General features: G+C 60.9%; 39 protein-coding genes, 1 tRNA gene, 1 pseudogene and 1 riboswitch (1 of these 42 running past the window's edge). Of the genes and pseudogenes, 24 read left to right on the forward strand and 17 right to left on the reverse strand.

What is annotated here, in order from left to right:
- Positions 1-134: 134 nt before the first annotated feature.
- From BV034_RS36835 to thiC, 4 genes and pseudogenes are all read right to left on the reverse strand, one after another.
- Positions 135-796: pseudogene (locus tag BV034_RS36835) on the reverse strand (phosphomethylpyrimidine synthase ThiC); the annotation flags it as partial.
- A gap of 12 nt (positions 797-808) precedes the next feature.
- Positions 809-1420: a DpnII family type II restriction endonuclease gene (locus BV034_RS15845; protein ID WP_265593056.1), complete on the reverse strand. Its 612-nt coding sequence runs from the start codon at positions 1418-1420 to the stop codon at positions 809-811.
- A 226-nt stretch (positions 1421-1646) separates the two neighbouring features.
- Positions 1647-2723, reverse strand: coding sequence for a DNA adenine methylase (locus BV034_RS15850; RefSeq protein ID WP_265593057.1), 1077 nt, complete (start codon positions 2721-2723; stop codon positions 1647-1649).
- A 265-nt stretch (positions 2724-2988) separates the two neighbouring features.
- Positions 2989-4998, reverse strand: a complete 2010-nt coding sequence (thiC, locus tag BV034_RS15855; protein WP_050027982.1) for a phosphomethylpyrimidine synthase ThiC — start codon at positions 4996-4998, stop codon at positions 2989-2991.
- 216 nt (positions 4999-5214) lie between these two features.
- Positions 5215-5323, reverse strand: a riboswitch (TPP riboswitch).
- Between the two features lie 300 nt (positions 5324-5623).
- Here thiC and BV034_RS15860 point away from each other — a divergent pair.
- Both BV034_RS15860 and BV034_RS15865 read left to right on the forward strand, forming a co-directional pair.
- Positions 5624-6625: a ThuA domain-containing protein gene (locus BV034_RS15860; protein WP_265593058.1), complete on the forward strand. Its 1002-nt coding sequence runs from the start codon at positions 5624-5626 to the stop codon at positions 6623-6625.
- A 558-nt stretch (positions 6626-7183) separates the two neighbouring features.
- Positions 7184-7266 (forward strand) — tRNA-Leu (locus tag BV034_RS15865).
- A 152-nt stretch (positions 7267-7418) separates the two neighbouring features.
- Here the strand turns inward: BV034_RS15865 and BV034_RS15870 are convergent.
- From BV034_RS15870 to floA, 4 genes are all read right to left on the reverse strand, one after another.
- Positions 7419-7910, reverse strand: a complete 492-nt coding sequence (locus tag BV034_RS15870) for a hypothetical protein (RefSeq protein ID WP_050027984.1) — start codon at positions 7908-7910, stop codon at positions 7419-7421.
- Between the two features lie 379 nt (positions 7911-8289).
- A complete protein-coding gene (locus BV034_RS15875) occupies positions 8290-11118 on the reverse strand; it encodes a PVC-type heme-binding CxxCH protein (protein ID WP_050027985.1) in 2829 nt (942 codons plus the stop codon).
- A gap of 133 nt (positions 11119-11251) precedes the next feature.
- Complete coding sequence (locus tag BV034_RS15880; RefSeq protein WP_050027986.1) at positions 11252-11938, reverse strand: hypothetical protein; 687 nt, start codon at positions 11936-11938, stop codon at positions 11252-11254.
- 100 nt (positions 11939-12038) lie between these two features.
- Entirely contained in the window at positions 12039-13058 is a 1020-nt protein-coding gene (floA, locus tag BV034_RS15885) for a flotillin-like protein FloA (protein ID WP_050027987.1), read from the reverse strand.
- Between the two features lie 225 nt (positions 13059-13283).
- On the opposite strand from floA, the gene BV034_RS15890 reads away from it, so the two are divergent.
- From BV034_RS15890 to BV034_RS15960, 15 genes are all read left to right on the forward strand, one after another.
- Positions 13284-14171, forward strand: coding sequence for a hypothetical protein (locus tag BV034_RS15890; protein ID WP_265593059.1), 888 nt, complete (start codon positions 13284-13286; stop codon positions 14169-14171).
- A 180-nt stretch (positions 14172-14351) separates the two neighbouring features.
- On the forward strand, positions 14352-15110 hold the full coding sequence (locus tag BV034_RS15895; protein ID WP_050027989.1) for an ABC transporter ATP-binding protein: 759 nt from the start codon (positions 14352-14354) through the stop codon (positions 15108-15110).
- A 9-nt stretch (positions 15111-15119) separates the two neighbouring features.
- On the forward strand, positions 15120-15668 hold the full coding sequence (locus BV034_RS15900) for a gluconokinase (protein WP_265593060.1): 549 nt from the start codon (positions 15120-15122) through the stop codon (positions 15666-15668).
- A 21-nt stretch (positions 15669-15689) separates the two neighbouring features.
- Positions 15690-18557: a PD-(D/E)XK nuclease family protein gene (locus BV034_RS15905; RefSeq protein ID WP_050027991.1), complete on the forward strand. Its 2868-nt coding sequence runs from the start codon at positions 15690-15692 to the stop codon at positions 18555-18557.
- On the forward strand, positions 18554-21718 hold the full coding sequence (locus tag BV034_RS15910) for a UvrD-helicase domain-containing protein (protein WP_050027992.1): 3165 nt from the start codon (positions 18554-18556) through the stop codon (positions 21716-21718). Before BV034_RS15905 ends, BV034_RS15910 begins: the two co-directional genes overlap by 4 nt.
- Positions 21719-21854: 136 nt before the next feature.
- Positions 21855-23633, forward strand: coding sequence for a hypothetical protein (locus BV034_RS15915; protein ID WP_265593061.1), 1779 nt, complete (start codon positions 21855-21857; stop codon positions 23631-23633).
- Between the two features lie 29 nt (positions 23634-23662).
- The gene (locus BV034_RS15920) at positions 23663-24802 is read left to right on the forward strand and encodes a DegT/DnrJ/EryC1/StrS family aminotransferase (protein WP_050027994.1); all 1140 of its coding nucleotides are present in this window, start codon (positions 23663-23665) and stop codon (positions 24800-24802) included.
- A 20-nt stretch (positions 24803-24822) separates the two neighbouring features.
- Positions 24823-25581 (forward strand): class I SAM-dependent methyltransferase, encoded by a 759-nt coding sequence (locus BV034_RS15925; RefSeq protein WP_050027995.1) that lies wholly within the window; start codon positions 24823-24825, stop codon positions 25579-25581.
- Positions 25582-25586: 5 nt separating this feature from the next.
- Positions 25587-26612 (forward strand): glycosyltransferase family 2 protein, encoded by a 1026-nt coding sequence (locus tag BV034_RS15930; protein WP_050027996.1) that lies wholly within the window; start codon positions 25587-25589, stop codon positions 26610-26612.
- Positions 26609-27556, forward strand: coding sequence for a WxcM-like domain-containing protein (locus BV034_RS15935; RefSeq protein WP_050027997.1), 948 nt, complete (start codon positions 26609-26611; stop codon positions 27554-27556). The genes BV034_RS15930 and BV034_RS15935 overlap by 4 nt, the downstream gene beginning before the upstream one ends.
- Positions 27557-27660: 104 nt before the next feature.
- Positions 27661-28428 (forward strand): hypothetical protein, encoded by a 768-nt coding sequence (locus BV034_RS15940; RefSeq protein WP_265593062.1) that lies wholly within the window; start codon positions 27661-27663, stop codon positions 28426-28428.
- A 29-nt stretch (positions 28429-28457) separates the two neighbouring features.
- The gene (locus BV034_RS15945; protein ID WP_050027999.1) at positions 28458-29657 is read left to right on the forward strand and encodes a glycosyltransferase family 4 protein; all 1200 of its coding nucleotides are present in this window, start codon (positions 28458-28460) and stop codon (positions 29655-29657) included.
- Between the two features lie 128 nt (positions 29658-29785).
- Entirely contained in the window at positions 29786-31939 is a 2154-nt protein-coding gene (locus tag BV034_RS15950; RefSeq protein ID WP_050028000.1) for a DUF1549 domain-containing protein, read from the forward strand.
- 40 nt (positions 31940-31979) lie between these two features.
- Positions 31980-33278 (forward strand): DUF1501 domain-containing protein, encoded by a 1299-nt coding sequence (locus BV034_RS15955; RefSeq protein WP_050028001.1) that lies wholly within the window; start codon positions 31980-31982, stop codon positions 33276-33278.
- A gap of 555 nt (positions 33279-33833) precedes the next feature.
- Complete coding sequence (locus BV034_RS15960; RefSeq protein ID WP_050028002.1) at positions 33834-34298, forward strand: hypothetical protein; 465 nt, start codon at positions 33834-33836, stop codon at positions 34296-34298.
- A 28-nt stretch (positions 34299-34326) separates the two neighbouring features.
- Here BV034_RS15960 and BV034_RS15965 read toward each other — a convergent pair whose 3' ends face one another.
- Positions 34327-35409, reverse strand: a complete 1083-nt coding sequence (locus tag BV034_RS15965) for an ADP-ribosylglycohydrolase family protein (protein ID WP_050028003.1) — start codon at positions 35407-35409, stop codon at positions 34327-34329.
- Positions 35410-35524: 115 nt separating this feature from the next.
- Between BV034_RS15965 and BV034_RS15970 the strand changes: the two genes are divergently transcribed.
- Both BV034_RS15970 and BV034_RS15975 read left to right on the forward strand, forming a co-directional pair.
- Complete coding sequence (locus BV034_RS15970) at positions 35525-36205, forward strand: hypothetical protein (protein ID WP_265593063.1); 681 nt, start codon at positions 35525-35527, stop codon at positions 36203-36205.
- Between the two features lie 188 nt (positions 36206-36393).
- Positions 36394-36870 carry a GCN5 family acetyltransferase gene (locus BV034_RS15975; RefSeq protein WP_265593064.1) on the forward strand — a complete coding sequence of 159 codons (477 nt, stop codon included), beginning with the start codon at positions 36394-36396 and terminating at the stop codon, positions 36868-36870.
- Between the two features lie 31 nt (positions 36871-36901).
- Here BV034_RS15975 and aac(6') read toward each other — a convergent pair whose 3' ends face one another.
- From aac(6') to BV034_RS15990, 3 genes are all read right to left on the reverse strand, one after another.
- Positions 36902-37357, reverse strand: coding sequence for an aminoglycoside 6'-N-acetyltransferase (gene aac(6') / locus BV034_RS15980; RefSeq protein WP_050028005.1), 456 nt, complete (start codon positions 37355-37357; stop codon positions 36902-36904).
- A 105-nt stretch (positions 37358-37462) separates the two neighbouring features.
- A complete protein-coding gene (locus tag BV034_RS15985) occupies positions 37463-38287 on the reverse strand; it encodes a sugar phosphate isomerase/epimerase family protein (RefSeq protein WP_050028006.1) in 825 nt (274 codons plus the stop codon).
- Between the two features lie 146 nt (positions 38288-38433).
- Positions 38434-39537: an SAM-dependent methyltransferase gene (locus tag BV034_RS15990; RefSeq protein ID WP_050028007.1), complete on the reverse strand. Its 1104-nt coding sequence runs from the start codon at positions 39535-39537 to the stop codon at positions 38434-38436.
- Between the two features lie 241 nt (positions 39538-39778).
- Here BV034_RS15990 and BV034_RS15995 point away from each other — a divergent pair, with 241 nt between their 5' ends.
- On the forward strand, positions 39779-40552 hold the full coding sequence (locus BV034_RS15995; RefSeq protein WP_050028008.1) for a trypsin-like peptidase domain-containing protein: 774 nt from the start codon (positions 39779-39781) through the stop codon (positions 40550-40552).
- Positions 40553-40657: 105 nt separating this feature from the next.
- On the opposite strand, the gene BV034_RS16000 is transcribed toward BV034_RS15995, so the two are convergent.
- Positions 40658-41572, reverse strand: coding sequence for a dihydrodipicolinate synthase family protein (locus BV034_RS16000; protein WP_050028009.1), 915 nt, complete (start codon positions 41570-41572; stop codon positions 40658-40660).
- A 67-nt stretch (positions 41573-41639) separates the two neighbouring features.
- The gene (araD, locus tag BV034_RS16005) at positions 41640-43370 is read right to left on the reverse strand and encodes an L-arabinonate dehydratase (RefSeq protein WP_050028010.1); all 1731 of its coding nucleotides are present in this window, start codon (positions 43368-43370) and stop codon (positions 41640-41642) included.
- Between the two features lie 123 nt (positions 43371-43493).
- Here araD and BV034_RS16010 point away from each other — a divergent pair, with 123 nt between their 5' ends.
- Positions 43494-44219, forward strand: coding sequence for an SDR family oxidoreductase (locus tag BV034_RS16010; RefSeq protein WP_050028011.1), 726 nt, complete (start codon positions 43494-43496; stop codon positions 44217-44219).
- Positions 44220-44579: 360 nt separating this feature from the next.
- The gene (locus BV034_RS16015; protein ID WP_050028012.1) at positions 44580-45386 is read left to right on the forward strand and encodes an alpha/beta hydrolase-fold protein; all 807 of its coding nucleotides are present in this window, start codon (positions 44580-44582) and stop codon (positions 45384-45386) included.
- 17 nt (positions 45387-45403) lie between these two features.
- Here BV034_RS16015 and BV034_RS16020 read toward each other — a convergent pair whose 3' ends face one another.
- The 3 genes from BV034_RS16020 to uvrA all read right to left on the reverse strand — a co-directional run bounded on the left by BV034_RS16020 (position 45404) and on the right by uvrA (position 56126).
- A complete protein-coding gene (locus BV034_RS16020; protein WP_050028013.1) occupies positions 45404-47893 on the reverse strand; it encodes a protein kinase in 2490 nt (829 codons plus the stop codon).
- 115 nt (positions 47894-48008) lie between these two features.
- A complete protein-coding gene (locus tag BV034_RS16025; RefSeq protein ID WP_050028014.1) occupies positions 48009-52865 on the reverse strand; it encodes an SIR2 family protein in 4857 nt (1618 codons plus the stop codon).
- Between the two features lie 318 nt (positions 52866-53183).
- The gene (uvrA, locus tag BV034_RS16030; RefSeq protein WP_050028015.1) at positions 53184-56126 is read right to left on the reverse strand and encodes an excinuclease ABC subunit UvrA; all 2943 of its coding nucleotides are present in this window, start codon (positions 56124-56126) and stop codon (positions 53184-53186) included.
- A 172-nt stretch (positions 56127-56298) separates the two neighbouring features.
- Here uvrA and BV034_RS16035 point away from each other — a divergent pair, with 172 nt between their 5' ends.
- Both BV034_RS16035 and BV034_RS16040 read left to right on the forward strand, forming a co-directional pair.
- Positions 56299-56922 carry a sigma-70 family RNA polymerase sigma factor gene (locus tag BV034_RS16035; protein WP_050028027.1) on the forward strand — a complete coding sequence of 208 codons (624 nt, stop codon included), beginning with the start codon at positions 56299-56301 and terminating at the stop codon, positions 56920-56922.
- A gap of 113 nt (positions 56923-57035) precedes the next feature.
- Positions 57036-57671, forward strand: the 5' portion of a protein-coding gene (locus BV034_RS16040) for an exopolysaccharide biosynthesis protein (protein ID WP_050028016.1). Its footprint extends 93 nt past the window's final position; the window shows 636 of its 729 coding nt (coding positions 1-636); the start codon lies at positions 57036-57038; its stop codon lies beyond the right edge, outside the window.

The raw sequence follows: 57671 nt of genomic DNA on the forward strand, positions 1-57671 counted from the left end.
GAAGCTCCCGGTAGTTTCCTGTTTTTGGGAGGAAGCTGCCGGGATCTGGAGGCATTAGGAGAGGGGGGGTGGCGTTTGGGGATAGGAGGAATAGGTCCTATAGGACTTATAAGACCTATTCATTCAGGGGTCGACTAGGCGTTTTGATACACCTCCGACCCCGCCTCCACAAACTCCTTGCTCTTCTCCGCCATCCCGGCCTTGAGCGCTTCTTCCTCGGCCAGGCCTTGTTCGGCGGCGTACTTCCGGACGTCCTCCGTGATCTTCATGCTGCAGAAGTGCGGGCCGCACATGGAGCAGAAGTGGGCGGTTTTGGCACCTTCCTGGGGAAGGGTTTCGTCGTGGAACTCGCGGGCGGTCGTGGGGTCCAAAGAGAGGTTGAACTGGTCTTCCCAGCGGAATTCGAAACGGGCCTTGGAGAGGGCGTTGTCGCGGTACTGGGCACCGGGGTGGCCTTTGGCGAGGTCGGCGGCGTGGGCGGCGATCTTGTAGGTGATGACGCCGTCCTTGACGTCCTTCTTGTTGGGGTGGGGGGGCCGAGGTGCTCCTTGGGGGTGACGTAGCAGAGCATGGCGCAGCCGTACCAGCCGATCATGGCGGCACCGATGCCGCTGGTGATGTGATCATACCCCGGGGCGATGTCCGTGGTGAGGGGCCCGAGGGTGTAGAAGGGGGCCTCGTGGCACCCCTCAAGCTGCTTGGCCATGTTCTCCTCGATCATGTGCATGGGGACGTGGCCGGGGCCTTCGTTCATGACTTGCACGCCCTTGGCCCAAGCGCGCTTGGTCAGCTCGCCCGCGCCTAGATCTCACAGATCATTTTCAAGCCTTAGTGACTCAAGATCGTTCTTAAGCTCCTCCTCCATCGATTTGGTATAGATGCGTTGGATTCGGCCCTCATTTTGAAGCTCCACCAACTTCCGAAGGTCGTTGGGGCGCTGCTTCCAGGTGATCCCATCTGTGACCAGAAGAAGGACTGTGTCAGGCCGCTTTTCCCCGACGATCCGGGCAATGTCTCCAATTACATCGGTCTGTTTGCTGCCCGTAGCACCATAAGCCTTCACTTCAATGAGGATGAGTGGATCGACCAATGAGGGTATTGCGAAGTCCGCTTTTTCGGTGCTTTGGCCCTTGGCCCCCGTGAAGCGTCCGCGTACGGCCACCTTCTTATCCGAAAAGATGGATCGTACGATGCCTTCAACATAATCCTCCATGCCACGGCCGCGAGTCTGCCCTTTGATGGCGCTGCCACGTCCTCCTTTCAGCCGTTCGACCAAAACATCCGACCAATGAAGTGGCTGATGAACGGCCATGCTCATCATATCACTTAGCCCCATCTGATTGAGCGCTTTGAGGTAGGCCGGCGGGTCAGCAAGGTACCTCTTGATGCCAATTCCTCCAATCCCCAGGATCTCACGCAATTGATGGGTGTAATCGTCCTTCGAGAGATCCAGAAACAGTCGGATAGCTGTCGTGGCGGTGTCAAAATTGACAGCGAGCAGAGCGGCGATGTCCGCATCTTGTAGGCACTTTTGACGGGAAGGTTTTTGAGGAGAGTGATGACCTCCTCGGCATGGGCGTCGAGCCAGGAGGCTTCGATCGGAATCAAGGATGCTGAAATCTCTTCGAACGTCTGGTGATAGCGTTTCATGAACCAATGATCAGGTATTCACTGACGACATTTCGCTTGGCTGCGGCGTGAGTGCCGAAGTGATAACGGTGCGTTTTTTCAAGGACGTCGACAGACTTTTTGTAGCGTTTCATGAGGGACCGCAGCGTCTCGAGATCTGGAAATGCGTTCGAAGAGTAGGAGAGCACTTGTACCGACTCCGCAAAATGGCGAAAGAGTCGGTCGAATGCTTCAAGCGCTGTGTGTCTATAGGAGAAGGGGGTGAACGGCTTGGCGATTTTTCGTACTTTGGTGTTCATCATCACCTCTTTACCTTCCCAGTAGCAAGCCAATCCCTCGAGAAAATGATACCTCTTGATGTAGCAGTTGTCGTCAGCAAGAGGGACATAGGGAGGGTCCATGTACACCAAGTCGCTTCCGGGCTGTACCTCAAATACATCCTTGCAGGTGGCCGAGTTTCGAAGGCCGTTGCTGAAAACTGCACCGTTGTAAATTGCAACCTGCTCGACGAAATGCTCAAGAATATTCAGTTGGAGATCCCTTCTGCCGTCTTGGTACCGAGTCGGATCGCTAACAGTGAAAAGGCCGCGAGGTTGCCGTTTGATGGCGGAACGTAACAGAGCGGCCATCGCCACTGCGCGCTTGAATGGGGATTCTAGCTGGCGGATGCCGGACCAAAGATCATCAAGTGAGGAAAGTTCCCCCGGGGTATAGAAGATGCCCTCGTAGGTGCTACGAATGAAGCGCTCCGACTGTGAACGCGCCTTTGAAGCCAGGACAAACTGGAGGTCGTCTGCGTTGAGGCGGGTGGCATTGTTGGCTACCGTCGCGGAAGTTAATACTGAGGGAAAGGCGAGAGTATCATTTGCCAGGACCTGCTTGCCCATTGCCTTGAGCAAGTATGAGACCACACCAGACCCTGAAAAAGCGTCGGTTGCCGTCTCAAAACCTATACCTGCCAGCGTCTCATGAATCCACGGGAGCAAGCGGAATTTGCTCCCCATGTAGCGGAATCGCGGGAACCTTGCAAGCTCATGAGGCAGCCCAGTTATCCCAGGGATGAAGGACAACTGTTGCTCTGTCTGGGGTTTCATGAGTTTAGATTACCGAGAAGTGTTCAAATGAACAATTGAAATTTTACTGCCTCCAAATGCCAAGCACAAAATGTCCCACCGGAGTAGGCCAGAGTGAGACGTTGTGGAATGGGTCGATGGCTCGATGTTAGCAAGAACACCTACAGCACAATCAATTCTACCCAAAATCTCCCAAGGCGGTGCTTGGAGAATGGATGAATCGCGCAATATCTGTCCAGCAAAATGGGTGAGGAGAGGATGACATGAATATTGCCAGACCTGAGAACTACGCCTGCTGATACACCTCGGCACCCGCATCGACAAACTCCTTGCTCTTCTCCGCCATCCCGGCCTGGAGGGCTTCTTCTTCGGAGATGGCTTGTTCGGCGGCGTATTTGCGCACGTCCTCGGTGATCTTCATGCTGCAGAAGTGGGGTCCGCACATGGAGCAGAAGTGGGCGGTTTTGGCGCCTTCCTGAGGGAGGGTTTCGTCGTGGAACTCGCGGGCGGTGGTGGGGTCGAGGGACAGGTTGAACTGGTCTTCCCAGCGGAACTCGAAGCGGGCCTTGCTGAGGGCGTTGTCGCGGTACTGGGCACCGGGGTGGCCTTTGGCGAGGTCGGCGGCGTGGGCGGCGATTTTGTAGGTGATGACGCCATCCTTGACGTCCTTCTTATTGGGGAGGCCGAGGTGCTCCTTGGGGGTGACGTAGCAGAGCATGGCGCAGCCGTACCAGCCGATCATGGCGGCACCGATGCCGCTGGTGATGTGGTCGTAGCCAGGGGCGATATCAGTGGTGAGGGGCCCGAGGGTGTAGAAGGGGGCCTCGTGGCACCATTCGAGCTGCTTGGCCATGTTCTCCTCGATCATGTGCATGGGGACGTGGCCGGGGCCTTCGTTCATGACCTGGACGCCCTTGGCCCAGGCGCGCTTGGTGAGCTCGCCCTGGACTTCGAGTTCGCCGAACTGGGCTTTGTCGTTGGCGTCGGCAATAGAGCCGGGGCGGAGGCCGTCGCCGATGCTGAAGCTGACGTCATAGGCGGCCATGATGTCGCAGATGTCATCCCAGTGGGTGTAGAGGAAATTTTCCTTGTGATGGGCGAGGCACCACTTGGCCATGATGGAGCCGCCGCGGCTGACGATGCCGGTCATGCGGCTGGCGGTCATGGGCACGAACCGCAGGAGGACGCCGGCATGGATGGTGAAGTAGTCCACGCCCTGCTCGGCCTGCTCGATGAGGGTATCCCGGAAGAGCTCCCAGGTGAGGTCCTCGGCCTTGCCGTTGACCTTCTCCAGCGCCTGGTAGATGGGCACGGTGCCGATCGGCACGGGGCTGTTGCGCAGGATCCACTCGCGCGTGGCGTGGATGTTCTTGCCGGTGGAGAGGTCCATGACCGTGTCGGCACCCCACTTGGTGGCCCAGCGCATCTTTTCCACCTCCTCCTCAATGCTGGAGGCCACGGCGGAGTTGCCGATGTTGGCGTTGATCTTCACCAGGAAGTTGCGCCCGATGATCATGGGCTCGAGTTCCGGGTGATTGATGTTGGCCGGGATGATGGCGCGGCCGGAGGCGACTTCCTCGCGAACGAACTCGGGGGTGATTTCCGCGGGGATGCGCTGGGGGAAGCGTCCGAAGATCGACGGCGTATACGGGTTGACGGTGCCGAGCTGGGTGGAGCCCGCATGCTGCTTGTGGAGGTCGTTGCGCAGGATGTCGTCCTTTTGGTCTGCGATGCGCAGGCTGGAAGCCTGCTGACCACACTGGCTGGAAGCCAGTGCCACTTTCATGTTCTCACGGATGGCGATGTACTCCATCTCGGGTGTGATGATGCCCTGCCTGGCATACCAGAGCTGGGTGACGGGGTGCCCGGCGCTGGCGCGGAGGGGCTTGCGGCGCTCGCCATGGAGGCCGGGGAACTCGATCAAGCGGTTGCGCTCCGCCTTGCTGGCGTACTCGGCGTGCTTGCCGGAGAGGTAGCCGTTGTCCTGGGGCTTCACCTCGCGGCCGTCGTACTCCTCGACGTCCTGGCGGTCCGCAATCCACTTCGCCCGCAGGGCGGGCAGACCTTCCTCCGGGGTGCCAGTGAAGGCGGGGTCGCCCCAAGGGCCGGAGCAGTCATACACTCGCACGGAGGCGTTCTCCTCAATCTTCCCGCTGAAGGTCTTCGTGGGCGACACCGCGATCTCGCGCATGGGCACGCGAACATCCGGGTGCAACTGGCCTTCGACGTAAACGCGGGTGCTGTTGGGCAGTTGTTCGCTGCTGTGGGGCTCGAAGGAATCTTTGGTGGCGATCATTTTGGGAAGTGGTGGATGGGCAGGGGCTGGTAGAAGACGGGAGGCTGCGGCGAAGCGGGTGGGAGAGGGAAAAGTGGGCGCTGCGCGAAGTGAAAAGTGATTAGTAAAAAGTGGAAAGTCGAGTTTGGCGCTTCGCGCTGGTGTGGGGAAATGAAAACGCCATGCGGCTGGGCAGCGGCATGGCGGAGGGTGGGCGGAGAAAATTGGCGAGGTAGAACCGGATCGAGCTTTGCTCCCTGCGGCGACATTACTCGCATCAGGTTCAAAGGGTTCCTTTGTTGCCAAAAGTCTCAGCCGACCGTGGTCAGCGCCCCTGCGTTTGGATGCTAAGGGAGCTTTGGTGGAGAGGCAAGGGGAAAGGCGGGGAGGGGCGTTCCAGTAGGCAGTTGGCAGTGGTCAGTGGGCAGAAAATGACAGTTCGTGGTTGGGGGGAGTTAGGTCTGGTGTCTGGAGTCTGGCAGTCTGACGTCTCCCGTCGGAGCCGGGCTACTTTTTACTGTTTTCGAGGAAGCCTGAAAGGCTCCTGCCTTCCCATCGCGTTGTTTACGAATGAAATGAATGCGGCTGGGCCACGCTGGCTTTGCATTCCGGGTCAACTGCTTGCATCTTCCCTTCCTCAAAAATCATGCGTTCTCGTTCCCATACCCTTTTCTCTGCTGGATCTCGTCCGACTCTTTCCCGACGTCTGTTTTTGCCTTTTGCCGGTGCGGCTGCGATGGCGGCGCTGGGCCTGGGGGTGGCGGTGCCGACGGTGTCGGCCAAGGACAAGACGAAGATCGTGATCCTGGCGGGGGAGAAGAGCCATCCGAGCGGTCAGCACGAGTTCGCGGCCGGGGCGAAGCTCCTGGCGAAGGCGCTCAATGAGCAGAGCGGGCTGGATGTCGAGGCGGTGGTGGTGACGAACGGCTGGCCGAAGGACGAGTCGGTTTTCAACGGGGCCAAAGCGGTGGTCTGCTACGCGGACGGCGGTGGCAAGCACCCCTTTGTGACGCATCTTCCGGCGGTGGAGGCCTTGTCCCAGAAGGGTGTGGGCATCATGTGCATGCACTATGCGGTGGAAGTGGTGCCGGGTCAGGCGGGCGAGCCGTTCAAAAAGTGGATCGGCGGATTTTATGAAGGCCAGTACTCGGTGAACCCACACTGGGACGCTGATACGGAGGCGAACAAGGAGCACCCGGTGAGCCGTGGGGTGAAGCCGGTGAAGGTGCACGACGAGTGGTACTTCCGCATGCGGTTCGCTGAGCCTTCGACGGCAACGTCGTTGCTGACCGCGACGCCGACGCGCGAGCGGATCAAGCGGTACATTCACTGGAATCCCGGTGCTGACGGCGAGCTGGGCAAACCGCAGACGCTCATGTGGGGCGTGCAGCGTCCCGATGGCGGTCGCGGCGTGGGCTTCACGGGCGGTCACTGGCACCGCAACTGGGCGCTGGAAGACTTCCGCAAGCTGGTGCTGAACGGGATCGTCTGGACGGCTGGCCTGGAAGTGCCCGAGGGCGGGGTGAAATCGAATGCCGTGACCGAGGCCCAGTTGAACGAGAATCTGGATGCCAAGGAGCCGATGGTGCATGTGAAGCTGCCAGCGGCGGAGGATTTTAATCTGCCGATGGCGGAGCCCAAGAAATAGGGAAAAGGGAAGAGGGGTAAGGGATAAGGGGTAAGGGATAAGGGGAGTTTGCCGCCGTTGGCGGGTTGAGGATTGGAGGGATGGAGTAGGGGAGTGTTGGGATTGTTTTTTGGCGGGCTGCGGTCGATTTGATCGTGGCCCGCTTTTTTTGTGGGATGGTGGAGTAGGAGTCGATGGGGAGCGCAGTCGGCTCGACTGCTACGAGGGCGGCCCGCCCGAAGGTGGGATCAGGGAGTGGGCCAGTGATCTGGAGAGGTGGCGGCAGGTTGACCACTTCGGTTGCCGGGCTTCGGGGGTGGGATGATGTGGTGGGCTGGCGGGGAGTCTGGGGTGGCGATGACCCAGGCGGGACGCCTGGGGAACGCACAGCCAGGATGGCTGTGTCACTTTATCAGGGAGGATGATGGCATGCCTGGAGAACGCACGGCCAAGATGGCTGTGGTACTCACTTTTCCGTGCTGTTCTTGTTGCACAAAACGTCAGGGAGGCTTTAATGACTTCCCTGTTCCGAACTGCATTGCAGCACGGGCAGTGTTCTTCCAGGAAAAGAGATCAAAGGCCGGCGTGGCGAAATTGGTAGACGCGCTAGACTCAAAATCTTGTTCCCAAAAGGAGTGTCGGTTCGAGTCCGACCGCCGGTACTTTCCCGAATCCTTTTCCTGTCTGATTTGAGATGAAGCGACGATGGAGTCGCGTTTGGGGGGTAGGCGATGTCCTGGGGCGAGAGGTGCTTGATGCCGATTGCCAATTGGCGGCACAGCAGACTGCCAGTCTGCGCTACGGTGGGGAGCGGCTACTTCGTGGCGGGTTTGGAGGTGCCGATTTTGGCGACGTTGATGAACTCCTGGTCTTCTTTGGTGAGACGGGTGAGGGGGAGTTCGTAGGGCTGGTTGTTGACGAGGAGACGCACCTTTCCATCGCGGATGACGGTGGGAGGTGAGGGCAGGGCGACGGGGGCGGGAGTGGGGGACTCGGGGATGCCTTTGACGGTCTCGACGACATGTTCCTCGAACGCGATCAACTTACCGACCAGAGCTTTGCCATCGGCGCTGGTCCACTGGCGGGAGTGAGAAAGGGAATAATACGTGACCGTGCGGATCACGGTGGGTGGGGGCGGAACCGGGGTGACGTTGACGTCCGCGGTATTGGCACCTCCGCCCGAACCCCGAATTTTAAAATTGTTGGGCGTGGTGGGAACGACCTGGGCGTGGGCGGTGGTGACCGTGAAGGCCGTCGTGAGGACGGCGAATAGGAGAAGGGTGGCGCGGCACGTCTTCGTCTTCATGGGGAAAGCGTAGCGGAAATTGCCGCGGGTGGGAATTTGGAATTTGGCATTTTGATTGGGTGGCGAGTGGGAGTGTGGATTGGCTGTATCCACACCTGACCTAATGTGAGTCGATGTTGCCAGAGGAGTGGCGGCACGCCCACCCTGGAGGTGCACATCGCTGGCATCCCTTCAGGATGCGACAAATGTCGACGAACCGGAGGTATCAGTCGCTACGCTCCTTCAACCGTCCGGCGTCTAATGGCTGTGATGCCTCCGGCATCTGACCGAGTGGCCAATGCCCGACGCGTCAAAGGCTTGCAAAAAGGCCTCTCCGGGGTGGAGAGGCCTTTGTGGAATGAGCTCAGGTCTGATCCTTGGCGCCTGGCAGTCTGGTGTCTTATTTGATCTCGTCAGACTTCAGGTAGGCGACGATGTCGGCGAGGGCCTGGGCGTTGAGACCCATCATATCGGCAGTGAACATGAGGGAGTGTTTCATGCCGGTATTGGACTTGATGAGGCGCTTGGGCACGGCCTGGATGACGCCGCCCATGGACTTGATTTGCACGGGGTCGTCGTTGCTGAGAACCATGCCGTCGATGGTGACGCCGTCCTTGGTGACAATGCGCTTGCCTTCATAACCGTGGGCGATGTCGCCGGAGGGATTGATGATGGCGTTGAGTAGCACTTCGCGGGTCTGGGTCTTGCCGAAGACGGTGAGGTCAGGGCCGAAGTCCACGCCGGGTTCGCCGATCTTGTGGCAGGTGTAGCAGGTGGCCACGGCGGTCTTGCCGCGGGTGGCATCGCCTGACAGCTTGAGGATCTCTTCCACCGGCGGCAGGGCCGAGGGGGTGGTGGGTAGCTCGGGCGAGACGAAGGGTGTGAGGGCCACGTTGGCATCGGCATCATAAATGCCGCGCTCCTTCAGGGCATCAGTGAGGCCGTAGTCCTTCCAGAGACTGGCTCGGCGGTTGAAGAGCCACCAGAGGGTGTCGCCTTTGAGCGTGGTGTCCGGGGCCTCGGCCACCTCGACCATCGCCAGGGCGGCGAAGGGAGACTTGATGAAGGCGAGGGAATCGAGGGCGAGCTTGCGCTGCTCGCGGCTGAGTTTGGTGGAGAGAATGCGGGTCTTGAGCACAGGGACGGCCTCCGGGGCATTGAGACGCCAGGTCAGCCAGGCAAAGGCATCGCCCCAGGCTTCGGGCTGCGCCTTGCCATCGGGCAGGGCGTCTTTGATCGCGGCATAGAGGGCGCGGGTGTTGCCTTCGGCCGCGAGACCGAGGGCCTCAAGGTAGCTGCGGTCCTTGCCATCGAAACGCTTGGCCACTTCCACGAGGATCGGTCCGCTCTGGGCGAACGGCACATCCCGCAGACTGAGGGCCACCTCGCGACGCACGGCGGCGGAGCTGTCGGACGCCATCTTCTGGGCCATGGCGACCACGTTGTGATTGGCGCGGCGCAGGGCGCGGTAAGCGATGACGCGGGTTTGTTCCTCCCCAGCACCCAGCAGAGGCTCCACCTTGGCGATGCCGGCAGGGCCCATCTGAGCGAGCAGCCAGATGGCGCGGGCGGCGATGAAATGATTCTGGTCCTGCAGCAGTGCCGCCACGGCGGGTACGGCTTTTTCACCCTGGGTCTTCAGACGGGTGAAGCCTGCGTAGCGCACGTTGGGAGCGGGGCTCTTAAGCGCAGCAACCTGGCCTTCGGTCGTGCTCAGATCAAACTGCGGCACGACGGACTTGAAACCCTTGGGCGCGATCCGGTAGATCGTACCAGAGGTGGTGTTGTCGAGATCGGAATGACCGCCAACGCGGGCGTCGAACCAGTCAGCCACATAGAGGGCGCCATCGGGACCCACCGTCACGTCGCTGGGGCGGAAGAGAGTCTTGAGCTCTGACGTCACGCTATTGGTGCCGCCGAGGAAGTCGGATCCGGCGAACTTGCCCTCCTTGTTGGAGGTGAGAAAGTCGAAGCGCTCCAGCTTGAAGCCGGCACCGTCGGGTTTAGGGAGATAACCGAAGATCACGTTGCGGCCGGCCTCGCAGGCCAGCAGCAGGCCCTGCCACTTGTCGCCCAAGGCTCCGTTCTCATAGAACGCCACGCCGGTGGGCGAGCCGCCGCCATACACATCGCCCACGGGCATGGTGCCGGGGTCATCCTGACGCCACTCGGCGGTGGGAATCTTCTGCCCTGGACGGCGGTCTGCGGCCCATGCGCGCTGGCCATCGGCGGAGGCAAAGCCTGCATTGCCGAACTCCAGCACCGGGGTGACGCGGCAGGCCGGCGGATCGTCGTTGTCGCTCTGGTAGATATCGCCAAAGGAGTTCACCGCCTGCTCATAGCTGTTGCGGAAGTTGTGGGCGATGACGTTGACGTTTGAGCCGTCCGGATTCATGCGGGCGAGGAAACCACCGATCCACACGCGGCCGTCATCGCTCTTCTGCCCCGCGATGGTGCTGGGGTCCACGACCTGCTTGCCATTCTGGTGCACATACGGGCTGCCCAGGCGGAAGGTCTTGCCGGACTTGTCTGTAAAGAGGGCGCCGGTGTTGCCCTGGTTGAAATACCACTGGCCATCTGGACCGGCAGTGACGGAGTGCAGGCTGTGATCGTGGCTGCGACCGTTGAATCCGGTGAGCAGCACATCGCGCTTGTCCACGGCAGGGTCGAACTTGCCATCGCGATTCACGTCCGTGTACACCAGCAGATCCGGCGGCTGGGAGACGATGACCTGGTTGTCCAGCACGGCCACGCCGAGCGGTGCGAGGAAACCGGCTTCCTGAATGAAGGTCTCCGATTTGTCCGCTTTGCCGTCACCATCGGTGTCCTGTAGGATCGCGATGCGGTCGCCTTCCTTTTTGCGGCCGCTATGGCTGCGGTAGTTGACGCCTTCTGCGACCCAGAGACGGCCGTCTTTGTCGAAGTCGATGTTCGTGGGGTTGTTCAGCAGCGGGGTCGTGGCCCAGACTGTGACTTCCAGCCCCTCAGGCACGGTGAAGAGGTCCGTCGGAACGATGGTCGGCGCTGGAGGTGCCGGGGGTGGCGTGGGAGCGGGTGCAATCGCGGGAGCCGGGCTGGCCGCGGCTGCTGCCGGGGCTGCTGCCGGGGCTGCTGCCGGGGCTGGCGCGGGGGCCGGAGTCTGCCCGGGGAGGGCGACGCTCAGCGAGGACGAAAGCAGGGAGGTGGCGAGGGTGGCTCCAACGGCCGGGCGGAAGAATCTTGGAAGCATGGCGGAAAGACGATGCTTCTAACGCCAATCCATTCTATGCACAATCGGACATTTGTTCATGAAGTATCTGAGCCCACCCTGCAAGAATGGGGCTCAGAAGTGCGGGGGGGTGTCCTGAATCGGCCTGTCGAGGCTAATCCTGCCCTTCCAGGGCTTTGCACGGGCCCAGCACTTCCCGCAGGATGAAAGCCTGCTTGTAGCCATGGGTGGTCTTGAGCATGTCGGTGAGCGGATGGGGGCGTCTCGGCGCAACCACCGTGGCGAGAATGGGGCGGTCTGGCGAGTCGGAGGATTGCTGGGCGGCAGCAGCCCGGGTCATGCGAGCTGGATGGCTGGCCGGGACAGGATGCGAGGCGGCTCGGGCCGCGCCGGGCAGTACAGGTGGGCGGACGGGTGCGGCCGGAACAGAGGGGGCTGCCGCAGGGCGGGGCGAGCTCACGTCATCGATGCTGCGGCGCAGCGTGTCCATGAGATCGGCCAGGGAGCCGGGCGTGGTGGAGGCAGGTGCCGGACGTGCGGAGGGAGTGGGAGGTGGAGTCGAGCGCGGCAACTGCGGAGGTGCCGGGATACGGGTGGGGGGAGCTTGCGGGGCGCGGCTGTCATCCACCGGACGCGTCTGCTCCGCCCAAGCCCGGCGACGGGCCTCCTGCTCCTCGGTGGACACTGGGAGCTGCCTATCCCGTTCGGCAGCCTCTTTGTTTTTCTTGAGCAGGCTAAACAGCCACTGCAGGAACCCCACCACCAGGAAGACGATGACGAACACAATCTCCTGCAGATCCGCCGCAGCCAGGAGAGGGGAATTGGGGAGCAGAAGGTTCATGAAACGGACAGCGACAGGGGTGGGGGCTAATTAAAAGCAGAGAGCGGGGACCTCCCCGCAGAGCCAGTGAGGGCTCTGCGAGCGGCGGGGCGATTGACGGTTACTTCTTCTCGCTCGTGGCCGGGGTCTCACCGGCGATGCTCTGGCGCATTTCCGTATCGGCGAGGACGTTGCGATACTTCGCGTAGTCCATGATGCCGAGGTTGCCCTTGCGGAAGGCTTCCGCGATGGCCATGGGGACCTGGGATTCGGCCTCGACCACCTTGGCTCGCATTTCCTGGGTGCGGGCTGCCATTTCCTGCTCGACAGCAACGGCAGCGGCGCGGCGGACTTCCGCGTTGGCCTGGGCGATCTTCTTGTCCGTCTCGGCCTGGGCGGCCTGGAGCTGGGCACCGATGTTCTCACCCACATCCACGTCGGCGATATCGATGGAAATGATCTCAAACGCCGTGCCGACGTCCACGCCCTTCTGAAGCACCACCTTGGAGATGCTGTCCGGGTTCTCGAGCACGTCCTTATAGCTGGCGGAGGAGCCGATACAGGTGACGATGCCCTCACCCACACGGGCGATGACGGTCTCTTCCGTGGCGCCACCGATGAAACGGTCGAGGTTCGTGCGCACGGTCACGCGGGCACGAACGCGGAGGGAAATACCATCGCGGGCCACCGCGTCGATCTTGCCGCCCTTGCCCATGTCGGCGCCGGGGCAGTCGATGACCTTCGGGTTAATGCTGGTACGGACCGCTTCGATGACAGTCTTGCTGGTGCCTTTGACGGCGAGGTCGATAGCGCAGGCGCGGTTGAAATCGAGCTCGATGCCGGCCTTGGCGGCGGCGATGAGGGACAGCACGACCTGGGTGACATTGCCACCGGCCAGGTAGTGAGCTTCAAGTTCATCCGTGCCGACACGGAGACCCGCTTTGACGGCGGTGATGCGGCTGTCCACGATCAGGGCATTGGGCACACCACGAAACCACATGGCCAGCAGGGTGGGGATGCCGACGGGGGCATTGGAAACGAGGGCGCGCAGCCACAGATTGAAAAACTTCAGCAGAATGAGCAGGAAGACGAAACCGACGATGACCGCGATGCCGATGCCAATGTAGGGGAGCATATCCATGATGCGTGAGGTGTAGGGTGCTGTGGGGGTTCGTTCAACAAAAGTGTCCGTGAAACCACGCCAGGGACGCAAGCCTTTTAAGCCGGGTGGTGTGCGGAATCAACCCCTGCATCACCCGACAACTTTGCGCGGCATTTGTTTGATCTCTTTTTCACGACGGGATGGCTTTCTGATATGATTGCTATTGAGTCCGGCGAGGAATGTGCCTTACCATTTTGGGAAAACATGATGCGAATCATTACCCTCTCTGTTCTGGTCTTCTGGGTGGCCATGACGGGGCTGCTGGTGCGGACGGTTTATTTCCCAGACCACTCCCGCTTTGTCGAGGTGCCGCCCAGGCTGGTGCTCAAAGGCTTTCTGGAAGGCGGGGCCACGATCAACACGCTCCACGTGTACAAGAAGGATCAGAAGCTGGGCCACGCCTCTGTAAGCACGAGGCGGGTATGGGCAGGTGGGGTGAATCAATACCGGGTGTATTTCTCCGGCGTGCTGGACAAGGGCGCGATCGAGATGGTGGACGCGCCCATGAACTGGAGGCTGGAACTCCTGCTGGAGGATCTGGACACCTGGGCCGGGGCCAAGGGGCAGATCCGTCTGGGGGAGACAAACACCGTGTTGGATTTCGAATGGGTCAAAAGCGAGCGGATGCCGCGCTTTACCCTGAAGCAAAAGGGGCAGGTGGTGGCGGATGACAACAGCATTCAGCCCATGCTGGGGGCCTTCATGGGACCGCAGGCAGCGGGGGCGGACCCAGTACTGCCTGAAGGGCTGGGACTGGCCCCGGGTGCGGATGTGGCCACGCTGTTCCAAGTAAAGACGCTGCAGGGGGTGATGATGCTGGCAGGGCAGGAGCGGCAGGCCTTCCTGATGGAGCTCTCTGCCATGGAGCACTGGAAGGCGAAGGCCTTCTTCACGGAGGCTGGGGAGCTGGCGCTGGTGGACCTGCCGGAAGGCTGGAGGCTGGTGGAGCCGGTGATTTACGGTCTGGTGCCAGAATATCCGGAGGATGAGGACATCCCCGTGCCGCCCATGGAGCAGCCCGCGACCGTGCCGGGCGCTCCGCCACAGGATGGGTTGGCCGTGCCAGACACAGCGGGAGGCGGCAAGACCTGAAGACCAGGTTTTGCAGAAGGTCGAATGCAGTTGGGGGAGGATGGAGGGAGACGCTTGCAGCGTGGGTGGGACCGCGATAGAAAAGAGCGAGTCCAGCGGGCGACGTGGATCCAACGGCATCAAACATTCATCACACCAGGGACAACACACGGGCGGGCATAGCAGGGGAGACAACGGCACATGATTGAAATCAAAGACCTCACGATGGACTACGGGAACTTCCGTGCTCTGGACGGACTCACGCTGACCATCCCGCAGGGGGAGTTTTTCGCCTTCCTGGGGCCAAACGGAGCGGGGAAGACCACCGCCATCAAACTGCTGACGGGGCTGATGAAGCCGGTCAAAGGGACGGTGCATCTGGGCGGGTTTGACATGCAGGAGCAGCCGCTCCTGGCGAAGGCGCTGCTCGGCTATGTGCCGGATGTGGCCGTCTTCTATGAGAAACTCACCCCGCTGGAGTTCATGCGGTTCATTGCCGACATCTTTGAGATGGACGAGGTGAAAGCGGAGAAGACCGGGGCGGAGTTGTTTCAAAAGTTTTCGCTCGGTGCCTACGCGCACCAGCGCATCGAGAACTTGAGCCACGGTACACGGCAACGGCTGGCCATCGCGGCAGCATTGCTTCATGAACCCAAGGTCTTCATCATTGACGAGCCGATGGTGGGGCTGGATCCCATCCATGCCCGGACGGTGAAGCGGGAGCTCAAGGAGCGCAGTCGTGCTGGCATGACGGTGCTGATGAGCACACACCTGCTGAATATCGCGGAGGAACTCGCAGACCGCATTGGCATCCTGCACAAGGGGCGTCTCATCGCCCTGGGCACCATGGATGAGATCCACCAGGTGCGCTCCACCACGGGCAAGCGACTGGAAGAAGTCTTCCTGGAGATGGTGTCCGATGAGACGGAACAAAACGGGAACGCAGCAGCAGAAATCTAAGCAGACAGAATGAGCAGACCAGGAACTTTCATCATCATGGGCGTGTCGGGCTCCGGCAAGAGCCTCATCGGCGGCAAGCTGGCAGAGGCGCTGGGGGCAGACTTTGAAGACGGGGATGACTTCCACCCCGCGGCGAACAAGGCGAAGATGTCTGCCAAGATCCCGCTGACAGATGAGGACCGGTGGCCCTGGCTGCAGGCGATGCGTGATCGGATCGAGGAAAAACAAGCGGCGGGGCGCAGCTATGTGCTGGCCTGCTCTGCCTTGAAGGCGGTGTACCGGGACCTGCTGTCAGGGGGCGATCCGCGATCGGTGGTGGAGTTCGTCTTTTTGAAGGGATCGCCTGAACTCATCGCTGACCGCATGGCAGCGCGGAAGGGGCACTTTTTCCAGGGTGTTTCGACGACCGTCCAGGCGGCAGGTGGCACTGCGGCACCGACGCTGCTGGACAGCCAGTTCGCCACGCTGGAGGAACCGACGGCAGACGAGGCCATGATTGTGAACGTGGACCAGACACCCGATGAAATCGTGGGCGACATCCTGCGCAATCTGGGCTAGTGACGGTGCAACGTTCGACACATGGCAGGTGTAAAACTGACATTCTGGGGCTGGGACTCGCCGGTGCTGCACAAGGCTGCGGCAGAGCTTTCCCACGGGTGGAGCAGCGGGGCGCTGGACCTGAGTGACACGCTCATCATCGTGCCCACGGCGGAAACGGTGCGGCGACTGCGCGAGGCTCTGGCGGTGGAGGCCGGAGCCCGGGACAGCGTGGTGACGGCTCCGCATCTGTGGCACGCCGGCCTGGTGTTCCAACCCAAGGCCACCGCCATCCCACTGGCATCGCCTCTGCAGGAGCGGGCGGCCTGGACGGAGGTGCTGGCGAAGGTGCCGCTCGGGGAGATGACGGCTCTGTTTCCCGCGGCCCCGGAATCGCAAGATCTGACCTGGGCCTCTGCGGTGGCGGAGACGGTCGGCACCTTGAGGAAGACGTTGGGGGCCGGAGGTTATACATTGGCAGCGGCGGCTGAGGCGCTGGCTGGGCTGGATGATCCCGCCAGGTGGAGTCAGCTCGCAAGGCTGGAGGAGCTGTACCTGGAGACACTGGAGGCCTGGGGCCTGGCCGATGGAGAATCTGCCAAACAGAATGCGGCCAAGCAGGCGGTACTGCCAGAGGGGGTGACGCAGGTGAAGGTCTTCGCTGTGGCGGATGCGCCACCGCTCTTTGGCGTGTGGTTGCGTCATGTGTCTGAACAAGTGCCTGGGACGGTCTTTGTCCAGGCACCGGCCGAGGGGAGGGCTGGGTTCGATGAAATCGGGATGCCCCGTATCCTGAGCTGGGGTGGTGACGCGAGGCTGGAGTGCCCGCTGCCGCATGATCGCATGCATCGTGTACCCGGTGCGGAGGATCAGGCACGCCTGTCCGTACGACTTCTGGGAGAGCTCGCTGCCATCGGGCAGGAGGTGGCAGTGGGGTCCTGTGATCCGGCGTTGAACAGTGTGCTGGAGGGGACCCTGACCTCCCAGGGAGTGCGGGTGTACAATCCGGCGGGACGTTCGGCCAGGCAGCATGGTCTGGTACAGGTGTTGCGGGCAGGCTGGCGCGCCGCCCGCAGTGCGTCATGGCGGGATTGGCTGCCCTTTCTGCGGCTGGACGATGTGTCACGCGCCCTGTGTGCGGAGACGGGCATGCTGGTCACCAAGTACTATGAGCAGCTGGACGAATTTGACGCGACGCATCTGCCGCCGACGGTCCGGGATGCGCAGTCTCTTGCCGCATTGCATGAAGCCTGGGCAGAGCTCGGGCAGGTGCTGAGTGCCGTGGTACGCCATGCCGAGGGCTGGGACGCGGAGACTTGCGAGGGGGCGGTGAGGAACTTCCTGCTCTGGCTTTACGGCGAGACCGAGTTCGACAGCGGCCGGGAGCATCAGAAGCATCATGGGGAACTCTTTGGCCAGGTGGTGCGGCTGGCCATGCAGATGGATGCAGGCCGGGCGGCCGCGGGGGCCTCGTCCTCACCAGCGGATGCGGCGGCATGGCTGGGGCTGGTGTTTGATGCGCTGGAAGAAGGGCAGCTCACCGACCTCCGTGGCGAGGCGGACCTCGTGCTGCACGGATGGCTGGAACTGCTGTGGGAGTCGGCTCCGGGGTTGGTCATCACGGGGTTCAATGACGAACATGTGCCTGGCACACTGACGGCGGACCCCTTTCTACCTGACAAGGCGAAGGCAGCGCTCGGGCTGCCCTGCCAGGCGACACGACGGGCGCGTGATGCTTATTTCCTGAAAGCGATGGCGGAGCAGCGGGCAGGAGGTCGCACCCTGCACACGGTGCTGGGGCGGCACACGGCGGAGGGTGATGCGTTGCGTCCCTCCCGATTGCTCCTGGATGCCTCGGATGACGATCTGCCACTGCGGGTGAAGCACTTGTTTCCTGCGGAGGACGAGGTGCAGGCTCCGCCGCGCCCCTTGCGGACGCAGGCCTTCCAACTGACGCCTCCCTTGCGGAAGTGGACACGAAGCGCCATTTCTCCGACAGCACTGCGGCGTTATTTGCAATGTCCGTTCCGCTTCTATCTCACCGACGTGCTGGGCATGGAGTCGGTAAGCACAGGGTTGAGGGAGCTTTCACCCGCCACGGTGGGGGATCTGATTCACCAGGTGTTCAAGGCCTTCGCTGATGAGACGGCGGTGGCGGAGAGCCGGGATGCAGGGATCATTGCGGCGTGGCTGGAGGCTGAGCTCGACAAGCGAGCGGCGTTGTACTTTGGCTCGGAGCCGCTGTTCTCCGTGACCTTGCAGGTGGAGTCACTGCGACAGCGTCTGGCGGCCTTTGCCGAGAAGCAGGCGGAGCTGCGCGAGCAGGGGTGGCGCATCCTGCGGGCCGAGGAGAAGATCCAGGCTGACTGGGGTGTGGACTTGGGCGGGGTGATTCTCTCGGGCAAGATCGACCGCATCGACAGGAATGACAAGACGGGCATGCTGCGGGTGATTGACTACAAGACCTCGCGGAAGAAACCCGAGGAAGCGCACCATCGGTCAGCTCGCAAGGAGCTGCTCGCCGATGTGAACCAATCGTGGAAATGCTTCGATGACGCCAGGGGCAAGGCCCGCTGCTGGACAGACCTGCAACTGCCACTGTATGCGAGGGCTGTCTCCGCAAAACTTGCAGAGGGAGCGCCCGTGGAGGCGGCTTATTTCCTGCTTCCCGCTACGGTGAGTGAGGTGAAGACGCATGTCTGGGAGGGGCTGGAAGCGGACCTGATGGACGCTGCCGGGGACTGTGCTTGCGAAGCGGTGCAGCGCATTCGTGATGGGGTGTTCTGGCCTCCGGTGGAGGATCTGAAATTCGACGACTTCGCAGAGTTGTTTCAGGGGGATGTGATGAAGGCCGTGGCCCCGCCGGAACGCTGGCTGGTGGAAAAAGTGGCGGAGGAACTGGCGCTATGACGGAACTCAAGAACGAGCTCATCCGCGCTTCCGCAGGGACGGGAAAGACGCACTCCCTGGTGCAGCGCTATCTGTGGCTCCTGGAGCATGGGGCGGAGCCGGAGCGCATCGCGGCCATGACGTTCACGCGCAAGGCGGCGGGTGAGTTCTTCGAGCGCATCCTGCAAGAGCTCGCCACCCGCAGCATGAGCACAACCGGTGGTGGTGCAGCCCTGGCGCTGCTGCGGAAGGTGGTGCGACGCATGGATCAGTTGCGCCTGGGCACGATCGACAGCTTCTTTGCCACGATGACGCAGTGCCTGCCCTTTGAGCTGGGGCTGACGGGCAAGGCGGCACTGATGAGTGAAGCCGAAGCCACGCGGGCGGAAGAGGAGGTGATGGACTCGCTGCTGCTGGCCATCGGAAGAATGAATGACGCGGCCGCTCTGGATGAACTGCGGGAAGCGTGGAAGGCGGCCAGCCATGGAACGGAGCAGGGACGCCCCGCGGAGGCTCTGGCCACGTGGTGCGGACGTCTTCATCAACTGCTCATCGAATGCCCGGATCCGTTGAAATGGGGCGGGGCCGAGGCGATCTGGGATGCAGCCTCCCCGGCCTTCCCGATCTCGGCAGCCGGTCAAGATCTCGCCGCTGCGGTGGATCGTTTGGAAGGGGTGCTGGACTACGCCAAGTTCGACAAACGCGCGCCTCAGAAGTGGGACGACTTCTTTCAGGCGGCCCGTGAGTACGATGGGTTTCAGAAGTTCGACAAGCCCATCGTTTACATGCTGGATTCGGACCGTGGGGATCACTCCCGTCTGCGTCTGGGCGGGGTGGAGTGGAAGATCTGGAAGGCGGTGCCGCTGGATCGCCAGGCGGGCAATGCACTGGCGGATGTGCTGGAGATCCTGGTGGCGCGTGCGCTGCTGGTGCACCTGCGGCGGACACGCTCCCAGCGGGAGATCGTGCGGATCTATGAAACCACCTACCACCGGCAGGTGAGGTCGCGCGGCAGGCTGGTCTTCAGTGATCTGGCGTGGCTGCTGTGTGGCAGGGTGCAGACCACCGCGATGGCGGAGCACGACTGGGAAGCCATGCGGACGGCGCTGGAGTTCCGCATGGATGCGAAATACGATCACTGGCTGCTGGACGAGTTTCAGGATACCAGCGAGCGACAGTGGGAGGTGATGTCACCCCTGCTGGAAGAAGCGCGGCAAGATCCGGAGGAGCGCCGGAGTGTCTTCCTCGTGGGGGACGTGAAGCAGAGCATCTACCTCTGGCGCCAGGCGGAGCCGGAACTCTTCCACCATGTGGAGACGGCCTGGAGCGGTCATCGGCTACAGACCACTCCATTGAACGAGAGTTACCGCTCCTGCCCGCAAGTGCTGGGGATGGTGAATGGAGTGTTTCTGAATGCGGAGCGGGAGCTGGAGGCTCTTTTCCCAGGGTTGGGACGGCTGTGGAAGTTCGAGGAACATCGCTGCTCGGCCCGGGTGGCGCGGCTCGCGGGGCATGCCGCGCTGGTCCACGTGGCTGCCTTGGACGAGGAAACTACGGAAGAGGACGGGCCCATCACCATGGGGGCGGCCAATCTCATCCGGGAGATCAATCCCATTGGCCGGGGGCTGACGTGTGCGGTGCTCGTGCGCAGCAACCGGACGGCGCGGGCGCTCTCGGATGCGTTGCGCCGTCTGCTCGGGATGGAGGTGATTTGTGAATCCCAAGAAAACGTGGTGGTGGATAACCCCTCCACCCTGGCGCTGCTGAGCTTGCTGCAGGTGGCCGTGCACCCTGGGGACTCTGCGGCGTGGGAGCATCTGCTCATGTCGCCCCTGCGGGAGGCCATCAACACCCAGAGGTTGACCCGACCGGCGCTGACGGCTCGGGTGCGGGCGGATCTGTCGAATGAAGGTTTTCTGCCCGTGCTTCAGAAATGGGCGGAAATCTTGCGTCAGGCACTGCCTGCGCAGGATGCCTTCACCTCCCGGCGTCTGGCCCAGTTGCTGGATCTGGCCGCAGATTTTGACGAATCCGGCAGTCGCGATGTCGGTGAATTCCTTTCCACAGCGCGTGATCACTCGGTACGCGAGGACAGCGCCTCGGCACAGGCCATCCAGGTGATGACGGTGCACCAGAGCAAGGGCCTGCAGTTTGACGTGGTGATCTTGCCGGAGCTACAGGGAGAGGCGCTCGATGCCGTGCAGCGCAACCGTCTTTTCGTTGCCAGAAAGAAACGGGGCACGGTGGGATGGATGCTGGACAAGCCGGAGAAGGTGGTGGTGGAGCGGGATGACGTGCTGCTCACCGAGCAGCGGCGCGAGAAGGCCCGGCAGGCCTTTGAGGGGCTGTGTCGCTTCTACGTGGCCATGACCCGGGCCAAGCTCGGCCTGTATGTGCTGCTGGATCCCAAGAAGGTGAGAGCCAGCAACAATGAGGGCAGACTCCTGGCAATGCGGCTGGAGCCTGGCTTTGACCCTGTGCCCTATGACCCCGTGGGAGTGGGCGGTCTTGCCACATGGGAGGTGGGGGAAAGGTCCTGGTACCTGGCGCATGAGGTGACGAAGGTGCAGGCGCAGGTCGCCAGCGTGGCCGTTCCAGATGCCAACTTGGGCCTGCTGATCCGGGCGGTGAACAAGCCGTTGGAGCGCCGTGCGCCATCAGGCGAGGAATCGTTTGTCCTTCGTGGTGGGGAGTTGCTTTCCACGGCGAGGGAGGTGAAGCGCCAGCACGGGACGCGGGTGCATGAACTGTTCTCCGCCATCGCCTGGCTGGAAGACGTGCCGGATGCCGTGGCTCTCTGGAGGACCAAGGGCTGGGTGGCTGCGGATCTGGCTCCGGATGGTGCAGGTGATCCCGCTGCGGAAGAGGTGTTAAAGGTGCTTTCCGCCCCAGAAGTGCAGCCCTGGTTCCGACAAGGTGGCCAACGGCGCACGGCTTGGATGGAGCGGCGCTTTGACTACATCGAAAAAGGCGGCTGGGTCAGCGGGATCGTGGACCGGGTGGTGGTGGAATGGGATGAAAACGGCGATCCCATTCGGGCGACCATTCTGGACTTCAAAACGGATGCAGTAGCGACGGAGGAGGACATGGCGGCCCGGGGGGGCGGGCTATGCCCCGCAGTTGGCGCTCTACGTGCCCGCGGTGATGAGGATGACCGGTCTCAAGCCGGAGGCGATTCATAAGGCGCTGATTTTTACCATGACCGGTAGGGTGGTCCCCGTCTGAAGGGACGGTTCTACCGAAAAGTCCTCAAAATGCTAAACTTTTTGCTTAGTCGTGCTTGCGTCTCAATTTCTAGGTCACTAGAGTTGACGTCCCATGCCAAACCCCCAAGGCGCGGATTCCTCACCATCAACCAGTAAGAAACTCCAGACATGGGCCACATGGCTCGTGGCGTGGGTTCCTGCGCTGGCGATGCTGCTGTGGCTAAACCAGTACGTGATGCCGCTTCCGTACCATGATGACTGGGAATTTGTCAGCCAGTATCAGCATTGGACCGAAGGCTCATTTGATCTGAAGGATCTTTTCCGGCCGATCAACGGACAACCGTTGGCAGTGCCCAAGATGATCTTCTTCGCGGCGCTCAAGTGGAACAACGGTGATCTTTCCATATTGCCGTACTTGAGCTGGTTGATGTCGGTGGGGATCGCCGTTGGCCTCTGGTGGCTAAGTCGCTCGTGGCGGAAGGAGTTGGCCGGAAAGGGCTGGTATCTGGTCGGCCTGTGGAACCTGGGTATCTTCTCGCCAGCGCAAGAGGGCACGTGGTTTTGGAACTGCACCTTCCACACTTACATTCCTGGATTCTGTCTGGTAGCAGGTGTGGTGGTGATGCTGGGTGGGCTGCCCGTTTGGGTAAGGCTTGCGCTAAGCGGACTGGCGTCAGCGGTGGCGACTTTTTCTTTTGGTGCAGGGTTTGTGGTGCCCTGGCTGTTGATGCTTCTCATCCTGTCCCAGATGTTTGGCCCTCAAAGGCGTTATCGACTGCTTCACCTGGGAGTTTGGGCGTTGCTGGCAGCGGGTCTGGCGTATCTGGCCCTGTTTGGATTTCCGGAGTCGGGTGGGGGAGGTGGGTTGGGGGATCAACTGGCCCGTCAGGCGGGGCGACCATTGCTGGTCGGCTCCTATTGGCTGTTGCTACTGGGCAGTACGCTGGCAGATGCAGCACCCTTTGAGCCGGTCACCTTTGGGATGGTGATGGGAGGTTCACTGCTTTTGCTGGGAGCGGTCGCGGCAGTGAAACTGATCCGGCGTGGAGAGTTGTCACAGGCCATGCCGTGGCTGGTCTTTGGCGCCTGGGCAGCGGGGAATGCGGTGCTGATCTCGATCGTCCGTCTCAACAACTTGCTCGATACCGCACTCGCTCCTCGGTACGCCACGCACATGCACTTCTTTGTGGCCGGAGCGGTTGGCCTGATGGCGGCGGCATTTTGGGTAAGAGGACAGTTCGGTCGGTTGGGATTACCCGCGGGTGCAGCTGTGTTGATTGTGGTGCAGGCCTTTGCCTGGGGAGACGGGCAGCAAATGATGGCGACGCAGTATCGGCGTATGCAGCAGGACCGGGCGGTGCTCAGCTTTGTCAAGATCCTCGAACCCCAGCCCGGGTTAATCTGGGCACCGGTGGCTCCGTCAGACACGGTGAATGTGGCCAAGTTCATGTCAGCTCATGGCCTGATTCGCGGCTTGAAGTTCATGGATTCACTGGATCCCGGGAGCTATCGCCAGGGGCCGCCCCTGCCTGAGAAATGGGGTTCATGGAAACTGGTTCGCGACGAGTCGGGAATCTTCACTGCAACTGGCACTTGTGGATCGTCCAAGCATATGGACGTACTGCCTGATCTGGTGGTTCTGACTGTTCCAGATGCCACCGGGGCCGAACGGATCGCTCATCTGACCAAGCCGTTGTTGCCGGAGGATTTCGAGCGCCGGGTTGCCGCGCTCCGTTTGCATCCAGATCATTACTTTGGCTGGTCCTTGCAACTGCCGCCCGGTACGCCCGAAAGCGTGAAGGCGTACGGCTTCTACGGAGAGAAATACCATCTCCGGCTCATCCCCAAAGCACAGGCGGCCGCAACTGGCGCAGCGCTGTCGAAACAATAATTTGCACAACGTAGTTTTGCGTCACCGGCATGTCTGCTCCACTGTTCGATCCACCCACCTTCAGCGCCTACCCCCTGGCAGACTGCCAGGCTCACCAGGAGGAGATCCATGCTGCGCTGCAGGAGTTTCTGCGCGGTGGAAGTTATATCCTCGGTCCCGAGGTGGCGGCTTTCGAGCGTGAGTTTGCCCAGTTTGTTGGTGCGTCGCAGGCGATCGGAGTTGCCAACGGGACAGATGCCATTGAGGTGCTGCTTCGTGCGTTGGAGATCGGGTCGGGGGATGCTGTAGCGGTGCCGTCACACACAGCCGTGGCGAGTGCATCGGGCATCGCCCGGGCGGGCGCTCAGCCGATCTTTGTCGATATTGACCCAGACACCTTCACAATTTGTCCTGACGCCTTGGAGGAGTTGCTCAAGTCGTCAATCGGTGCACGCGTCAAGGCGGTACTGGCGGTGCATCTCTACGGACACCCTTGTGATATGAAACGCCTGGAGGAGGTGGCCCGGGCCCACGGTGTGGTCTTGCTGGAGGATTGCGCCCAAGCCCATGGTGCGGTGTCTCGCGGACGCAGTGTTGGAAGTTTGGCGAGAGCGGCGGCATTCAGCTTCTACCCGACAAAGAACCTTGGAGCTCTTGGCGATGGAGGGGCTATCACCACCTCTGATGCTGCATTGGCTGAAGCCTGCCGGGTCGTGCGTCAATACGGATGGAAGGAGCGCTACATCAGCGCCTCTCAAGGAGTCAACAGCCGCCTGGATGAGTTGCAGGCAGCGTTGCTCAGAATCAAGCTAAGGGCATTGCCTGTGGGATTGCGCCGTCGTCGGCAACTTGCCGCGCTCTATGGATCCCTGCTCAAAGGATGCCCGAACTTAGTGACGCCCGTTTGCCGTCCGGAGTGTGAGCATGCTTATCATCTCTACGTGGTGCGCACTCCGCACCGGGATGGATTGACGAAGCACTTACTGGGCAAGGGCATACCCGCGGCCCTCCATTATCCGGCAGCGATTCACCAGCAACCCGGCTACACAGAGGTGGCTGCACTATCGCCACCCTTGCCGTCCACCGAGACTGTCGTGAAGGAGATTCTCACCCTGCCGCTGCATCCCTACCTTGATGATGCGGCCGTGCATTACACCTGTGCAGTTGTCCGTGAATATTTGTCCGCGTAACCCGTCAATTAACGCCTTCCATGCTGAACAAAGAATATGAAACCATGCGCCAGGTGGAGGACACCTACTGGTGGTACCAGGTGCTGCATGGGTATGTGCCCCAGCAGGTGGCAGACTTGCTGAAGGACGGCTCAGGGCGGGTGTTGGATGCCGGATGCGGCACCGGCGGCACGCTGCGCCATTTGCGGGACCGCAATAAAGCATGGGATCTGCACGGCTTCGATTTCTCGCCCCTGGCCGTCGAGTACTGCAAGTTTCGCGGATTCAACCAGGTGAGTCAGGGCAGCGTGGACGCCATCTCTGCGGAGGATCGCAGTTTTGACGTGGTGATCAGTCTGGATGTGCTGTGCCACGCGGGGCTGGATGAGACCAGGGCGGTGGCGGAATTTGCACGGGTGGCCAAACCGGGGGGACATGTCATCCTCAACCTCCCGGCATTCTATTTCCTGATGGGTCGGCACGACATCGCCGTGGGCAGTGTGCGTCGCTACGATGAGCGTCGAGTCAGGGAGTTGATGGCGGAAGCCGGACTGCGGATCAAGGAAATACACTACTGGAATGCGTGGCTTTTCCCGCCCATCCTCCTGTGGCGGCAGTTCAGCCGCCTGCTGAGTTTTGGGCGTGAGAAGGAAGAGGCCAAGTCGGACCTGACGCAGCTGCCGGGGTGGTTGAACAAGGTTCTGGCCGGGGTGGCGAGGGTTGACCTCAAACTCTGTCGATGGGTGGGAGTGCCGATTGGCACGTCTGTCTTTGTCGTGGCTGCAAAGCCCAACTCCTGACGATCATGGAACGGAACTTTTTGAATTCTGCTACGTCCGAATCCCTCTGGGTGAGCTTCGTAGTTCCCCTCTACAATACGGGGGATGCCCTTGGCAGGCTCCTTCATGCGTTCCGAGAGCTGAACATTGCTGGGGGCTATGAACTTGTGCTGGTGAATGATGGCAGCCCCGATGGTACGGGAGACCGGGTGCCAGGACTGATCAAAGACCTGCCGTATCCGGTGACCTTTGTGGATATGGCCAGGAACTTCGGCGAACACGCCGCTGTGCTGGAGGGCTTCCGACACGCCCGCGGCAGGTATGTGGTGAATCTGGATGACGATCTGCAGAATCCAGTGAATGAGGCCCTGCGATTGGTGGCGCATCTTGACCGGACCGGCGCGGATGTGGTGTACGCTTACTACGAAGAGAAGAAGCACGCCTGGTATCGCAATCTGGGAAGCCGGCTGACCAACAGCATGGCAACTTTGCTCGTGGGAAAGCCACGTGATCTCTATCTGTGCAGCTTCCGGGCGCATCGGCGTGAACTGATCGACTGGCTGGTTCGCTACACCGGGCCCTATCCCTATATTGATGGATTGATCATTGGCTCCACGAACCGCATTGAGCGTCTTCTTGTGGCACATGAAGAGCGTGCGGTCGGCCAGAGTGGCTACACTCTGCGGCGGCTGGTGCGACTTTGGATGAACATGTTCTTCAACTTCAGCATCATTCCGCTTCGGATTGCAAGTGTGTTGGGGGTGGTATCTTGTTTGGTGGGGCTGCTGGGGTTCATGGTGGTTCTGCTGGAGTATGTCTTCTTCAAGGTGCAGTCCCCGGGCTGGAGCTCGTTGATGGCCGGCATCACCGTATTCTCAGGAGCCCAACTCATCATGCTTGGGCTTATCGGAGAGTATGTAGGACGCACCTACATGACGCTGGCTGGCAAGCCGCAATCGCTGGTCCGGAGTGTCACCGACCATCGTGTGATAGGGAACACCGGGATCGTGACCAATGCGACCGCGTCGGGCGCAACCTCTTCTGTCATATGACGACTACGTCCAGCGTAAAGCTGCACTCAGACGCCCGGTGCCACTCGCTCGAAATTGGGGAAGGAACGGAGCTGGAGGCCTTTGCCTATGTGGAGAGCGGTGCCAGAGTGGGAAACGACTGCCTGATCGGTGCGCACTGCTATATTGAGAAGGGGGTCAGCCTCGGCAACAAGGTGATCGCAGAAGGTGGGTCACGCTTCTATGCTGGCCTGGTGGTGGAAGATGAGGTGCATGTGGGGCGCAATGCCACTCTGGCTCGCGCTCTCCACAGCTGTGCTTCGCAATCTGGGCAAACCACGCCTTCCATCCTCCTGCGCCAGGGGTGCCATATCGGTGCCAATGCCACGATCTGTCCGGGAGTCACGGTAGGGGCTCATGCCATAGTGGATGCAGGCGCGGTGGTGACGCACTCCGTGCAGCACTATGCCATCGTCTCCGGCAATCCTGCTCATGTGGTGGGTTTTGTGAATGCCAAGGAGCCGATTTCGACCGGGAAAGGGGAGATCAACCGCGGCGAGGTAGGGGTGACGGTGTCCCTCGTGAGGGGGGTGACCGCCTACGACATCCCCTACGTCAGTGATCCGCGGGGAAACCTGACGGTGGGGGAGTTTGAGCGCACCCTGCCTTTTCAGCCCAAGCGCTACTTCATGACCTTCGACGTGCCGAGCGCGAAGCTAAGAGGGGAACATGCGCATCGCACCTGCCACCAGTTCCTGATCTGCATGCACGGCTCTTGCGCGTTGGTGGTGGATGACGGGGTGAATCGCGAGGAATACCTGTTGGACCGACCCACGTTCGGCATCCATGTGCCCCCCATGATCTGGGCGACGGAGTACAAACACACTTCCGATTCTGCCCTGCTGGTGTTTGCGTCTGAGTATTATGACGCCGGGGACTACATCCGGGACTACCACCAGTACCTGAAGGAGCTGAGGCCGCAATAGGGAGGGTGGTGCCCGGAAAGCCCATGGAGGTAAATCATGGGCTAGGAGGGAAATGATTGGATGACAGCGGATTGCGGGATTATTTGCGTCCCTGCCAAAATTCTATGTCGTCCTCAGTATTGTGCATTGCCCACCCCGGTCATGAGTTGCGTGTTCTTCAGTGGCTCCGTGAGGCACGCCCTGTGGTTTTGATCCTGACGGACGGCTCGGGATCGAGCAAGTGTTCCCGTCTGGAGGCGTCTCGTACGCTGGTGCAGGATGCGGGAGGCACCGTGGGCCGGGTCTTTGGCCGCTATCCAGACCGGGGACTCTATGAGATCATCCGCAACCAGGATCTCGCCGCCGTGGTCGGGCTGGCGGACGATCTGCTGGCCACCCTTGAAGAGTCCAATGCGGACGTCATTGCCGGAGACATGCTGGAGGGGTTCAACACCGGCCACGACCTGTGCCGGATGCTCATTCAGGCGGCGGTGGGCCGGTACTGTCGACGCCGGGGTCACCCGGTGAAGAATTACGAAATCGTGCTGGAGCGTCTGGCCGCCACCATGGCAGTGCGCAAGCCAGCAGTGACCCTCCGGCTTGGAAAGGATGAGATCGCCGCCAAAAGGAGCTGCGTGGAGCTCCGGTTTCCGCAACTGGTGGAGGAGATGGACCGCGCCGTAGCGAAATACGGCGATGTCGCCGTGGCCACGGAAACCCTTTTTGAGGCAGCGGACGGGTTGGATGACCGATGGCTGGATGCGGAGCCGCCGTACTACGAGACCTTTGGGCGGAAACAGGTGGCTGCAGGTCTCTACATGGAGGTGATCACTCATGAAACCCACATGCGGCCCCTCGCCCAGGCCTTGCAGAAGTGGGCGGCACAGGCATGATGGGATGCCTGCCGCCCGAATTCTGAGCTATGCGAGTCCTCTTTACCAACCATGGCCTGAATCTGCGGGCGGGCACCGAGCTCTATGTCCGGGACATCGCAGTCGCCCTTCTCAAGCGGGGGCATGAGCCCTGGTGCTGGTCCACGGAACTGGGTGCGGTGGCCGAAGAACTGCGCGCCGAGGGGATCTTGGTGGTGTCATCGCTGGCCGACTTGCCCGGCCGACCGGATCTGATTCACGGGCACCACCGTCTGGAAACGACCGCAGCGGGCCTGTATTTTCCTGATGTGCCGGTAATTTCCTATTGCCACGGACCGAAGGCCTGGCAGGAGAGACCCTGTCGGCTGCCGAATGTGGCCTTCTGGATCGCGGTGGATGAGGCCTGCCGGGAGAGGCTGGTCATGGAGGAGGGGCTTGACCCCTCACAGGTCAGGGTCCTGCTGAATTTTGTGGATACAGAGCGCTTTCCCCAGCGGGGTCTGCTGCCGTCTCGCCCGGAGCGGGCGTTGGTTTTTAGCAATCACGCCTCCAGGGATACGCATGTGCCGGTGCTGCGCCAGGTTTGCGAGGCTGCGGGTATCCAGCTGGATGTTGCCGGGCTGGCGAGCGGACAGGTGGTTGAGGATCCGGGGGGATTGCTGCCGCAGTATGACCTGGTGTTCGCCAAGGCGCGTGCCGCCATTGAGTCGATGGCTGCGGGTTGCGCGGTGGTGCAGTGTGATTCCTTTGGGGCAGGCCGGATGGTCACTCCGGATAATTTCCATGAACTGCGTGAGCGAAACTTTGGCTTCACCACCATGAAGATGCCGCTGACCGTGGATCATCTGGCCGGGCAGGTGCGGTTGTATGACGCCGTAGCGTGCCGGGCATTGAGTGATCGCGTCCGGGTGGAATGTTCCCTGGATCACGCAATGGATCAGTTGCTGCGGCACTACGAGGACGCACTCCGATGGATGCCCCCTCAATCATCGGGCGCTGGAGATTTGCGGCGTGCGGCACTTTTTCTGGAGACAGAGATTCCTCACGCCCGGGCGGGCAGGGAGGTGGTGGACCTGCGGCGGGAACTGGGCAAACTTCGCGGCGAGTTGGACCGGGTTCGTGGGGAACGTGATACGGCCAAGGCGTCGCTGACGGTGGCAAAGGATCGGTTGAAGGAGAGCAAGGCGTTGGCGGCAGCGTCTCCGCAGCGTCGCTCATGGTGGAATCGATTGACCGGCCGTCGGCGGTAGGGGCGGCTGCTGAAAGCTGGGGCATTTTGGTCAATTCTGGCCAAAAAATGCAAAAAGAGAGAAAGAACTGTCCAGCGATCACGTTTCCGCGGCGACAAGGGACTTTTTGAACCTTCACCGCTCTGGCTATGAAACCGCTTCTTCCTCTCCTGGCTCTTCTAGCAGCCCCCGCGTTCATCTCCGCTGCCTCCCTCCCGGAGGCGCAAAAGATTGACGCCATTCTCGCCAAGGACTGGCAGAAGAACAATCTGACCCCCAACTCTGCGGCACCGGACGCAGTGCTCGTCCGCCGTCTGTATCTCGACATTGCGGGGCGGATTCCCACGGCGGAGGAGACCCAGGAGTATATGAAGTCTCAAGATCCGCAGAAGCGGACGAAGCTGATTGACCGGCTTCTGGCTTCCGATGGATACACCAGCAACATGTTCAACTACTGGGCGGACATTTTGCGCCTTACGGACAATGTGAAGGGCAAGATCACGGCCCAAGCTTATGAGGAATGGCTCAAGCAGCAGCTCAAGGCGAACAAGCCCTATGACCAGTTCGTCCGTGATCTGCTGACCACGGATGGCGGGGTGTGGGACAGCGGATCGATTGGTTTCTACCAGCGCGATGAGAACAAGCTGGATCATCTGGCCTACACCGTGCAGGTGTTCCTGGGCACGCAGATTGTGTGCGCCCAGTGCCACAACCACCCTTTCGACAAGTGGTCCCAAAAAGATTACTATGGGATGGCGGCCTTCACTTATGGGATGGATACCAAGGGGGGCGGGCTGGACTTCAAAGGACTGGCCAAGAACGCAGGCAAGCCGCAGGTGGACCGGGCAGCGCTCAAGAACATGACCCCCAAGGAGCGCAAGGCCTACATGGCGGAGCAGCGCAAAGAGGGCGGCACCGTCGCTGCCTCAACGATGAGCCGTGAGGAAATGCAGGAGGTGCGCAAGACGCTGCAGGATGTGATGAAGCCGCTGCGCTACACCTCGATCCAGTGGAACGACAACAAGCTGCCCAAGCTGCCGAATGACTACAAGTACCCGGATGCAAAGCCGGGTGAGGAGATCGCGCCCAAGGTGCTGTTTGGTCATGACGCTGTCGCCAATGGCGTGGAGACCCGGCTGCAGGCGTTTGCCGACTGGATGACCTCGCCGGACAATCCCCGTTTCACCACGGTGATCGCCAATCGCATGTGGAAGAAGGCGTTTGGCATTGGCCTCATCGAGCCGGTGGATGAGATGATGGACTCCACGGTTCCCTCCAATAACGAGCTCATGGAGTACCTCAATGAGCTCATGGTGGAGAAGAAGTATTCGCTCAAGTCCTTCCTTCGCGTGCTCTACAACACTGAGGCCTATCAGCGGATGTCCACCCGTGAGGAAGTGCAGCTGGGTGAGAACTACCACTTCACTGGTCCGGTGCTGCGCCGCATGTCGGCCGAGCAGATCTGGGACAGCTTTGTGACCCTGGCTCGGGGCAGCGTGGATGGTGCGGTGGGAGAGAAGGATGACCGTATGCACCAGTACCTGGGTGACCTGAAGTACCTCATCGACACCGTGAAGGACAAGGGGCCGGAAGGCCTCGTGGAAGTCGCCCGCAAAGGGGCCGCTGAACGGGAGGCGACCAACGCCAAACTGGAATCCCTCCGCAAGGAGATGGAAGCAGCCCAGGCCAGTGGCAATGCCAGCACGGCCGGTCAGCTTGCCAGAGAAGCCAATCGTCTCCGCCGGGAAAACTCCAATGGCATGCTGGAAGCGATTGTGGGTGAAGACCGCGCGGATGATCTGCGCCGCGGTTACAATCCAGGCAAGAAGGGCGGCAAGAACGCCGTTCCCGCTGGGCTGACCCGCGAGCAACTGGCCACGATGTCCAAGGAGCAGCGGCGTGATGCGATCAAGATGGGCAACAGCCTCAATCTGACGGCGCGCGCTTCAGAGATTGCCTCCCCGGCGAGGCCCGGGCACCTGCTGCGCACCTTCGGCCAGTCCGATCGTGAGCAGATTCAGAATGCCAGTGATGATGCCACGGTGCCGCAGGCGCTGGCCCTCCTGAATGGCCCGACTTCCGAGGTGCTGAACAGCCCCGTCAGCAGACTCCGACAGGATGTGGAGAAGGCCACCTCTCCTCAAGCCAAGATGGACGCCATCTACATGGCATGCCTGAGCCGTCTCCCCAGCAACAATGAGCGGACCATGCTGAATGATGTGATTCACGAGCGTGGTGACCGCGCCTACGGCGACGTCATTCAGGCCCTCCTTACCGGCAGTCAGTTCGTTTTTGTGCAGTAAGCAACCCGTTCCCGTTTCATCTTCCACCCACCTCACGATCATGAAAAGTCTCCTTCAAAAAGCAGACGAGATCTCCCGCCGCGACTTTGTGATGCGGGCCGCCAAGACCTGTCTCGGGGTCTCCGTGCTGGATGTGCTCGCAGGGACGCGCGCCCATGGCGCCTTTGAAGGGGCGGCGAAAGTCCGCCAGGTGCCCACTGCCAAGAACGTGATCTACCTGTATATGAGCGGGGGCATGAGCCACCTCGACACCTTTGGCGTGGTGCCCGGTGCAGAGGAGATGGGGGCGACCAAGGCCATTGCGACCTCGGCAGATGGCGTGCAGATCAGCGAGTACCTTCCCACAGTGGCCAGGTCCATGCATCATGGCGTGGTGCTCAAGTCGCTCACCTCCACCCAGGGGGCGCATGCTCAAGGAAACTACTTCGTTCACACCAGCTACACCATGCGGGGTGCCACTCGGCATCCTTCCATGGGAGCCTGGATGACAGCTTTCCAGGGGCGAAACAATCCGGCGCTCCCCGGGAGCGTGATCATCACTGGGGATAGCAAGCACCCTGGGGGCGGATTCTTTGATGCCTCCATTGCTCCACTGGTGTTGAACAATCCCGCAGGCGGCCTGGCCAACAGCAGCCGGCTCGCTTCGCTCACCGAAGGGGATTTCGACTACCGCCTGGGGCTCTCTGCCCGGTTGGACGCCGGATTCCAGAATGCCTATAGCTACAAGGGAGTGAAGGCCTATTCGGACGTGTACCGTGATGCGGTGCGGGTCATGAAGAGCGAGGATCTCACCGCCTTTGACCTGAGCAAGGAGCCCGAAGCGGCCCACGAAGCCTATGGGAGTGACAACTTCGGCCAAGGGTGTCTGTTGGCGCGTCGCTTGGTGGAACATGGCGTCCGCTTTGTGGAAGTGAATCTGGGCGGCTGGGACACTCACCAGGACAATTTCATCCGCGTGCCGGAGAAGTGTGCGACGCTGGACCAAGCATTGGGTGCGTTGCTGCCAGACCTGGATCGCCGCGGATTGCTGAATGAAACGCTTGTGGTGCTGACTACTGAGTTCGGCCGCACGCCGAAGGTGAACCAGAATGACGGACGCGATCACTATCCCAAGGCCTTCTGCTCCGCCATGTGGGGCGGGGGACTCAAGGGTGGCCAGGTGTATGGCAAGACGGACCGCGGTATTGAAGTCGTGGAGGACAAGATCGGAGTGCCCGACCTCAATGCCACCATCGGCTATGCCGTGGGGCTGCCGCTTGACCAAGTCATCTACTCGCCGACGAAGCGACCCTTCACGGTGGCAGATCATGGCCAGCCGCTGACGCAGTTGTTTGCGTAGGGGGCGGTGGGTCGTAGCCTCGCAGGCGCGCGAAGCGAGAGAGCTCCTGAGATTCGGTGGGCTTTTGTTCGCGGAAGTGTCTTCGGAGTGCGTGTGGCTCGACACCGCCTTGGCGGCCCTTGTGAGAGTCTAGAACCTTGGGTGCGGGAGCAGCGGCAGAGGACAAAGGAGGCGGGGGTTCCCAGCCCCGCTGGTGAGCGAAGCCGCAGATGTTCGCAGATCCAGCGGCCCCTTGCCGTCTGCAGCAAGCGCGACCTCAGTCATGCGGGGCCAGAGACTCCGCCTCCTTTACCGGCTGGCGAAAGGGCTTGGGGTGGGAGGCAGTTGTGCGGGCGGGCGAAAGCGGCGTCAAGCCGCCAGCACTCCAAGACGCTGCCTGAGACGGGATGTTCCAGCAGTAGGATCAGCCATAGATCTCTGAACGAGTAGCGCTCCAGTGGCCTACACGGGCTGGAAAGGGACGGATAACTCAAAGCTTGCGTTTTGGGTGACTATCTATCAGGCTTTCGGGTTCCGCTCTGGCCCTGCAAGCGTCAACCCTCCGCTGAAGACCTCATGATGCTCACTCCGCTGCCTCTTCTGTTGCGTGAAACGATGTCGGAACTCGGCATGGGGGCAGTGGATCGATGGTGGGAAGATCTCGATGAATCGGGACGTCGCGATGTGATTGAGCTCTGGCAGGAAGCAGCCCTGGCTGGACCCGTAGAGGTCCGGGTCTCAGGGGTGTTCGTGGACGGGGATGGGCCTGAAGACAAGTCAGGCTTCTGGCACAACGATTTTTATGAGTACCTCGTCAACAACGAGATCTACCTGCTTGATCCGATTCAGGCGCATGTTTGCACAAGACATCCCCTTGCACGTGCTGCTGTGCAGAGTGGACTGATCTCTCGCGATTTTGAATGTCCCTTCTCAGATGGCAATTGCCCGATGCGACGTCTCCTTGGAGTAAAGCCTGGGAAATCGATGCGGTTGGGCGTTACGTTTGAGCGCAAGGTCGTGGAATACCTGCCTCCCTGTTGAGAGAGGGGCCGCAGGACCGCCTCTGGTCTCACGAAATAGCCCCTGCTACCACCTTGGCGAGCCGGACGATCTCCGGGCCATCGGCCAATCCTTCCACAAAGCGGGAGGGGATTTTGCTCAATCCCACCTGAGCTCCAACCAAGGCGCCGGCCAGGCAGGCGCGGGACATGTTTTGGCCTCCGCCATTGATGGCGTGGAGGACTGCGCTCTCAAAGTTGTCTGGGAACCGGGCGGCGAGATGATAGGCCGCGGGAAGAACGAACTGGATGGCGCAGGACATCCCATAAACCTGCGAGACTTTCCAGGCTGGTTCGGCCTGCGTGTCGGGATCGGTGGCAGACTTTGCGACCCAGGAAGGTAGTAGCAGGGCATCTGGCGAAGCAAAGCCAAAGCCCGAGGGTGCCGAAGACGATGCGGCAATGGACGAGGGGGCGACAAAGGGGATCTCTCCACTGCGCACGCGGTCCATGAGTTTGTCAGAGAGGTCTTCGTCAAACGCTTCTCCCCGAATGAGCTGGGTGAGCACGCAGGCATAGCCGACGGTCTGTTGCTCCACCAGAGAGTCGGTCTGGGAAAGGTTGGTGTTTTCCCAAGCATGACGAGCGGCCAGTCCGGGTTCCATGGCATAACGGGCAGCAAGGATGGTCACCCGTTCCGCAGCCTCGGAGGTGTCAGCGTTTCCACCAGTTTGGCCCCAGGGCTTGCCTTCCTTCACCCGGGCCTGCCACACCTGGCGGATCGAGTGGTTGGTATATCCACCGGGTCCGACATACGGGGTGCCATCGAGGAGGGGGAGCAATTGCTCATCCAGCCGACGGGTGAAGTCAGCCTCATCGTATCCGCCTTGTTCAGCCACGGATCGCAGCAGATGGAGCATGATGATGCCGGTCTGCGACAATTCGCCGCCCTTCATGCCAGCGTGATATTTGGCGTGTGGTTTGGGGTCGGTATAACCGCTGATCCAGGGGCCGAAGTCACGTCGCTGTTCATCCAGGTCGTAGTACCAATGGGGGCCAAGGCCCAGCGCATCCCCGATAAAAGCTCCGACAATGGCACCTGCGGCACGATCAGCGGACGGTTCGAACGAAGGCGGAGAGACGGGAGGGATCATATGAGGAGTGAAGAAGAATTGTGGGAGTGCAATGTTTACGTCTGGGGTGCGGGTCCGGGAGCGACAACGTTTTTGGGCGCAGGCCCGTCGTGAGGTGCGTAGAGGGAGTGTGAGCTTGCAACCCATCGCCGAAAATCTCTGGCTGCAGCACTTCCCGTTGTCGGTGCTGGGGACTCAGCACGGACGCAACGTGACCGTCATCCGCCTTTCATCCGGGAAGGTCGTGGTGCACTCCATGGCACCATTTACTGCCGGTGATGTGGAGGAGATTCGGGCACTGGGACCGACGGGATGGTTGGTGGAGGCCATGCTGCTGCATGACACCTATGCCAAGGAAGGCCGCGCGGCATTTCCCGGCGTGAATTTCTTGGGCCCTCCGGGATTTGAATCTGTGGTAGGGTTCCCAGTGGCTCCGCTGAATCCGGCCCCCGCCGAGTGGGCGGACGAGTTGCAAGTGTTCCCGCTGGAGGGGGCTCCGAAGCTGGAGGAGCAACTCGTGCTGCATGTGCCCTCACGCACGCTGATTGTTGCGGATCTGGTGTTCAACTTTAACCCTCATGAGAAGGGATGGGATCGCTTCTTCCACCGGTATCTTGCGGGCTTCAAGCGCTACCCAGGGATGAGCCGGATCTTCCGCCTCTTCGTGAAAGACAAGGAGCGTTTCCTCCAATCTTTGAGGCCGGTGATCGCGGCCGATTTTGACCGGTTGGTGGTAGGGCACGGCACATTGATCGAGACGGGAGCCAAGCAGAAGCTTGTCGAGGCCCTCCGGGATGCCGGCTATGTGCTCGACTGAAGTTGTGCTTGAACGCGAAGGCTGCTGATGCGAGAGCCTTTGCCCTCCTTTTCTGAAGGGTTCACCCATCATCTCTGTAGCTCGTGTCATTGCCAACTTCTGGACAACGTTTCACACCTGTCGCGTTTGCGGTCACCCCGATCCGCTGGTTTCGCGCCATCTGGTCTCGGCTGAGCAGACTGTTGAAGGTGGCGCCATTGACCGGGTTGATCGGTTGTGGCGGTGATGGCCAGACTCTCCCCACTTTCGATCATGATCGCTCCGTTTCCGGACCCAGTGCGCATCCGCTGGCGATTGAGGTAGCCAAGGTGGGGGCCTATCCAGCGCTGGTGAAGTCCGGCGCGGGCTACTTTTACGATGACGTTCTGGAGTATCGCGTCTGGATGCATCCTGAGCGTGGAGCTGCGCCAAGGGAAGATGGTGGTGGCGACTGCTATGTGGCCTTCGCCCAGTATGAGAAGGCGCTGGCGTTCTCCAAGGCAACCACCGGTGCGGAGGAGCCCTTGGTTCTGATACGTCAGATGGAATACATCAATGAACCCGAAGAGGGCGTGTATGAAGCTGCGGCAGGTGAACGGCTGACGGAGTGGCAGGTAGAGTGGCTGGAGGGATCCAAGAGGCAGGCCGACTCGATCGAGAAATTCCTGCGGGAGCACCGTAGGTAAGCACGTGCCCCGTCAGAGAGTTTGATCCGCATCACGGATTCAGCGGCATACGGTAGTAAACCACCCGCTCTGTTTCCTCGAATCCCAGGGCCTCGTGCATGAGATGGCTGGGGGTATTCTCCAGGAGGGCGTCTGAGGCCAGCTCGTGGCAGCCCAAGGACCGGCCCCATTCCATGACGGCGGTGATGAGCAGACGGGCCACGCCGTGGCGGCGGGAGAGCGGATGCACATAGAGCCCCTCAAGAAACGCCACCGGAGAGCTGGAGGTGCCGTTTACATAGCCGTGGCGCAGGGAGGCTTCCGCCAGCCCAACGGGATTGCCAGCGGCGTCGAATGCCAGCAGATCGTGATGGTGTGTCGGGTCGGCGAGCTGATCCTCCATTTCCACGAGATGTTCTTCGGCGGAAGATTCAGGCCAGAGGGCGAGCCGGAAGTCCAGCCAGCCCGGATCGCTGGTGGTGGTGCATAGTCGCAAGGTGAAGTTCATCGGCGGAGCAAGGGGATGGGGGCGCGTTGACAATGCCTGGACGACAGAAAAAAGCGTGAACCGGAGGTCCGGTTCACGCTGAAGTTAATCGCTTGAAGATCGGGACTACTCGACGAGGCCGGCGAGGTTTTCTTTGCACCACTGACCGTTCTGGCGGGTCACGCCGTCTGGATCGCCGATGGCTTCATGGCACTCATCTTCGCAGATGATCCAGCCTTCGAACTTACGGACCACGAGCCATTCCGTGATCTTGTGGAAGTCGAGCTTGCCTGTGCCCATCTTGGCCCAGGGCTCAGGACCGTTGCCGGAGAAGTCCTTGTAGTGGATGTGATCCACGAGATGGCTCCACTTGTCCAGCGTGGCGATGACGTCCATGCCACCGCGGGCGATGTGACCCACGTCCGGTGTCCAGCCCGTGACGGTCGGGTCCAGGCTGTTGATGATGACGTCATAGTCTTCCTGCGTGCGCACCACGGAGGATGGCGGGCTGTTCGGGTGGAAGGAGCAGGAAATGCCCTGCTCGACCGCGCGACGGCTCACGGCGTTGACATTCTTCACAAGGTTCAGACGACGCTCGTGGATGTTTTTGCGATTCGTCGGGAGGGGTACCGTGCAGAGCTTGGCACCGGGGAAGTTCTTGAGGATGGCGAAGGTGTCGTCCGCCTGCTTGCGCTCGTCGGCGGTTTCCGTGGCCTCATTCCAGCCGCAAACGAGGGCGATACCGGCCAGCTCGACGTTGTTCTTTTCCAGATGTTCTTTGAGCTTGGAGGGGTCGGCCAGGTCGCCCATCCAGAAGTGCATGGGCTCGATGCCGGCAAATCCGCTCTCACCCGCCACCTTGATCATGTGGTCGAGCTTGTTGTTGTAGGCTTGTCCGGAGCCTTGCATGAACCAGGTGTAGACTTCGGAGCCGAACTTGATTTTGGCCATAAGGTCGCGTGCTGTTTGGTTAGGATGTTGGTGGCTGAGAACGGTGAAAAAATTCCGCAGCGGAGAGCCTCTTGGCTAGCGGAATCCGGGGGCGAAGTCCAGCGGGAACTTGCCGGGTGTTTCAGTACGCAGCAGGCGGGTTGGGATCATTCAGCCGCTTTCTCAAAAAACAGGGTCAACTCGTGCCGGTTGTAGGTCAGGTGGGTCTGGGAGAAGAGCTTGAGGCCGGAGGCATCCGCCTTGGCCACGATCTCATCCCGCAATTCAAGCGGAGCGCCCACGGTCTCGACTTTGGGCAGCTTGAGGGTGAAGACGATGATGCCCTTTCTGCGGAGTTGGCGGGAGAGCCGGATGACCTGGCGGATGGATTCGTCAGGCTCGCCATTCATGTCGTTGAGGATGGCATCGTAGCGATCCTCGCGGGCGGGGCGAAATTCGGCCACATCCATCTGGTGAAACACCAGCGCTGGATTCTGAAACAGACGCCGATCCAGCGGGGAGCGGTCCAGTGCGGTCACGCGGAACTCACGCACCAGCAGCTCCGACGTCATCCCACCAGGGCAGGCCCCGAGTTCCAGCCAGTGGCTGCCGGGAGTGAGCGCGGGGCGGTACAGCTTCAGGTAGTGCAAGGCCTCGGCAATCTTGGCGCCTGCCCGGCTGATGGTATCGGGGGTGTCCTTGGCGACATAGAGGCTGCCGCCTGCGTAGAAGCCGTTCGCAGACTGCGGTGTGGAGAGGCCGCAGAAGAGACCTTCCTTGCCCACAAGACAGAAGAGCGTGGGTGACTGGCTGTCCTGGTCCTCCACGCCTTTGGCCTTCATGGGCGGGAAAAGCTGCAGGGCGCGGCCACGGAGGTTCGAGGCCAAACTCTTGTAGTAGGGATCGGGTGAGCCGGGATTGAGTTGACCGATGAGCAACTGCTGGGGCGTGCGGGCTCCGAATTTCTTGATGAGGGTCTGGGCTGCCTTTTCCACGAACCCTTCCATCTTGGCAGGGTGGCAGGGCCAGGAGTGCTCCAGGGGGATGTTCCACCGGGCGAGCACGGCTGCGGGACTCTGCCGGATGGCCTCAGGTGTGGCGGTCTTGATGGAGTAGAAGTCCGCTCCCAGACGGGTATGAGTGCTGGCTCCAAAGCGGGCCAGCACCTGCTCAGCCACCGGTGCAAACACTTCCGAAATGCGCACCAGCCACGGTTGCGGGGTGGGAGCAGGGGCAGAAACGGGGGCGGCAGCGGGATCAGCAGAGGACATGGGCAGGGGTGACGATGCCGATGGGTGGGGGTGCGGTCAATGCCAAACGGGCGGGTCGTGAGGCTGGGCACAATGTCTAACTTAAATCAGCCCCCGTACTGGGTCCGGCACGATTGACCAAAAACGTGAAATCCAATTCGACACCGGTGGCCCCTCTGGGTAGCATGCCGGGCAATCCCGCCATCTCCCGCCCATGTTGCGATGCTTAGCCCTTGCGGTACTCCTGGCTCTGCCAATCTCTTTGGGAAGTTGTGCCTCCTCCGGTCAGTCCCGGGAACTCTCCAACCAGGAGGCGCAGACCTTCCTCAAGCACGTGCAGATCTGGGTGATGTCTCCCAAGAAGGGGCGGGCCTCCATTCTCCGGCCGCCTGCAGGCGCGGAAGTGGATGCCTCACTGGCGGTGCCGATCAGCAGTGACGGGTATCTGCTGGCGACGGCCCATGGGATTCCGGCCCACGGCGTGGTGCTGACCCTGCGCGATGGGGAAAACCGGCCCGTGTACATTTCTCTGCTGGATGGCAAGGGGCCGGCCGAGTTTCAGGTGGTGATCCCGGGGAGTGACGGGGAGGGGGCTGCGGCGTCAACCCGTACGGTGGCGGTGAAGCTCAAGGAACAGCGCCTGCGGGTGGTGAAGCGCTTCTACGCCAGCGACCTCGTCCTGTTGAAGGCTCCTTTCAGAACCCCGTCGTATGTGAAGGTTCTTTCATCGGTCCCAGTGCCCAATGAGCCCGTGTACTTTCCCTCGAACCCGGTGCTTGGCGAGGCCAATGCACTGGTGCTTTGTCCCCTGGACCGCGTGGCCATCACGGGTATCAGTTCCTGGTTCATAGCGGTGGAGCATGCGGCCCGGCAAGGCTACAGCGGCACGCCGATGATGAATCAGGACGGCGAGTTGATCGCGCTGGGAGTGAAGAGCTCACTCTCCAGCAAGCATCCTGTGCTGTGGGGATCAGGTCTTTCGAAAGAGACCTTGGATGAAGCGATGGCGATCGACAGACGTCATTCGCGCGGTTGAGGGTGGGAACCTCGTTGGTTAGAGGTCTCTCCTCTCTGAAAAACAAAAAAGCACGCCAAGGGCGAAGGCCCTGGCGTGCGAAGATGGTGACCCGTGCTTTGGAGGTTACTCGCGGGACCAAGCCAGCAACTCCAGCGCGGCTTTTTTGATCTCGACCTGCTTGTTGGAATCCAGATCCGCCAGCAGAGGAAGCTGGGGGCCGGTGGCGGCGATGCCCGCGAGATCCACGGCGTGATGAAGCACCTGGATGGGGTTGTAGCCATTGCGCAGGTCTTCCAGCGCGAGGAATCCCTTACGAAGGGTTTCCGCCTTCTCAATGTCGCCCGCCTTCAGGGCCTCCAGCATCTGCTGGGAGCGGTTCGGGGCCACGCAGACGCAGCCAGCGGTGTAGGCGTGCACGCCGAACTTGGTCCAGTGAATGATGGCGGGCTGCTCGCCGATGCCGCTCACCAGGAGTTCGCGGGGCACCTCATTGGAGATTGCCTCAAGGAGGGGATCGACGGCGGGGTTCTCGCGCACCACAGCGTACTTGATCCAAGAGATCGCTCCGGCTTCCACGAGCGACTTCACCACATCCACGGTGACGTAGCCTTCATCCTTCACGTAGAGCACGGCCGCGCGGCCAAATTTTTCCACGAACTGCAGGACAGCTGCACGTACTCCGTCCGGTTTGGAGACGGCCGTGGTAGGAAGGATCATCGCGGTGGGGAACTGCTTGCGCGCCAGGATGGCGGCCTGATCCATCATGGTGCCGAAGTAGGGCCCGACAGCGGGGATGATGAGAGAGTTGGCTCCGGCAACCTCGGCCAGTTGGTCGAGCACTTCTTCGTATTCGCCCAGTGAGATGTTGTAGAAGTTGGCATTGCCGCCATACAGGAAGATGTCCACGCCGCCGTTCTCAATGTGGCGAATGAGTTTGGTGTTCTCGGCTGCGCTCACCTTGAAGTTGGCGTCCCGACAGAGCGGGGGCACGGAGATGACGGAGCGCTGAAGGTCAGAAGGCGTGAACGTGGTTTGCATGGGAAAGGGAGATGGGAGCTAGGTTGGAGAAGATTTAGGTGGGGCGCAATGGGCAAAAAGAGGCCGGTCAGTGAATGCGGGGTTCCGGAGTCGGGGTGCCGGTGTGATGAAGGAAACGGAAGTCGCAGCCTTCGTTGGCCTGCGTCACCTCATTGAGAAAGAGGTGCAGGTAGCCGCGATCGACCTTGCGCTTGGGTGCCTGCCACTCCGCGCGGCGGGCGGCCAGTTCCTCATCGCTCACGCCCAGGGTGAGCGTGCGCTCGGGCACGTTCAGGGAGATGATGTCCCCATCCCGCACGAAGGCCAGCGGACCGCCCACGGCGCTCTCTGGAGCCACATGGAGGATGCAGGCGCCGTAGCTGGTGCCGCTCATGCGGGCATCGCTAAGTCGCAGCACATCGCGTACACCTGCCTCGAGCAGTTTCTTTGGAAGGGGAAGCATGCCCCACTCCGGCATGCCGGGTGCGCCGACAGGGCCGGCGCTCTGGAGCACCATCACGGAATCAGCCGTGATGGGCAGATCGGGATCGTCCAACCGAGCGGCGAGATCTTCATAGTCCTTAAACACGACCGCCGGTCCGGAGTGTGTCCAGAAACGCTGCTCCATGGCGCTGTGTTTGATCACGGCACCATCAGGGCAGAGGTTCCCGGTAAGCACGGCGGTGCCGCCCTCGGGAGAAAGGGCTTGTTCACGGGGCCGGATGACTTCGGTGTTGTGGATCACGGCGTCGGCCACGTTTTCGCCCAGTGTCTTGCCGTTTACCGTAAGGCACTCGGTATGCAGGAGGTCGGTGAGTTGGTTCAGCAGGGCGGGCAGGCCGCCAGCGAAGTAAAAGTCCTCCATGAGGAAGCGGCCTGCAGGGCGCAGGTCTGCCAGACGCGGGGTGATGCGGGAGACGGCATCGAAGTCGCTAAGGGGAAGCTTGATGCCAGCGCGGCCGGCCATGGCAATGAGGTGCACGATGGCATTGGTGCTGCCACCGACGGCCATATCCGCCACGATGGCATTGTGGAAGGCCTCCTTGTTGAGGAACTTGGCGGGGTTGAGGTCATTCCAGGCGTTCTCCACGATCTGGCGTCCGGAGGCTGCCGCCATCCGCCAGTGGCGGGCATCGCTGGCGGGGATGCTGGAGGCTCCTGGCAGGGAGAGTCCGAGCGTCTCGGTGATGGCCGTCATGGTGGCGGCGGTGCCCATGGTCATGCAGTGGCCGTGGGAACGGGCGATGCCGTCTTCGATCTCGCACCAGTCGTCCTGAGTGATGTTGCCCGCGCGGAGTTCGGCCCAGTATTTCCAGGCGTCGGTGCCGCTGCCCAGTGTCTGGTCGCGCCATTGGCCGCGCAGCATGGGGCCACCTGGCACGAAAATAAAGGGCATGTCGGCGCTGAGCGCTCCCATGATGAGGGCGGGTGTCGTCTTGTCACAGGCACCCAGGAGCACGGCTCCGTCCACCGGATGGCAGCGCAGCACCTCCTCAGCCTCCATCGCCAGGAGGTTGCGATAGAGCATGGTGGTGGGCTTCATGAAGTTCTCGCTGAGCGAGAGCACGGGAATTTCGATCGGCATGCCGCCAGCCTGGAGAACGCCCTTCTTCACGTTCTCTGCCAGCACCTTGAAGTGCAGGTGGCAGGGGTTGATCTCCGACCAGGTATTGAGAATGGCGATCACCGGCTTGCCCTGCCAGTCCTCTGGGCCCAGACCCAACTGGCGCGCCCGGGAGCGGTGGCCAAAGGAGCGGAGATCATTGGGGCCAAACCAACGGTAGGAGCGGAGTTCTTCAGGAGAGCGGCGGGTGGGCATGGGAGGTGGAGAATGGCGGGAACGGCGGGCGAGTCAAACGCGAGTCAAACGATCGGGAAAACCAAACGCTGGCAGTCGCTTCAAGCTTGCCACGATCATTGCTCTGCATGTAAACAGGGCCGCATGGTACTGGAGTCAAAATCATGTGTGGTCACGGGAGCGGCGCGGGGCATCGGTCTGGCGCTCTGCAAGGCGCTGGTGGAAAAAGGCGCTCAAGTGGTGATGGCGGATGTGGATCCCGCCGCGCTGGAGCTGGCCGCAGCCAATCTGGGGGCAGCGGTGCTTCCCGTGGTGTGTGATGTGACCCGGGCGGAGTCCGTGGCGGAGGCTGGGAGAAGGGCTCATGAGGCGTACGGTGCAGTGGATGTGTGGATCAACAATGCCGGCCTGGCCCGGCACCGGTGGATCACTGACTACACTGAGGCCGATATCGATCTCATGCTGGATGTGAACTTGAAGGGGACCATTCTGGGCTCCCAGGAGGCTCTGCGCCGCATGATCCCGGAGCGCCGGGGGCATATCGTGAACATCATCTCGACTGCCAGCTTGCGCGGCATCCCCTCAGAGACCGTGTACTGCGCCGCCAAGTGGGGCGTGCGCGGGTTTACTCAAGGCTTACAGGAGGAGGCCGGTGCTCATGGAATCCGGGTGACGGCCCTGCTGCCCGGCGGTGTGGACACCGCTTTTTGGGATGGGGCCTCCAACCGCAAGGCACCCGTGGAAAAGTTCCTAAGCCCCGCCCAGGTGGCAGATGCGACCCTCAAATTGCTGGAGATGGACGACTGGTGTGTGCCGCGGGAACTGGTGCTGCGGGCGATTGCAGATTCGGACTTCTCGGTTCAGCCGTAGAGCAGCCCGTTACACGGGAGAGAGAGTCGTCACAGGCTTCCGCCTGTTCAGTCGAGATGTCCATGTCTGTTGCCGCCTGCCGGCGTAGTCCGGTTGTCCCAACCGGCCCCCACTCCCATTGCAGACCGGTTCTAGGTTCGTACATCGATATGTAATCAAACGTCGCGCTCCTGGTTGCGTTCGTACTTTTGAGACGGTTCGAGGTGTTCAACTGCACCCAGCATGCAACAATAAGAGTCTAGAACCCTGGCGTGAGGTAATATCTGACCCTTTCGCCTGTAGATCCTGATCATTGAGCCGCACGAGGGCGAATATTCCTAATAAAGTAGGGAACCTCTGCTAGGGAGACGCCCGACTCGCATGACCGCCTCCTCCCCATTTCGCACCGTGGAGCTCTCAGACCCAGCCTTTACCGGCCCGGGGCTGCGCTTCGCCACCGTGAAAAGCAAGGCGCTGAAACGACGTGCGGACGTGGCCCTCTTTACCCCGCAGGGGTATGCACCCAAGAGCCTCCCGCTCGTGATTCTCCTGCATGGCGTCTATGGCAGTCATTGGGCCTGGGCTCTGAAGGGAGGGGCCCACCGGATGCTTCAGCGGCTGGTGAGCCGGGATGAGGTGCCGCCCATGATGCTCGCCATGCCCTCTGACGGTCTGTGGGGGGATGGCTCTGGCTACCTCACGCACCAGGAGGCGGACTATGCTTCATGGATCGTGGATGAGGTGCCTGAGGTGGCCGCCCTGGTGGCACCGCAAGTGGAAGGGGCTCCCCAGTTCATTGCGGGGCTCTCCATGGGGGGCTATGGCGCGATGCGGCTGGGAGCCCTGCATTCCCGAAGGTTCCGGGGAATAAGCGCTCACAGCAGCATCACCGACTACCAGCAAAAGCAGGTGTTTGTGGAGGAGCCGCTGGATGATTTCAAGTTGAAGCCGGGTGAGGTGACCTGTGTGGCCGAAGCGATCCGGATGAACCGCGTGCACCTGCCTCCGTTGCGCTTTGACTGCGGTACAGACGACCCCTTGATCGAGCACAACCGGAAACTCCATCAGACTTTGCGAGACGAGGGCATCGCGCATCACTATCAGGAGTACCCTGGCGGGCACACCTGGAGGTACTGGAGCACACACCTGGCAGAGACCCTGCGTTTCTTTGGCGGCCTGGCGAAATGAAAGAGCTCAAGTGACTCCTAGACCCCAACGTCACGAGAGGCGTTGCGGATCTCCTCCGGAGTGCTTTCTGGGCGGTTGAGCACCTGAATCAGGCTCCGCACCTCGGTGCTGCCGATCCCGGGTTCCTGGAAGAGGGGGTGCTGCAGGAGGTCGGTGATGGGGGGGCGCATCTGGGGATCGGGATGGAGCATCTGGTTGATGAGCCGGTCCAAGGTGCCGACACCGCGACCGAGAAGATTGCCGGAGCCATCGGTTCCCAGCGGGCGGGCGGTATGGTCAGGATCGGTGCCGAACTGCAAAACCGCGTCGTAAACCTGCTGCAGGTACCTGGGGTCCTCTTTGTCCAGGGTGGCAAAGAGGTGCTGGTTCCCGTGAAAGAGCTGGAAGGCGGTGATGCCCAAGGCCCAGGTGTCCGACTTGCCAGTCACCACGAAACCTTCCTCCTCACCGGGCAATGGGGCACCGGACTCAATGGCGCGAGAGGACGTAAGGACCTCCGGTGCGAGGTGCAGGGTGTTGTCGATGGGTTTCTCCTGGAACGTCTGACTGGTGCCCTGGAGGGAGAATCCGAAGTCGGCCACCTTGGCGCGGCCATCTTCGCCGACGAGGAAGTTCTCCGGCTTGATGTCGAGGTGGAGCATGCCCCGGGTCTCCTGGACGTGTTGCATGCCTTCCAGCATATCGCGCAGCAGTGTCAGCCGGGCCAGGTTTGCTGACTCCGGGGTGATGTCGCCGCGCCGCTCCGCATCAGAGATGCGGTCGCCTACCCTGGCGACATCGCCGCCAGGGGCCAGCTCCATGGCCAGAAAGACGAGGCCGTTGGGCGAGAGGAAGGCCCCTTTGTATCCCACAATGTTGGGATGGCCTTCGCCGTGGGCGAGGTGGTGGCTGCGCGCTTCCCGGGCCGAGATCTCAAAGAAGGGCTGGGCGGTCTCCTCATCCAGCATCGGCATGTTGGCAATGGTGGGGTACTTCAGCACGATGCGTTCGGTCTTCTCCACCTCTTTTCCGTCGACCACTTCCGTCCAACGGGCTTCGTAGAGATCGACGATGCCCAATCCGCCCTGGTTCAAGTAGTCAACACGATGGTAGGTGCGGCCATTGAGCACGCAGGTCTCCGCATCCACCATGTGATTGGAGAGCTGGCTCACCGCGGTGATGTAGGCCTTGTTGATGAAAAGACGTACACCGTACGGGGCGGTGTCAAAGGAGTTCCCCAGGGCATTCTGCTCAATACCAAGGGTGGCGGCGAGCGCGCGATGCAGATCTTCTTTGAAGGCGGGTCCTTTGGAGGTGATGAAGCCCAGTTGCTGGTCCTCCGTGAGCTGACGGAGGTCCCGGGCCATGAGTTCACCCAACGTTTTGGAGAGGTGCTCAACGGCGTCGTCGTCCCGGTTGGCAACGGCTTCCTGGAGGAGTCGGCCCAGGCTCTGGAAGGTGTCTGACTGGAGGGTCTCCTGGGAGACATGGCGGAAGCTGGGATCTTCCAACGGGGGCGGAGCATCCTGGCCCAGCTGCACCTCGGTGTGGGGTGTTACTTGATGCGACTGTTTGCGAAAGGTCTCCACTGCAGAGGCGAGTCCGGTGCGTTCGTCTGTGGGGACCTGTTTTAGGCGGTCACGGGAGAAGGTTTCGATCTCCCGGTTGACCTCGCCTTGGGCGACCATGCGATTGGGATCTTCGCCGAGTTTGGCAAAGTAGATCTCCTGCTTGGCCCGGGCAAACTCATCGCCCCGGTCCACAGGGGTGGGGCGCAGTTGAGTGCGGCCTTCCTGGAGTTGCTTGTCGAGAGGTTGATAATTCTCCAACGGCACGAGCTGACAATGAGCCTCGGCCAGACGAAGGTTCAGCGTGTTGTCCGTGCCTTCGGGATTGGCCCCTTCCAGGTGCAGTTTCAAGGAGCGGAGAGTTTCCACCCGGGTCTCCACCGGAGCCCCTTCCTGCTCCTGCTCTTGCAACAACGCGGCAAGCCGGTCGGCCTCTTCAAGGTGCTTGCAGGGCAGGGTCTGGATCTCACTTTCCACGAACCGGATCATCTCGATGACGGGGCTGGCATCACCGTGGCCGTCCTCGCCGCGATGCCGCTGGATGATCTCGAGCTTGGCCTTGAGTTGATTGAGCACAGGGAGAAGCTCTGCGTCTGGAGCGCCCTGGGACTTGAGCTGGTGGTACTGTTCCCCCAGGCGGATGGCGGCCTTGTGGTTGCTGCCAACTGTGGGATCGGGAGCCAGGTGGTTGTTGATCCGGTGAGCGAGGCGCAGCACTCCGTCCTTGAGATTCGCGTAGCGGGACGCCCTGCCAATGGCGGTCTTGATACCGCCGCGGCTCAGCAAATTCTCCGTGGAGACGCGGTCTCCGCCCAAGCGGTTGTTAATGCTGTCCACCACGGTCTGCTGAGAGGCCCGGGCCGTCCCATTGGGGCTGATCTTGATGCCGCCCTGCAGATCCTGCTGAGGGGCGTGACCAGGATTGAGATGCTGCTGCGACTGGGTGCGGGTGACGTTCATGGTCGTGCTGCTCGTTTCGGGTACTCAGCCCAATTCGCCAAGGCGATTACGTCCATGACCTCTATTTTTCAGGTTTATGTGTCTCGGGTCTCGTGATGAAGGAGACGCACCACGTCTAGGGTTGAAGGGTGGTGGAGCTGAGAATGGCCTTCGTGAGCTCTGCCACTGTCGTTTCCCAGAATGCTGTGCCTTCTGGAGACAGGAGTGGGGTGTCCAGCGTTTCACCGCTCGAGGCAAACACAAACTGCTCCAGCATCCCTTCGATGGAATTCTGGTCGACCTGTCCCTTGGACAACCCCGCAAAGTTGGCGTGCCCCTGAAGCGTGCGGACAAAATTATCCGGGCCTCCCGGATCCTTTTCGTGAGATTGCAGCCTCTGGCAGGCTTTACAAAAATTCTGCAGCAGGCGAATGCGGTGGTAGGAGTGTTTCGTGGAGATGTGAACTGCGTGATCAAACCACGAATTCAGCTTCTCTCCGTAATTGATGCGTCCGCGGAAGACCAGCGACTCCAAGGACACTCCTTCGGGATCAGGCGATTGCATGTGCGATGACACGCACCAGAACCGGAGGGACAGCAGCCGCGACCACCAGGTGGTGGAACGTGAACCCACTTTCAGGTAGCCTTCCGCAATATCCAGTTGGGAGACCGCATCATTGATCTTGGCCACATGCAGGGCATAGGCCGTCATCTTGTTGTCTACAGGGTCCTTTGAAAGGGTGCCGCCCAATTGCGGCAGGTGCCCGCCAACCATGCCAAGGCGGCCCCGCAGGTGTTCGTTGAAGTAAGCCGCATAATAGCGTGCTTGCACGAGGTCCAATTCAGCCCTTCTCAGGTGCACCACCGCATTCATCGCCGACACCTCCTGGGCAGGGGCTTGTTTTAGAAAAAACGTTGCTTCAGTCAGCCGCCGCTGGGCTTCCGAAAACCGGCCCAGATGCCCAAGGGCCAAGGCGTAGTTGACGTGAAACTCAAAGCGAAGTGCCAGCTCCCCCCGGAGGCTGCCGACGGGCATGTGCGCGAGCAAGTCGATGACAAGGTTGCAACAAACCGTGGTGGCAAGCCAATGATGGAGAAACTCTGGCGGTGCAGTTCCGTGGGGATTCCGGTCCTCAATCCGTTGTTTGAGTTTGGCCACACGAATGTTCCAGACAACCAGCGGGAGCATGGTTTCCCGGACGAAATCGAGGAATCCACTCTGGGACAGTCTAAGAGTGCTCAGGAAGGTCTCGCGCATGGCGAAAAACACCTTCCGACGCTCGGACGGGTCTGTCGCCAGGTGGCCGGCGGTGCCCAGCCCGAGAAGATTGATGGCAGATTCACTCAATTGACTTTCACCGCTCTTGGTTTTGTCGTCACGATGTGTCGAAAGATACCCCTCGATGGAGGAACGGAGGACAGCTGCGGTCAAGGAAGGTTTGCCGTGGATCCGGTAGTCCTCCGCATGCCAGGGATCAACACGTAGGAGGCGGTCCCCTGACGCCGGGTATCCACTGGAGACGACGTCATGACGGCCACCGTCACCGGGCAGATAGCCCATTTCCCCACTCTCGATGCGCAGGCGGAGCTGAATGCGGTGTCCTGCATCAAGGAGCTCCAGAACGAGGGGGCTGAAGGTCGTCTGCAGGTCATTCAACAAGCTCAACTCTTCACCGGTAAGCGGATACATCTTGGGACCAAAAACCAGAGGAGCAAGCCAACCAGTCGTCTTTTGGGACCAGTCCGGGCCCAGGTTCACGGCGTCGAGAAGATTCTCGCGGGCAAACATGCCGATGATGGCGTCCGTTTGGGTCCAATACGCGAGGGCCTTCCATGCAACCATCATGGTCTTCACTGCCTTGAGAAGAGAGATGCGAAGCAGGTCAGTTCGATAGAGCAGGAGTTCCCTGCGATAGGCAGGATCGTTCACCCCACCGCGTTGAGCACGGAATTGTTCCAGATGAGTGTTGGTGGCATCTCGCAGATGCCTGATGGCGCAGAAGCGGTGGTAGAGCGACTCGATGACCGTCGAAACGTGTTCGCTTGAGTAGAATGCGTGCAGGAACCATTCTCCAATCCAGTAGTGGATGGAGCTTCTGTAGCACCGCATCTGCACCTGATCCTCGTCTTGCTCGACACCCAGCAAGTCGATCAGGGGTTGTCGCACGTCGGCGTACATCCACAGGTAACCACCCGTCTTCCGGTGCATGACCCCGCCATTCACGAGCTGGTCAGTCCACTGTTCTGTGGTGGCGTAGCGCTTCTCATCATTGTCACTGAATGCCGTGTTGAACATGTCGGGACAAAGAACCGCTGCGTGAGAAATGCGCGATGCCGGATGACGCGATTGGCGAAACAGGCAGAGGCTGTAAAGGAACCGGAGTCGTTCGGTTGGCTGGTCTCCCTTGAGGAACTCCTGGATCTTGTGGAAACGGCTGGGCGCTTTCAGAGCGCTGCCATGCCAGCTGTCATCGGTCAGCTTCCCTTTGTGATCAGCACCAATCACGAAAAACCGGTTCTCCAGTTTGTTACCCCGGATGTTCGAGTCCCAGTTGGTCCATCTGGCAGTCTCCAAGGATGCCAGGTCACCACCTTTGGCTTCGACACTCTTCCGCACAAAGTTTTGTCGTAGCTGAAACTTCCTGTGCCTCGCCTGGGTGTATGGCAAGACAACCACAGAGACCTTGCATTGCAAAAGCGCGGTAATGAAATGATTCAATGCGCGAAATTCCTCCGGGTTGGTCTCCGCCCAGGTAATGTTTTTCCAACCGGCACAGCTGCCGGGAGTGTTGCGATCATAGATGAAGATCACCCACTCCTGGCCCGAGGCATCAAAGTACTGGCTGAAGAGGTCTTTGATCCGGTTTGTCAGCATCGGCAGACTTTCGTCGGTCAGATCGCTTTCATTGATGGTCAAGTTTGCATGCGTTGCGTCAAAGCGCCCCAGTCTTAACGCCATGAGGGACAGGCATTCCGTGGCCAGTGCAGATGGGGTTGCAAAATCTTCCGACTCAAGCCACAGACATTCCCGGTACTGTCGCTGCAGCGTCTCATAGAGCCGCTGCATGATGGGGGACACTCCAGAAAAGGTATCAATAACCAATGCCTGCCCGCACCAATCCTTGGCTGGCATCTTGGAGGCAGGGGTGTTGCCCGGAACCGCAGTCCAACGAGCCCACTGCAGCTCGGTTCCTGCGACGTCCATTGCGCCGGGGAAACTGTAGAAGGTGAGGTCTTTAAAGTGCCGAAGGTTTTTCTGGGCCTGCCAGTTTTGGGCAAAGTCAATTTCCGCCGGTTTAAGAAGCTCGGCCAGTTTCTTGACGCAGTCATCGATCTTCAGGTTCTTCAATTGGTTTTGAGCCGCATCCGAGTCGAGATCCTTGTGCCAGGCCGGAATGTGTTGCAGGAACTGGTAGGTGTATCCGGAAGGTGGAAGACGGTGGCTGACATGCTGATAGAGCTCATAAAGAAGCAAGTCCGTGTGTCTGGATTCAACGACATGCACCCGGCCGTTTCCAAGATGATCCCGAAGTTTTTGCCGGCAGTCTTCCGGACGGGTATGCGCGATCCAGAAGATCTTGACCTGCGGACGCATTCGGAGCACGGCGTTGAAATACTGGTTCATTCTTTCATCTGATCCCGAGCAACCCAGCACCAGCAGGTGCTTCGGCAGGTGTTTCGGCTGACGTTGCAGCAGTTGTTGCAGCACGTGGTTTGGCAGATGTTCCCGCAACTGCTGCTTGAGCTGGTTCGGCAGGTGTTTCTGCAGATTGGGCTCCTCATCCTCGAACTGGAGATACTGTGCCATGGTTTTCTGATCCCTCAACGACGGGATGGTATCCAGGCTGAAGTCCGCACGGGTGTCATGTTGAGTGCCGTGAAGTTTGATCAAGGTGCGCTGCCCCAGGACGGTCATGGGATCTGGAAGATTGCCATCGAGCGTCAGAGAGATCGTGGCCAAGGGGTATTTGAGGTCTTCAAATGACTCCTCAATGAGTGTATCAAAGTTGGTGGTCAGGTAGGTTTCGATTCGTAATGGGCGGGACAGGTGCGCGAGCATGCGGTGGGTGAGGTTTGGCCGCCTGCCCTGCACAAGGTGAATGTTGAAGCTGTCAATGAGCCGTTGCTCGGTCTCCCCCCTCATTTCGAGATAGCCGCTGGGATGAAGGCGCAGGCGTGCCAGGAAGCCCAGGGCGGACCGCCAGTCACACAAGCTTCGCAGGCCGGATTCCAGAATCGTGCTCGCATCAGACAAGCTATGTCCCGGAACCATCCCGTGTAGCGTCAGGTTGCGGAGGGCCTCTTTGCCATGGGCAACGCCCCACGCCGACAAGATGCGGGCGTCCTGCAGCTTGAGTCCATCCAGTTTTGCGTCGGCATTCCCATTGGCAATCATGCCCACCCACCGGGGCAGCGCTTCGTTGAGATCCCCCAAAGAAAGCAACCGCGGCAGCAGAGGCCTCAGCAGCAGCTTCTCAAAGTGCTTGGGGTTGTTCAAATGATCCAGGCATTGTTCCACCAAGGACTGAAGTTCGAGCGCGGAAGGCTCGGGCAGGTCCCCATTCGATTCCAACTGGATCTTCCACTTGTTCAGTTCGATGCAGCATTTTCCGACGGGGTCTTTCCCGTCATCGATCTTGCCTGGAGCCACGATCCGAAGCAAAGCACACCGCAGGAACACGAGGGCGATCCATTGCACACAAACCTGCATTTGATCGTAGCGGGGAAAGTCAGGCCACCCATCACGGGAGAGATTCCGCTGGGGTCGCTTGTGCCCCTCGAAGAACATGTTCATCTGCTCTTTTTCAGTCATCACGCATCGGCAAAACACGTAGGGCAGATATTCATCAAACCGGCGACCGATCATGATACCAGAAGCGCGGGACACGCCGGCGCCGCAAAAAACAGCGAAGCCCTCGCCTTTGTCCAGAACGCCATCAATCTCCTTGATGAACTTGTTGATCTCAGATTCCTGGTTTGTTTCAGCGCTCATTGTGAAATGGGTGGACCTTGAACCGGTGGAAAATTTCAGCCGCAGTCGAAGTGTACTTGGATGCAGTGGAAAAACTTGCTCTTATTCTACAGGATGGGCAATCCACGTGCGCAAGCGTTTTTTTCCTTGTGAACACCTGAAGATTTAGTGTCGCGGTTGGTCCGTAATGTGCTTGCGCGCACTCGCTGGTGCCGCTGAGACGCGGCTGCGGGATTTCGCGGAGAATATCCGCAATCACCATGTCCTGGTGTCCTCGCCAGCGCGGCCGCGAGCTCCCGGTCCGTCCGTCGCCATGCCGGACAACGTGCAGGGCCAGCGTTAGCTTCTGGCTGTGGTGGCCCCCAGCACCTGTTTCAAAAACCGCCCTGTGGGGCTGGCGGGATTCACGGCCAGTTTTTCCGGGGTGCCTTCGGCCACGATCATGCCGCCTTCACTGCCGCCACCGGGGCCAAGGTCGATGACCCAGTCGGCACACTTGATGACGTCCAGATTGTGCTCGATAACGATGAGAGTATTGCCCGCGTCGCGGAGCTTGGTGAGTACTCCCAGCAGCGTCTGGATATCGGCAAAGTGCAGGCCTGTGGTGGGCTCGTCCAGCAGGTAGAGCGTGCGTCCGGTGGCTTTCTTGGCGAGTTCTGCGGCCAGTTTCACCCGCTGCGCCTCGCCGCCAGAGAGGGTGGCCCCGCTCTGGCCGAGCTTTACGTAACCCAGTCCGACTTGCTCTAGGGCATGCAGCTTGGGGAAGATGTTGGGCTGGCGGTCAAAGAAGCGGCAGGCCTCGGCCACGGTCATCTCCAGCACCTCAGAGATGCTGCGCCCCTTGTAGGTGATTTCCAGGGTCTCCGCATTGTAGCGGCGACCCTGGCACTGGTCACAGGTGACCTGCACATCGCTGAGGAAGTGCATGTCAATCGTGAGCACGCCATCGCCGCCGCACTTCTCACAACGGCCACCGGCGACGTTGAAGCTGAAGCGGCTGGAGTCATACCCGCGAACCCTGGCGGAGGGGAGCTGGGCGAAGAGATCGCGGATGGGCGTGAAGGCCCCGGCATAGGTGGCAGGGTTGGAGCGCGGACTGCGACCGATGGGGGACTGGTCGATGACCACCACCTTGTCCACGCCGTGCAGACCAGAGAGGTGATCATGCTCGCCGGGCTCGTCTTTGGCGCTGTAGAAATGGCGCATGAGGGCACGGCGCAGGATGGTATCCACCAGGGAGGACTTCCCGCTGCCGGAGGGGCCGGTCACGCAGACAAAGCTGCCGAGGGGGAAGGAGACGGTGACGTTCCGCAGATTATGCTCCCGGGCTCCGTGGACGGTGATGCAGTCCGGCTCGTCCCGATGGGAGGCGGAGTCGTCCACCAGGAGTTGTTTCTGGGATCCTCGCCACGGGATGCGAGTGCGGGGCACGGGAATGGAGATGCGGTGGTCCAGATAGGCCCCGGTGGTGGAGCGCTCATTCCGCATGACCTGGGCGGGCGTGCCCTCGGCGATGATGCGGCCTCCCAGGGGGCCGGCTCCGGGGCCAAGCTCGATGATCCAGTCCGCGGCCCGCATGGTGTCCTCATCATGCTCGACGACGAGCACAGAGTTGCCCAGATCTCGAAGACGCTTGAGTGTGCCGATGAGGCGCTCGTTGTCGGCCGGGTGGAGGCCGATGCTGGGCTCATCCAACACATAGAGGACGCCCGCGAGACCTGCCCCTATCTGAGTGGCCAGGCGGATGCGCTGGGCCTCCCCGCCGGAGAGGCTGCCGCTCTCCCGGTCCAGTGACAGGTAGCCCAGGCCAACTTGATCCAGGAAGTCGAGACGCTTCAGGATCTCCTTTTGAAGCTCCTCGCAATAGGTGCGTTGCAGATCTGTCAGGACCAGTTCCTTTACCCAGGGGATGGCATCGCGGATGGCCAGCCGGGTGATATCATGAATGTTGAGCTGGGGGCGGGGTGTCGTGGCTGCGGTGTCCAGTAGCACGGCCAGCACCTCTGGGCGCAGGCGACGTCCATGGCAGGTCTTGCAAGGCAGCGGGTTCATGAAACGAGCCAGCATGGCGCGCAGCTTGTCCGTCTTGGTCTCTGCGTACATGCGCTCTACCTGCGGCACCAGCCCTTCGAAGGGCTTGGCCAGGCTGCGTTTGTTGCCGTCCAGCTTCCAGCCGGTGGGCACGGCGATCTCGCCAGTACCCTGGAAGAGGGCTTCCTTGAAAGCAGCGGGCAGCTTCTTAAAAGGCGCGTTCATCTCCGCGCCAAAATGTCGGGCCAGACCCTCCACTGTGCGATCATGCAGGGCCTTCAGGCGCGGCTGGCGTGTCCACCACGTCTTCACGGCCCCTTCTGCCAGAGTCTTTGTGTCGTCAGGCACCAGCAGATGCGGATCCGCAGCCATGAGGGCGCCCACGCCTTCACAGGCGGGGCAGGCTCCCACGTGAGTGTTGAAGGAGAAATGCTTGGGCGTAAAGTCGTCTAGCACCAAGCCCGTTTCCGGGTTTGCATAGGCGGTGGTGAAGGTGCGCACCTCCTCGGCCTCGCCGGGGCCGGTGAGAAAGCGCACCTCCCGCGGATTCCATTTGAGCGCCGTCTCCAGCGCCTCCATGAGGCGGGTGCGTACACCCTCCCGGATGACGAGTCGATCCACCACGATCTCGATGGAGTGAGGCTCGGCGCGTGGAGTGCGCAATTTTTCGTCCAGCTCCAGGATCTCTCCATCCAGCCGTACCCGGACGAATCCCTGGCGCTGGAGTTTCTCAAACAGGCCTCGGAAGTCGCCCTTCTCGTGATCGACGGCCGGTGCCAGGACGATGGCCCGTGTTCCCTCGGGCAGAGCCAGGATCTCCTCAGCGATCTCGGCGGAGGTCATCTTCCGCAGGCGCACGCCCGTGGTGGGATCGTGCGGCTGCCCAGCCGCCGCGTAGAGCACGCGCAGGTAGTCGTAGATCTCGGTAACGGTCGCGATCGTCGAGCGCGGGTTGTGCGCCACGGTCCGCTGCTCGATGGCCACCGCGGGCGAGAGGCCGTCGATGAAGTCCACGTCCGGCTTGTCGAGCTGGTCCAGGAATTGCCGGGCGTAGGCGGAGAGGCTCTGCACGTAGCGGCGCTGGCCCTCGGCGTAGAGCGTATCAAACGCCAGGGAGGACTTGCCGGAACCGCTCACCCCGGTGAGCACCACGAGCTGGCCGCGGGGGATGTCCACGTCCACATTGCGCAGGTTGTGCTGCCGGGCACCCCGTACGCGGATGATGTTTTCTGCTACAGGGCGGGAATTCATGGGGCAGGGGATTGCCAACATCCACCGGAAGGGGGGCGGCATCAAGGCGCAGAGCCCGCCTGGGGGCCAAAAAGTTCTGAAATATCAGCGCAACCTTCTCAAACAGCGTGTGTTTACGATGTCCATGTCCACCCTGACCTTGCGAACCGTCCCAGCCTTACTAGCTTGGAACATGCCGGAATGGACTCCGACACCCGCAACATCTCAACCTGCCGTGGACACCTCCGCGGACGAGGAGAGCGTGCGGTTGATGCTCAGGGTCAAGGAAGGGGACATGCGGGCTTTTGAACAACTGGTGGAGATTCACCAGCGTGCCGTGATCGGCACCGTGGCCCGGATGCTGAACAACATGGATGATGCGCACGACATCGCGCAGCAGGTCTTTGTGCGCGTGTGGCGCTCCGCCTCCCGCTATGAGCCCAGCGCGAAGTTCACCACCTGGCTCTTCACCATCGCGCGGAATCTCGTCTTCAATGAGATGCGGCGTCGTGGGCGGAAGAAGGAAGTCTCCATGGAGGAGGATCAGGAGGAGCACCATCGGGAGCATGCCACCTCAGCCAGGCAGAATCCTGACAATGTCGTCGCCCAAGGGGAAATGGAGTCCGCGATCGACCGCGCCATCCAGAGCCTGCCGGAAAAGCAACGTCTGGCAGTGAGCCTGCGCAAGGATGCGGACATGCCCTACGAAGAGATTTGCGAGATTCTCGGCATGTCCCTCTCGGCCGTGAAGAGCCTGCTCTTCCGCGCCAGAAATGAGCTCAAGGAGAAGCTCTCAGCCTATCTGGACGAGGCCTGAGTCTCAGAAATCCTCTGTCTTCCGGTGTGACGTGACTGGATCGTGACACGCCGCAGGCTCTCAAGGAATAATTCCGTTGGCAACTTGTCCGTGCGTGTGGCACCTCAGAAGTGATGCCCACGTCCCCCCTGCCAAGCATCCCAGTGGCCTCTGAGGCTGCTGACGCCCAACCCAAGAAGCATCCGGCGCTGTCGGAGCAGATCGGGTCGGTGTTATCGTCGATGGGGGGGCGGCCGATCCGCCTGCGGGACATCATTGAGGTGCTGCATGGCGGCACCTATCTGATGCTGTTGATTCTGCTTTCACTGCCGTTCTGCATGCCCATCCCGCTGCTGGGGTTGTCCACGCCCTTCGGCGCGGTGATTGCCATTATTGGCCTGCGTCTGGCGCTGAGAAAGGAACCCTGGCTGCCGGACAGGGTGCTGAATGTGGAACTCTCCCCGAAGATGGCCGGACGGATCCTCGGGGCCAGTCAGAAAGCGGTGCGCGGGCTGGAGAAGATGCTCCGTGCCCGCTGGACGGTGCTGGTGGATCCACCCGTGTTTCAGCACCTGTACGGTGCCGTCATCTTCGCGTGCGGCTGCCTGCTCCTGTTGCCGCTGCCCATTCCCTTTAGCAATGTGCTCCCCGCCGTCCCTGTGATCCTGCTTTCCGGTGCTTTGCTGGAGCGCGATGGCAAGTTCGCTGTTGGTGGTCTCGCCATGTTTTTAATCAACCTCGCCTTCTTCGGTGCGATCTTCCTCGGCGGT

Source organism: Verrucomicrobium sp. BvORR034 (assembly GCF_000739635.1).
Taxonomy (GTDB): domain Bacteria; phylum Verrucomicrobiota; class Verrucomicrobiia; order Verrucomicrobiales; family Verrucomicrobiaceae; genus Verrucomicrobium.

Bases quoted from the DNA above. Each gene is read 5' to 3' on its own strand.
- BV034_RS15850 (WP_265593057.1), bottom strand. From the start codon at position 2,723: ATGAAACCCCAGACAGAGCAACAGTTGTCCTTCATCCCTGGGATAACT.
- thiC (WP_050027982.1), bottom strand. From the start codon at position 4,998: ATGATCGCCACCAAAGATTCCTTCGAGCCCCACAGCAGCGAACAACTG.
- BV034_RS15860 (WP_265593058.1), top strand. From the start codon at position 5,624: ATGCGTTCTCGTTCCCATACCCTTTTCTCTGCTGGATCTCGTCCGACT.
- BV034_RS15870 (WP_050027984.1), bottom strand. From the start codon at position 7,910: ATGAAGACGAAGACGTGCCGCGCCACCCTTCTCCTATTCGCCGTCCTC.
- BV034_RS15875 (WP_050027985.1), bottom strand. From the start codon at position 11,118: ATGCTTCCAAGATTCTTCCGCCCGGCCGTTGGAGCCACCCTCGCCACC.
- BV034_RS15880 (WP_050027986.1), bottom strand. From the start codon at position 11,938: ATGAACCTTCTGCTCCCCAATTCCCCTCTCCTGGCTGCGGCGGATCTG.
- floA (WP_050027987.1), bottom strand. From the start codon at position 13,058: ATGGATATGCTCCCCTACATTGGCATCGGCATCGCGGTCATCGTCGGT.
- BV034_RS15890 (WP_265593059.1), top strand. From the start codon at position 13,284: ATGATGCGAATCATTACCCTCTCTGTTCTGGTCTTCTGGGTGGCCATG.
- BV034_RS15895 (WP_050027989.1), top strand. From the start codon at position 14,352: ATGATTGAAATCAAAGACCTCACGATGGACTACGGGAACTTCCGTGCT.
- BV034_RS15900 (WP_265593060.1), top strand. From the start codon at position 15,120: ATGAGCAGACCAGGAACTTTCATCATCATGGGCGTGTCGGGCTCCGGC.
- BV034_RS15905 (WP_050027991.1), top strand. From the start codon at position 15,690: ATGGCAGGTGTAAAACTGACATTCTGGGGCTGGGACTCGCCGGTGCTG.
- BV034_RS15910 (WP_050027992.1), top strand. From the start codon at position 18,554: ATGACGGAACTCAAGAACGAGCTCATCCGCGCTTCCGCAGGGACGGGA.
- BV034_RS15915 (WP_265593061.1), top strand. From the start codon at position 21,855: ATGCCAAACCCCCAAGGCGCGGATTCCTCACCATCAACCAGTAAGAAA.
- BV034_RS15920 (WP_050027994.1), top strand. From the start codon at position 23,663: ATGTCTGCTCCACTGTTCGATCCACCCACCTTCAGCGCCTACCCCCTG.
- BV034_RS15925 (WP_050027995.1), top strand. From the start codon at position 24,823: ATGCTGAACAAAGAATATGAAACCATGCGCCAGGTGGAGGACACCTAC.
- BV034_RS15930 (WP_050027996.1), top strand. From the start codon at position 25,587: ATGGAACGGAACTTTTTGAATTCTGCTACGTCCGAATCCCTCTGGGTG.
- BV034_RS15935 (WP_050027997.1), top strand. From the start codon at position 26,609: ATGACGACTACGTCCAGCGTAAAGCTGCACTCAGACGCCCGGTGCCAC.
- BV034_RS15940 (WP_265593062.1), top strand. From the start codon at position 27,661: ATGTCGTCCTCAGTATTGTGCATTGCCCACCCCGGTCATGAGTTGCGT.
- BV034_RS15945 (WP_050027999.1), top strand. From the start codon at position 28,458: ATGCGAGTCCTCTTTACCAACCATGGCCTGAATCTGCGGGCGGGCACC.
- BV034_RS15950 (WP_050028000.1), top strand. From the start codon at position 29,786: ATGAAACCGCTTCTTCCTCTCCTGGCTCTTCTAGCAGCCCCCGCGTTC.
- BV034_RS15955 (WP_050028001.1), top strand. From the start codon at position 31,980: ATGAAAAGTCTCCTTCAAAAAGCAGACGAGATCTCCCGCCGCGACTTT.
- BV034_RS15960 (WP_050028002.1), top strand. From the start codon at position 33,834: ATGATGCTCACTCCGCTGCCTCTTCTGTTGCGTGAAACGATGTCGGAA.
- BV034_RS15965 (WP_050028003.1), bottom strand. From the start codon at position 35,409: ATGATCCCTCCCGTCTCTCCGCCTTCGTTCGAACCGTCCGCTGATCGT.
- BV034_RS15985 (WP_050028006.1), bottom strand. From the start codon at position 38,287: ATGGCCAAAATCAAGTTCGGCTCCGAAGTCTACACCTGGTTCATGCAA.
- BV034_RS15990 (WP_050028007.1), bottom strand. From the start codon at position 39,537: ATGTCCTCTGCTGATCCCGCTGCCGCCCCCGTTTCTGCCCCTGCTCCC.
- BV034_RS16000 (WP_050028009.1), bottom strand. From the start codon at position 41,572: ATGCAAACCACGTTCACGCCTTCTGACCTTCAGCGCTCCGTCATCTCC.
- araD (WP_050028010.1), bottom strand. From the start codon at position 43,370: ATGCCCACCCGCCGCTCTCCTGAAGAACTCCGCTCCTACCGTTGGTTT.
- BV034_RS16010 (WP_050028011.1), top strand. From the start codon at position 43,494: ATGGTACTGGAGTCAAAATCATGTGTGGTCACGGGAGCGGCGCGGGGC.
- BV034_RS16015 (WP_050028012.1), top strand. From the start codon at position 44,580: ATGACCGCCTCCTCCCCATTTCGCACCGTGGAGCTCTCAGACCCAGCC.
- BV034_RS16020 (WP_050028013.1), bottom strand. From the start codon at position 47,893: ATGAACGTCACCCGCACCCAGTCGCAGCAGCATCTCAATCCTGGTCAC.
- BV034_RS16025 (WP_050028014.1), bottom strand. From the start codon at position 52,865: ATGAGCGCTGAAACAAACCAGGAATCTGAGATCAACAAGTTCATCAAG.
- uvrA (WP_050028015.1), bottom strand. From the start codon at position 56,126: ATGAATTCCCGCCCTGTAGCAGAAAACATCATCCGCGTACGGGGTGCC.
- BV034_RS16035 (WP_050028027.1), top strand. From the start codon at position 56,299: ATGCCGGAATGGACTCCGACACCCGCAACATCTCAACCTGCCGTGGAC.